The organism is Paenibacillus sp. O199, assembly GCF_001636635.1.
Lineage (GTDB): Bacteria > Bacillota > Bacilli > Paenibacillales > Paenibacillaceae > Paenibacillus > Paenibacillus marchantiae.
The window spans coordinates 1-56,067 of the sequence record NZ_LGRP01000031.1; the positions used below are offsets into that span (position 1 = coordinate 1).

At 47.8% G+C, this 56,067-nt stretch carries 56 protein-coding genes and 1 riboswitch; of the genes, 54 read left to right on the plus strand and 2 right to left on the minus strand.

Annotated elements, in window-relative coordinates:
- Nucleotides 1-33: 33 nt before the first annotated feature.
- From A6049_RS26795 to rsmI, 11 genes are all read left to right on the plus strand, one after another.
- A complete protein-coding gene (locus A6049_RS26795; RefSeq protein ID WP_240321559.1) occupies nt 34-729 on the plus strand; it encodes an Orn/Lys/Arg family decarboxylase in 696 nt (231 codons plus the stop codon).
- A gap of 95 nt (nt 730-824) precedes the next feature.
- A complete protein-coding gene (locus A6049_RS26800) occupies nt 825-1,253 on the plus strand; it encodes a CidA/LrgA family protein (RefSeq protein ID WP_079697640.1) in 429 nt (142 codons plus the stop codon).
- Nucleotides 1,223-1,915: an LrgB family protein gene (locus A6049_RS26805; protein WP_063567536.1), complete on the plus strand. Its 693-nt coding sequence runs from the start codon at nt 1,223-1,225 to the stop codon at nt 1,913-1,915. Before A6049_RS26800 ends, A6049_RS26805 begins: the two co-directional genes overlap by 31 nt.
- Before the next feature lie 229 nt (nt 1,916-2,144).
- On the plus strand, nt 2,145-2,792 hold the full coding sequence (gene tmk / locus A6049_RS26815; RefSeq protein WP_063567538.1) for a dTMP kinase: 648 nt from the start codon (nt 2,145-2,147) through the stop codon (nt 2,790-2,792).
- A gap of 62 nt (nt 2,793-2,854) precedes the next feature.
- Nucleotides 2,855-3,184 carry a cyclic-di-AMP receptor gene (locus tag A6049_RS26820; RefSeq protein WP_017691391.1) on the plus strand — a complete coding sequence of 110 codons (330 nt, stop codon included), beginning with the start codon at nt 2,855-2,857 and terminating at the stop codon, nt 3,182-3,184.
- A 263-nt stretch (nt 3,185-3,447) separates the two neighbouring features.
- On the plus strand, nt 3,448-3,891 hold the full coding sequence (locus tag A6049_RS26825; RefSeq protein WP_024633694.1) for a YaaR family protein: 444 nt from the start codon (nt 3,448-3,450) through the stop codon (nt 3,889-3,891).
- Nucleotides 3,892-3,900: 9 nt separating this feature from the next.
- Entirely contained in the window at nt 3,901-4,872 is a 972-nt protein-coding gene (gene holB / locus A6049_RS26830) for a DNA polymerase III subunit delta' (RefSeq protein ID WP_063567539.1), read from the plus strand.
- Between the two features lie 117 nt (nt 4,873-4,989).
- A complete protein-coding gene (locus tag A6049_RS26835; protein WP_024633696.1) occupies nt 4,990-5,790 on the plus strand; it encodes a PSP1 domain-containing protein in 801 nt (266 codons plus the stop codon).
- A 28-nt stretch (nt 5,791-5,818) separates the two neighbouring features.
- Nucleotides 5,819-6,187 carry a DNA replication initiation control protein YabA gene (yabA, locus tag A6049_RS26840; RefSeq protein WP_024633697.1) on the plus strand — a complete coding sequence of 123 codons (369 nt, stop codon included), beginning with the start codon at nt 5,819-5,821 and terminating at the stop codon, nt 6,185-6,187.
- Between the two features lie 85 nt (nt 6,188-6,272).
- Entirely contained in the window at nt 6,273-7,052 is a 780-nt protein-coding gene (locus A6049_RS26845) for a tRNA1(Val) (adenine(37)-N6)-methyltransferase (RefSeq protein WP_063567540.1), read from the plus strand.
- Nucleotides 7,053-7,934 carry a 16S rRNA (cytidine(1402)-2'-O)-methyltransferase gene (gene rsmI, locus A6049_RS26850; RefSeq protein ID WP_063567541.1) on the plus strand — a complete coding sequence of 294 codons (882 nt, stop codon included), beginning with the start codon at nt 7,053-7,055 and terminating at the stop codon, nt 7,932-7,934.
- A 290-nt stretch (nt 7,935-8,224) separates the two neighbouring features.
- On the opposite strand, the gene A6049_RS26855 is transcribed toward rsmI, so the two are convergent.
- Entirely contained in the window at nt 8,225-8,479 is a 255-nt protein-coding gene (locus A6049_RS26855; RefSeq protein ID WP_024633700.1) for an AbrB/MazE/SpoVT family DNA-binding domain-containing protein, read from the minus strand.
- 319 nt (nt 8,480-8,798) lie between these two features.
- Here A6049_RS26855 and A6049_RS26860 point away from each other — a divergent pair, with 319 nt between their 5' ends.
- The 13 genes from A6049_RS26860 (at nt 8,799) to A6049_RS26920 (ending at nt 21,767) form a co-directional block, all read left to right on the plus strand.
- Nucleotides 8,799-10,079, plus strand: coding sequence for an HD domain-containing protein (locus A6049_RS26860; protein ID WP_063567542.1), 1,281 nt, complete (start codon nt 8,799-8,801; stop codon nt 10,077-10,079).
- Nucleotides 10,080-10,407: 328 nt separating this feature from the next.
- Nucleotides 10,408-11,178, plus strand: a complete 771-nt coding sequence (locus A6049_RS26865) for a TatD family hydrolase (protein WP_205412048.1) — start codon at nt 10,408-10,410, stop codon at nt 11,176-11,178.
- 241 nt (nt 11,179-11,419) lie between these two features.
- Nucleotides 11,420-11,673: riboswitch (cyclic di-AMP (ydaO/yuaA leader) on the plus strand.
- A gap of 273 nt (nt 11,674-11,946) precedes the next feature.
- Nucleotides 11,947-13,131 carry a 3D domain-containing protein gene (locus tag A6049_RS26870; protein WP_063567543.1) on the plus strand — a complete coding sequence of 395 codons (1,185 nt, stop codon included), beginning with the start codon at nt 11,947-11,949 and terminating at the stop codon, nt 13,129-13,131.
- A gap of 156 nt (nt 13,132-13,287) precedes the next feature.
- Nucleotides 13,288-13,833, plus strand: coding sequence for a ribonuclease M5 (gene rnmV / locus A6049_RS26875; protein ID WP_024633704.1), 546 nt, complete (start codon nt 13,288-13,290; stop codon nt 13,831-13,833).
- Between the two features lie 4 nt (nt 13,834-13,837).
- Nucleotides 13,838-14,740 (plus strand): 16S rRNA (adenine(1518)-N(6)/adenine(1519)-N(6))-dimethyltransferase RsmA, encoded by a 903-nt coding sequence (gene rsmA / locus A6049_RS26880; protein WP_063567544.1) that lies wholly within the window; start codon nt 13,838-13,840, stop codon nt 14,738-14,740.
- A gap of 59 nt (nt 14,741-14,799) precedes the next feature.
- Complete coding sequence (yabG, locus tag A6049_RS26885) at nt 14,800-15,696, plus strand: sporulation peptidase YabG (protein WP_063567545.1); 897 nt, start codon at nt 14,800-14,802, stop codon at nt 15,694-15,696.
- A gap of 153 nt (nt 15,697-15,849) precedes the next feature.
- On the plus strand, nt 15,850-16,125 hold the full coding sequence (veg, locus tag A6049_RS26890; RefSeq protein ID WP_053778931.1) for a biofilm formation stimulator Veg: 276 nt from the start codon (nt 15,850-15,852) through the stop codon (nt 16,123-16,125).
- A gap of 223 nt (nt 16,126-16,348) precedes the next feature.
- On the plus strand, nt 16,349-16,525 hold the full coding sequence (locus A6049_RS26895) for a small, acid-soluble spore protein, alpha/beta type (RefSeq protein WP_053778930.1): 177 nt from the start codon (nt 16,349-16,351) through the stop codon (nt 16,523-16,525).
- Between the two features lie 149 nt (nt 16,526-16,674).
- Entirely contained in the window at nt 16,675-17,529 is an 855-nt protein-coding gene (gene ispE, locus A6049_RS26900; RefSeq protein ID WP_063567568.1) for a 4-(cytidine 5'-diphospho)-2-C-methyl-D-erythritol kinase, read from the plus strand.
- Nucleotides 17,530-17,627: 98 nt separating this feature from the next.
- Nucleotides 17,628-18,455 carry a pur operon repressor gene (gene purR / locus A6049_RS26905; protein ID WP_063567546.1) on the plus strand — a complete coding sequence of 276 codons (828 nt, stop codon included), beginning with the start codon at nt 17,628-17,630 and terminating at the stop codon, nt 18,453-18,455.
- 188 nt (nt 18,456-18,643) lie between these two features.
- A complete protein-coding gene (gene spoVG, locus A6049_RS26910) occupies nt 18,644-18,928 on the plus strand; it encodes a septation regulator SpoVG (RefSeq protein WP_017691372.1) in 285 nt (94 codons plus the stop codon).
- 392 nt (nt 18,929-19,320) lie between these two features.
- Nucleotides 19,321-20,712 (plus strand): bifunctional UDP-N-acetylglucosamine diphosphorylase/glucosamine-1-phosphate N-acetyltransferase GlmU, encoded by a 1,392-nt coding sequence (glmU, locus tag A6049_RS26915; protein ID WP_371121682.1) that lies wholly within the window; start codon nt 19,321-19,323, stop codon nt 20,710-20,712.
- 101 nt (nt 20,713-20,813) lie between these two features.
- Nucleotides 20,814-21,767 (plus strand): ribose-phosphate diphosphokinase, encoded by a 954-nt coding sequence (locus tag A6049_RS26920; protein ID WP_017691370.1) that lies wholly within the window; start codon nt 20,814-20,816, stop codon nt 21,765-21,767.
- 109 nt (nt 21,768-21,876) lie between these two features.
- Here the strand turns inward: A6049_RS26920 and A6049_RS26925 are convergent, their stop codons facing one another.
- Nucleotides 21,877-22,077 carry a hypothetical protein gene (locus A6049_RS26925; protein ID WP_063567569.1) on the minus strand — a complete coding sequence of 67 codons (201 nt, stop codon included), beginning with the start codon at nt 22,075-22,077 and terminating at the stop codon, nt 21,877-21,879.
- Between the two features lie 362 nt (nt 22,078-22,439).
- Here A6049_RS26925 and pth point away from each other — a divergent pair, with 362 nt between their 5' ends.
- From pth to A6049_RS27075, 30 genes are all read left to right on the plus strand, one after another.
- Nucleotides 22,440-23,000: an aminoacyl-tRNA hydrolase gene (pth, locus tag A6049_RS26930; protein WP_063567548.1), complete on the plus strand. Its 561-nt coding sequence runs from the start codon at nt 22,440-22,442 to the stop codon at nt 22,998-23,000.
- A gap of 98 nt (nt 23,001-23,098) precedes the next feature.
- Entirely contained in the window at nt 23,099-23,329 is a 231-nt protein-coding gene (gene fin / locus A6049_RS26935; protein WP_024633714.1) for an anti-sigma-F factor Fin, read from the plus strand.
- Between the two features lie 282 nt (nt 23,330-23,611).
- On the plus strand, nt 23,612-27,139 hold the full coding sequence (mfd, locus tag A6049_RS26940) for a transcription-repair coupling factor (RefSeq protein ID WP_063567549.1): 3,528 nt from the start codon (nt 23,612-23,614) through the stop codon (nt 27,137-27,139).
- Complete coding sequence (locus tag A6049_RS26945) at nt 27,123-28,265, plus strand: peptidylprolyl isomerase (RefSeq protein WP_063567550.1); 1,143 nt, start codon at nt 27,123-27,125, stop codon at nt 28,263-28,265. Before mfd ends, A6049_RS26945 begins: the two co-directional genes overlap by 17 nt.
- A gap of 319 nt (nt 28,266-28,584) precedes the next feature.
- On the plus strand, nt 28,585-29,127 hold the full coding sequence (gene spoVT, locus A6049_RS26950) for a stage V sporulation protein T (protein WP_024633717.1): 543 nt from the start codon (nt 28,585-28,587) through the stop codon (nt 29,125-29,127).
- A gap of 189 nt (nt 29,128-29,316) precedes the next feature.
- Nucleotides 29,317-31,017: a putative polysaccharide biosynthesis protein gene (locus A6049_RS26955; protein ID WP_063567551.1), complete on the plus strand. Its 1,701-nt coding sequence runs from the start codon at nt 29,317-29,319 to the stop codon at nt 31,015-31,017.
- Between the two features lie 249 nt (nt 31,018-31,266).
- The gene (gene yabN, locus A6049_RS26960; RefSeq protein WP_063567552.1) at nt 31,267-32,760 is read left to right on the plus strand and encodes a bifunctional methyltransferase/pyrophosphohydrolase YabN; all 1,494 of its coding nucleotides are present in this window, start codon (nt 31,267-31,269) and stop codon (nt 32,758-32,760) included.
- Nucleotides 32,761-33,063: 303 nt separating this feature from the next.
- Nucleotides 33,064-33,336 carry an HU family DNA-binding protein gene (locus A6049_RS26965; protein ID WP_017691362.1) on the plus strand — a complete coding sequence of 91 codons (273 nt, stop codon included), beginning with the start codon at nt 33,064-33,066 and terminating at the stop codon, nt 33,334-33,336.
- Entirely contained in the window at nt 33,336-33,614 is a 279-nt protein-coding gene (locus A6049_RS26970) for an RNA-binding S4 domain-containing protein (RefSeq protein WP_024633720.1), read from the plus strand. The genes A6049_RS26965 and A6049_RS26970 overlap by 1 nt, the downstream gene beginning before the upstream one ends.
- Nucleotides 33,615-33,793: 179 nt before the next feature.
- Nucleotides 33,794-34,078 (plus strand): sporulation protein YabP, encoded by a 285-nt coding sequence (yabP, locus tag A6049_RS26975; RefSeq protein WP_053778920.1) that lies wholly within the window; start codon nt 33,794-33,796, stop codon nt 34,076-34,078.
- A complete protein-coding gene (gene yabQ / locus A6049_RS26980; protein WP_063567553.1) occupies nt 34,075-34,644 on the plus strand; it encodes a spore cortex biosynthesis protein YabQ in 570 nt (189 codons plus the stop codon). Before yabP ends, yabQ begins: the two co-directional genes overlap by 4 nt.
- A 12-nt stretch (nt 34,645-34,656) precedes the next feature.
- Complete coding sequence (locus A6049_RS26985) at nt 34,657-34,992, plus strand: FtsB family cell division protein (RefSeq protein ID WP_063567554.1); 336 nt, start codon at nt 34,657-34,659, stop codon at nt 34,990-34,992.
- Nucleotides 34,993-35,190: 198 nt separating this feature from the next.
- Entirely contained in the window at nt 35,191-35,724 is a 534-nt protein-coding gene (locus A6049_RS26990) for a S1 domain-containing RNA-binding protein (RefSeq protein WP_063567555.1), read from the plus strand.
- 502 nt (nt 35,725-36,226) lie between these two features.
- Nucleotides 36,227-38,734 carry a stage II sporulation protein E gene (spoIIE, locus tag A6049_RS26995; RefSeq protein WP_170867968.1) on the plus strand — a complete coding sequence of 836 codons (2,508 nt, stop codon included), beginning with the start codon at nt 36,227-36,229 and terminating at the stop codon, nt 38,732-38,734.
- Nucleotides 38,735-38,819: 85 nt separating this feature from the next.
- Nucleotides 38,820-39,572: a VWA domain-containing protein gene (locus A6049_RS27000; RefSeq protein ID WP_063567556.1), complete on the plus strand. Its 753-nt coding sequence runs from the start codon at nt 38,820-38,822 to the stop codon at nt 39,570-39,572.
- On the plus strand, nt 39,556-40,503 hold the full coding sequence (locus tag A6049_RS27005) for a serine/threonine protein kinase (RefSeq protein ID WP_024633727.1): 948 nt from the start codon (nt 39,556-39,558) through the stop codon (nt 40,501-40,503). The genes A6049_RS27000 and A6049_RS27005 overlap by 17 nt, the downstream gene beginning before the upstream one ends.
- Before the next feature lie 44 nt (nt 40,504-40,547).
- Complete coding sequence (gene tilS / locus A6049_RS27010) at nt 40,548-41,987, plus strand: tRNA lysidine(34) synthetase TilS (RefSeq protein WP_063567557.1); 1,440 nt, start codon at nt 40,548-40,550, stop codon at nt 41,985-41,987.
- A 53-nt stretch (nt 41,988-42,040) separates the two neighbouring features.
- Entirely contained in the window at nt 42,041-42,580 is a 540-nt protein-coding gene (gene hpt, locus A6049_RS27015; RefSeq protein ID WP_024633729.1) for a hypoxanthine phosphoribosyltransferase, read from the plus strand.
- Nucleotides 42,581-42,681: 101 nt separating this feature from the next.
- Nucleotides 42,682-44,727 carry an ATP-dependent zinc metalloprotease FtsH gene (gene ftsH / locus A6049_RS27020; RefSeq protein WP_063567558.1) on the plus strand — a complete coding sequence of 682 codons (2,046 nt, stop codon included), beginning with the start codon at nt 42,682-42,684 and terminating at the stop codon, nt 44,725-44,727.
- A 298-nt stretch (nt 44,728-45,025) separates the two neighbouring features.
- The gene (gene nadA / locus A6049_RS27025; protein WP_024633731.1) at nt 45,026-45,964 is read left to right on the plus strand and encodes a quinolinate synthase NadA; all 939 of its coding nucleotides are present in this window, start codon (nt 45,026-45,028) and stop codon (nt 45,962-45,964) included.
- 36 nt (nt 45,965-46,000) lie between these two features.
- Nucleotides 46,001-47,620, plus strand: coding sequence for an L-aspartate oxidase (gene nadB, locus A6049_RS27030; protein WP_063567559.1), 1,620 nt, complete (start codon nt 46,001-46,003; stop codon nt 47,618-47,620).
- Nucleotides 47,617-48,483 carry a carboxylating nicotinate-nucleotide diphosphorylase gene (gene nadC / locus A6049_RS27035; RefSeq protein WP_063567560.1) on the plus strand — a complete coding sequence of 289 codons (867 nt, stop codon included), beginning with the start codon at nt 47,617-47,619 and terminating at the stop codon, nt 48,481-48,483. Before nadB ends, nadC begins: the two co-directional genes overlap by 4 nt.
- A gap of 6 nt (nt 48,484-48,489) precedes the next feature.
- Nucleotides 48,490-49,260 carry a type III pantothenate kinase gene (locus A6049_RS27040; RefSeq protein ID WP_063567561.1) on the plus strand — a complete coding sequence of 257 codons (771 nt, stop codon included), beginning with the start codon at nt 48,490-48,492 and terminating at the stop codon, nt 49,258-49,260.
- A gap of 95 nt (nt 49,261-49,355) precedes the next feature.
- On the plus strand, nt 49,356-50,246 hold the full coding sequence (gene hslO / locus A6049_RS27045; RefSeq protein ID WP_072735832.1) for an Hsp33 family molecular chaperone HslO: 891 nt from the start codon (nt 49,356-49,358) through the stop codon (nt 50,244-50,246).
- 24 nt (nt 50,247-50,270) lie between these two features.
- Nucleotides 50,271-51,221 (plus strand): peptidyl-prolyl cis-trans isomerase, encoded by a 951-nt coding sequence (locus A6049_RS27050; protein ID WP_063567562.1) that lies wholly within the window; start codon nt 50,271-50,273, stop codon nt 51,219-51,221.
- A 338-nt stretch (nt 51,222-51,559) separates the two neighbouring features.
- A complete protein-coding gene (gene cysK / locus A6049_RS27055; protein ID WP_063567563.1) occupies nt 51,560-52,498 on the plus strand; it encodes a cysteine synthase A in 939 nt (312 codons plus the stop codon).
- Nucleotides 52,499-52,639: 141 nt separating this feature from the next.
- Entirely contained in the window at nt 52,640-54,211 is a 1,572-nt protein-coding gene (locus A6049_RS27060) for an anthranilate synthase component I family protein (RefSeq protein ID WP_063567572.1), read from the plus strand.
- A gap of 48 nt (nt 54,212-54,259) precedes the next feature.
- Complete coding sequence (gene pabA, locus A6049_RS27065; RefSeq protein WP_063567564.1) at nt 54,260-54,835, plus strand: aminodeoxychorismate/anthranilate synthase component II; 576 nt, start codon at nt 54,260-54,262, stop codon at nt 54,833-54,835.
- A 2-nt stretch (nt 54,836-54,837) separates the two neighbouring features.
- Nucleotides 54,838-55,722 carry an aminotransferase class IV gene (locus A6049_RS27070; protein ID WP_063567565.1) on the plus strand — a complete coding sequence of 295 codons (885 nt, stop codon included), beginning with the start codon at nt 54,838-54,840 and terminating at the stop codon, nt 55,720-55,722.
- A partial coding sequence (locus A6049_RS27075) for a dihydropteroate synthase (protein ID WP_161490642.1) occupies nt 55,719-56,067 on the plus strand: 349 nt, incomplete at its 3' end. The genes A6049_RS27070 and A6049_RS27075, both read left to right, overlap by 4 nt.

A 56,067-nucleotide genomic window follows, 5' to 3' on the forward strand; every position in this document is an offset into this window, starting at 1 on the left:
AAGCGCGGCCTTGCGGAGCTGCCGCGCTTTCAGTTGCTGCAGCCGGGGCAGCTGCTGCAGCAAGAGCCGCCAGCCGGGGCGAAGCCGGCAACTGGCGGTAAGTCCGAGGCCGCCGGTGCACCGGGGCGGCCTGAAGCTCTGCCCGCGGCGGCGTTGCCTTCAGCCGCGGGATACACCGCTCAGGACCCTTTCAAGGCCGTCATTTATGACGGCACAGGGGTGCTGAGCGGTTATGGGCTGCAGCAGCAGCTGGAAGTATGCGGCTGCGTGCCCGAAATGAGCGACGAAAGATACGTCGTCTTGCTCTTTAGCCTGGGCTCGACGCTGCGCGATGCCGAGCACCTGTTGCAGGCTTTACGCCAAATCAGCCTTGAACAGGAGCAGAGCCAATCTCTTGGTGAGCAATCACAGCGTTTTACAAAAGATTCTGCAAATTATATTTCCACGTGGAACAATTTTCAAGAAGGAACTCCTTTTTCGGAGCCTATCCCGTTTACGTTGCAGCCGATTATGGAAGAGGATACAACAGAGGCATCCATTGATAAATGTGTAGGTCTTCGCTCTGCGGAGATGGTCATTCCATATCCGCCCGGCATACCTCTTGTGTACGCTGGTGAGCAAATAAGTGCGGCCATGATATCACGTATTAAGCTACTGAGAGATGAAGGAGCCAGGTTCCACGGCGTATCGGATACTTCGCTGCAATCATTGAAAATCATCAGGGAATAATTGAGTTTAGAAGACACGCTTTGGATTTTATGCAAAATGCTCAAACAAGTTAAGACATCATTGTTGTCTGGACATAAGAAAGAAGGGAACAAACTTTGGATATTCCGCTAAAAAAATATACGGGAATAGTCCTGCAAGTCATACTGATGTACGGGTTTTATTGGATAGGAAACCTGATTCAGGCTGTATTGCATCTGCCGTTAACAGGAAGTATTGTCGGGATGCTGCTTCTATTCATCGTCATTCAACTGGGATGGATCAGAATAAGTTGGGGCGAAGAAGGATCATCCTGGCTTCAATCGAATTTGCAATTATTGTTTATCCCTCCCACGGTGGGCATTATCAATCATTTTGATTTTTTTAGAGCCAATACGCTGCTGCTTGTTCTGGGGTTAATCATTAGTACATTAATTACTTGTCTGTTGTCTGCGAAAATCAGTGAATGGCTCATGGCGTGGAGATCGACGCATCAAGGTAAGAAGGAGGCGATCTCATGCTCGCATTCATCCTCGGAATCGGAATGATTGCCTTGACCGTGGCTATATATATTCCGGCGACTCATTTATATAGAAGGTTGAAGTGGCCGATCCTTATGCCCGTCTTGACGGCAACGACTGTAATTGTACTGATTCTGATCATTTCCGGTATTAAGCTCGATACGTACATGCTTGGTGGCAAATGGATACAGGAGTTATTGGGGCCGGCTGTAGTTTCCCTGGCATTCCCTTTGGCGAAACACCTTGATGTACTGAAACGGAATATTATCCCGATATTAGGGGGGACCTTGGGTGGAAGCATCGTTGGTATGTCCACAGGGGCCGCCATATCGCTGCTGCTCGGTTATCCGCAAGATATCGTTATCGCATTATTGCCCAAATCCATTACGACACCCGTTGCCATTCAACTGGCTGATCAGGTGGGAGGAAATTCATCCTTCACTTCGTTATTTGTGATGATAGCCGGATTTTCGGGGATATTATTGGGACCCATGATTTTAAAATGGGCCAGAGTAAACAGCAAAAATGCGTATGGGATCGGACTCGGCTCGGCTTCCCACGCATTGGGTATGGCAAGATCCTTTGAGTATGGAGAAAATGCGGTAGCGCTGAGTTCCGTATCGATGATTGTCAGTGCTATTGCCGGCTCTGTCATGCTCCCTCTATGGGTATGGTTGATTTACGGCTGATCAGGCTATGTGCCTTATCGGAAATATTGGAGAATAGCTGACCGTTAACGCGGGATCATGTATAGTATTATAATAAGAAGCTTGTACCAAACTCGAAACAATCTACGGATTGATCATGAACATACACCTCTGGGCGGGCTCATTCATAGTCTGGAGTATGAGAAGATCGAGATTGTAGTTATCGCAGCACAATTAGGAGCAATTATCGATATAGAAAGCAGGGAAGCATATGCAGGGCAGAGGTAAATTCATTACGTTGGAAGGGGGAGAGGGGTCCGGCAAAACAACGATGATCAGTAAGCTAGGTTCTTACTTTGAAGAACAGGGTATACCATATGTAGTTACTCGGGAACCTGGCGGGATTGAAATTGCGGAGAAAATACGTGCCATCATCCTCAATCCTCTTCATACGGCAATGGATGCACGAACCGAAGCGCTGCTCTATGCAGCTGCACGAAGTCAGCATCTAGCAGAGAAGGTGGAGCCTGCATTGAAGGCAGGGAAGACCGTTATCTGTGACCGATTTGTCGACAGCAGTCTGGCCTATCAAGGATACGCTCGTGGTCTTGGTGTAGAGAATGTTTGGGCCATCAATCGGTTTGCAATAGGTGAACTGATGCCAGATGTTACGCTCTATCTGGATATCGAGCCTGAAGCAGGGCTCGCCCGCATTGATGCACACGATGGACGTGAAGTTAACCGCCTGGATCTCGAAAGTCTGGAGTTCCACCGCAAAGTGCGTGAAGGCTATTTTCTACTGAAGGAACAGTTTCCTGACAGGATCAAAGTCATCGATGCCTCTCAAAAGCAAGATGAGGTCTTAGCAGCAATGATTTTGTCGCTTGAGACAGGGATTTTGAAGGATTTTGACGAGTAATTGTCTAATATATAGACAGGGCATTTCACAAGGTGCTTATTATCTGAAGGAGGTTATGCAGGATGAAACTGATTGTTGCGATTATACAGGATAAAGACAGCAACCGATTATCCAGCGCATTGGTCAAAGCAAATTTTCGGGCTACGAAATTGGCCAGTACCGGTGGATTTTTGAAGGCAGGCAACACGACGTTTATGATCGGTGTCGATGATGGTCAGGTCGAATCCGTAATGAACGTCATTCGCAGCAGCTGTAAGGTTCGTGAACAGCTCGTGACTCCAGTCACTCCGATGAGCGGAACAACCGACTCTTACCTGCCGCTACCTGTCGAAGTTCAAGTAGGTGGAGCTACCGTGTTTGTTCTTCCGGTAGATCGATTCGAACACTTTTAATGATGCAATTCCCATAAATCCTATTGAGGGTCCTTCTTGTAATCAAGAATCGCGTTCTCTGTCCGGATAAACTTTTCGATCAGGGAAGATCTTATTTCGGACAGAGGTTGACTAACAACGAATAGATCCATGTGGTGATATTTAACTACTATTATATATAGAGTATGATCTAGCACATATATAAGGTCTCCTCCACGCACAGGCGCAGCGCGCACTGTGCTGATGGGCGATTGGCCTACTTAAGGTAGAAAGCAGGCGTTTCCATGAAAATCAATCCTGGATTCCGACCGATGCAGAGTGGACTCAGTTCTTCCGATTCCGGCTCCAAACCGGTTCAATCCAAAAATTTCTCTGATATGATGAATCACCAGGGTGAACGGGCATCACAGGCTGAACTTACCCGCCGATTAAGTGAGATCCAGATGCAGGGTGACCGTTTGTCTCGTTCCATGACCATTCGTGAATTGAAAGCATACAAGCAGCTTGTAAAAAGATTTCTGGAGGAAACGGTTCGTCGTGGTGTGTCTATGAAAGAGACGCGAGGATGGGATCGTCGGGGAAGAGGGAAGCGTTACAAGTTAATTGATGAGATTGACTCTGCCTTATTATCTATGGCTGATGAGCTTTTGGAAACAGAGGAAGGCAAGATTACGTTGTTACAGCAAGTAGGAGAAATTCGGGGAATGCTTATTAATTTAAGCTTCTGAGGAGGAAGTATGTCCTTTCAACAAATTATGGGTCAGCAGGCAGCCAAGCAGATGTTACAGAGCAGTTTGAGACGTCATGCCATAAGTCATGCCTATTTGTTTAGCGGACCATCCGGCAGTGGACAATTGCAGACGGCGATCACATTTGCCAAAGCAATATTCTGTACAGAGCTTGAAGATGATGCCTGCGGACAGTGTCTTGAATGTCGTAAGGTGGAACATGGAAATCATCCGGATCTAACCATGCTTGCACCGGATGGGAATAACATTAAAATTGATCAAATTCGGGATCTGCAGCGTATCTTTTCGTACCGTTCAGAGGCGGGGCATCCCAAAGTATATATTATTGAACAGGCCGAGAAAATGACTGTTCAAGCGGCCAACAGTTTGCTGAAGTTTCTGGAAGAACCTCAGGTGCCCGCGGTAGGCATTTTGATTACGGATAATGGACAGGCGATGCTGCCCACCATTCGTTCACGCTCTCAATTGGTTCCTTTCAGTGCTCTGAATCCGGAAGAGATGCTGCAATCGCTGATTGCGGAAGGGCACCCTGCCAATCTGGCTCGCTCTGCCGTCCATTTAGCGTCAGGACTGGAAGCATGTAGAGAAATTCTCCAGCAGAATTGGTTTGCAGAAATTAGAAACGTAATGTTACAATTAGGGAAGGAGTCCCTGGGTAGAGGAAGTACATCATTGATCTCTGCACAGCAGAAGCTTTTTAAAACCGGACTCTCAGAACACCTGGATACGATGCTTAGCCTGTTCCATTTATGGTTCAGGGATATGCTGTATGTCCAGTATGGTAGGCATGAACATATCGTTTTTATAGATCAGTTGGACATGCTGTCTCAGTTGGCCCATACCCGCAGCACCGAGCAGTGGGTTTCCTACATGGATATGGCCGCAGCATGCAGAAAAAAATTGCGTTTCAATGTCAATGGCCAGCTTTGTCTGGAGCAATTTTTGATCGGTTTGGCATAAGACTGGGAGAGGACAGATTTTGTTCCAATCATATGCAAACGGTTATAACTTCGGCGGGTTCCCTAAGAAGACAGGGCTTCAGACGAAGTGGGATTGGCTTACGAGGGGGTTAATTTTTTGTACAGTGTAGTGGGTGTCCGTTTCAAAAAAGCGGGCAAAATTTATTACTTCGATCCCCTGGACCTTCCCATTGAAAAAGAAAACTGCGTTATCGTGGAGACAGCGCGGGGGGTAGAGTACGGTAAGGTTGTCGTCGGCAAGAAAGAAGTAGGCGAGTCTGATGTGGTGTTGCCGCTCAAAAAGGTCATCCGGGTGGCGGGCGAGACAGATGCCCGTGTCGTAGATGAGAACAAGCGTGCAGCAAAAGAAGCATTCGGTACTTGTTTAAATAAAATCAAAGACCACGGCCTCAAAATGAAGCTGGTCGATGTGGAATTTACGTTTGATCGCAATAAAATTATTTTTTATTTTACAGCTGAAGGAAGAGTGGATTTCCGGGAGCTGGTCAAGGATCTGGCAAGCATTTTCCGGACACGGATCGAACTGAGACAGATCGGTGTACGTGATGAAGCAAAGATGCTTGGAGGGATCGGACCTTGCGGCCGAGTATTATGTTGTTCTTCCTGGCTGGGAGACTTTGAGCCGGTATCAATCAAGATGGCTAAAGATCAGAGCCTGTCACTGAATCCGACGAAAATTTCCGGGTTGTGCGGAAGACTCATGTGTTGTCTGAAATTTGAGCATGATAACTATGAAAGTGTGAGAGAAGAATTGCCGGCTGTAGGCAAGTTGGTCGTCACCTCTTTGGGTGAAGGAAAAGTTGTCGGCATCAATGCCGGTAATCGCACAGTCCATGTTCAACTGTTCGACATCAGTAAAGTCAAAGAACTTCCGCTGGATGACGTCGTTATCAAGTAAACCATAAAGGTTGCTTCGGGGTGGAAACTTGGAAAAGAAAAATCTGTTTACGCACATTCATGAAATGGAAACCCAATTGGGTCAGTTGCACAGTGATTTAGGAGAGTTAAAAATGATTGTTAAAGAGCTGCTTGAAGATAATCAGCGGCTTACCATCGAGAATGAGCAGTTACGCAAACTGCTGAAGCGTGAGGCCCCGGCAGATTTGCCCATCGCATCGGCGCTCGCTCCGGTAGCAAGGCCTGCGGGTCCAGCTACTGGTGAAGATGTTGTAGGTGAAGGATATGATAATCTGGCTCGGTTGTATCACGAAGGATTCCATATCTGCAATGTCTATTATGGACATTTGCGGACGGAAGGCGATTGTCTGTTCTGCCTGTCTTTTTTGAATAAATGAAGTGGCCGTAGGGATCCCCTACGGTTTTTTTTCAAGGTTAAGAACCTTGTCTGAGATATAGAGTACCGGAGGATGAGTGTATCATATGACAGAAATATCAGTAAAATTGCAAGATTCGGAGCGAATCGACGATTTGCTCTCTCATGATTTGAAGATTATTCAAAGTGATGAAGTGTTTAGTTTTTCGATGGATGCCGTATTGTTGGCCCGATTTGCTTCAGTACCGAAACGGGGTCGTGTGCTTGATTTGTGTACAGGCAATGGGGTTGTTCCCATTCTGTTGACCACACGAACGCAGGCGAGTCTGGAAGGCATTGAAATTCAGCCGCGATTGGCAGATATGGCACGTCGCAGCGTTCAACTGAATGCATTGGAAGAATCCATTACGATCCATGAAGGTGATTTGCGTGAACTCGTGAAAGAAACGGGCCATGCTGTATACGATGCTATAACGGTTAACCCTCCGTATATGCCCTTGAATGGAAGTGACCTCAAGATGAACACTCATCAGGCAATGGCACGCCATGAAATCGGGTGTACGCTGGAGGAAGTCATTCAGGCCTGTAATCGACTGGTGCGCAATGGCGGTAAAGTATCCATGGTTCATCGTCCGCAGCGTTTAGGAGAGATCATCACTCTGATGCGTGAGTACAAACTTGAACCAAAGCGGATTCGGATGGTACATCCCCGTGCTCATTTGGAAGCCAATATGGTGTTGATTGAAGCGCTCAAGGATGGGAAACCGGAGGTACGCATGCTTCCACCACTGATTGTTTACAATGAAGAAGGGAAATACTGCGAAGAAATCATGGACATATATTACGGTGCGCAGCATGCACAACGAACAACGGAAGGAGGGTTATAGATGACATTGCATATTCAGAAGAGCTACGCGGAGCAGTCGGGTGGTGCCGGTAAACTATACTTGGTAGGAACACCAATCGGTAATCTGGACGATATGACATTTCGAGCAATTAAAACATTGCAGAGCTGTGACATCATTGCAGCGGAGGACACACGTCAGACCCGAAAGCTGCTTACCCATTTTGAAATTACACCATCGATGTTGTTCAGTTACCATGAGCATAATAAGGGAGCTAGTGGGCCTGAACTCATACGCTATATAATAGAAGGAAAAAATTTGGCACTCGTCAGTGATGCCGGTCTGCCGGCCATTTCGGACCCTGGTTCCGATCTTGTAAAACTTGCGCTTGAAGCTGGAATTACGGTCATTCCCATCCCTGGAGCCAATGCCGCGTTATCAGCTCTAATCGTATCTGGTTTACCGACGGAGCGTTTCACATTCGGCGGCTTTTTGCCGCGGGAGAAAAAAGACATGCGAAAAGTGATGGAAGCTTTTAATGAGTCCAACGGTACGTTGCTATTTTATGAGTCCCCTCACCGTATTCGTAAAACTTTGGCCTATCTCGAAGAGATTCTGGGTGATCGGTCGATCGTACTGGCACGTGAACTGACGAAACGTCATGAGGAGTTCGCAAGAGGCAGTATCCAAGAGTGCATAGAATGGCTTGAGGAACATCCGCCACTTGGGGAATATTGTTTGCTTGTAGAAGGTATCAGGGAAGAAGAGCGTAAGGCGGAGCGGGAAGCCTGGTGGCAACTGCTGTCCTTGGAGGATCATGTGAGCCATTATGAGAATGAAGGACTTAGTCGTAAAGATGCGATGAAGAAAACGGCAACGGATCGAGGTTTGACGAAACGAGATGTATATAACGCTTTAATTTAATAACGAATCAACAAAAATATGCTGGAATAGGGAACATAAACTTTAAGGGACCTTAGATCCAACCTTAATGGAATATGAAAACGAGCAGAGCGGAGAAAAAATATATTACGAACGTCACCGCTCTTCTTTTTGGAGTTGAACAGACTCGTAGCTCGATTTTTTGGGTAATGAAAACCAATAATAAAGCAAAAAAATACCTTCCAGCGGTGGGGTTCACACCGGGAAGGCGATCAAGGAATATAAAAAGGTTAGAAATAACAATTTAATAAGACCATTATACCTGATATTTCTTATTTTGTCACAGGTGCAGGGATTTCGGAAATACATTCGTTACAAACAATTTTACCTTTGAAATAAGTAACGTTCTCTGCATTGCCACAGAAGATACAAGCTGGTTCGTATTTTTTCAACATGATGCGCTCGCCGTCAACATAGATCTCAAGAGCATCTTTTTCACCAATACCGAGCGTACGGCGCAATTCGATTGGAATAACTACCCGTCCCAGTTCATCCACTTTTCTTACAATACCTGTTGATTTCATCATTATAATCAGTGCTCCTCTCAGCTAACGATCATTGTCATTATTCGACATTATTTTATGTTTTATGATACTCATCATACCAACGATTCCCAAAACAGTCAACCTTAAAATTAGCTTAAAATAAAGGCTGTTTTTGATAAGATTACGAGTGGTAAGGGATTGGAAGCCATTTTTCGTATTTAAACATCAATGTCATCTTTGTCGATTTGGAAAACGACAAAACTACCTTATTCGACAAGATTCGTCAAAGCCTGTCGAATCCTTGGTGGTATTATACTGAAAAGCGACAAATACAAACGATATTTTAAAGGAGTGAATAGACATGGAACAGCGTTTAACGGAAGAAAAGGTGTTTAAAGATCCGGTACATAATTATATCCATGTGCAAGATCCGATTATATGGCAGTTGATCAACACGCCCGAGTTTCAACGTTTACGCCGAATCCGTCAATTGGGAACTTCGTTTCTTACTTTCCATGGTGCAGAGCACAGCCGCTTCTCACATTCCTTGGGCGTCTACGAAATTACACGTAAGATTATTTCCCAATTCGAAAGAAGTCACTATTCAGATTGGCCAAAGGAGGAAAAAACAGTAGCCCTTTGTGCAGCATTGCTCCATGATCTTGGACATGGGCCATTCTCTCACTCTATAGAAGAAGCTTTCGATATGAATCATGAGGATTGGACTTGTCGGATCATTACAGGTGATACCGAAGTAGGGGCGATCTTAAGACGGTATGCTCCTGATTTTCCCGAGAAAGTGGCTTCTGTTATTCAAAAAACGTATGAGCAACCTATTGTCGTTAATTTGGTTACCAGTCCGCTCGATGCGGACCGCATGGATTACTTGCTTCGGGATGCCTACTTTACAGGTGTAAACTATGGGACGATTGACCTTGACCGTATCTTGCGTATGCTGCGTCCATATCACGGACGAATTGTGGTCAAGGAGTCGGGCATGCACGCCGTGGAGGATTACTTGATGTCCAGGTACCAGATGTACTGGCAAATTTACTTTCATCCGGTTACCCGAAGTTCGGAAATTATATTGCGGCAAATATTTAAGCGGGCAAAAAGTCTCATACAGCAAGGTTTCAAATTCCGCTTCATGATTGATCCACTACCCCAGTTATTCGCTGGAGATCTATCGGTGGATGAATATTTACAACTGGACGAAGCTTTGATTCAGACGGCATTTATGCAGTGGCGCAAAGAGGACGATACTGTTCTAAGTGAGTTATGCGAACGATTTATAGATCGCAAATTATATAAGTATGTAGAGATTGAACAGATCGACGTAAACATGATTGAAGAGATTCGGGAAGCCTTCACTGTAGCCGGTCTCAATCCCGAGTATGATCTAGAAATTGATTTTCCAACGGATAATCCGTATGATGTGTTTCGTCCGGATGAATCCACGGACAAGCAGATTTTGCTGCTTGATCGGCAAGACAAGTTACATGAGTTGTCAGAGGTGTCCGACATTGTCCGTTCAATCAGTGGTCTTCATCGCGGAAAACATCATTTGTATTATCCGCAGAATAAGGTGGATGCGATTGTTCATGAATTACCGTCCCATATACGCCCCTATTTCTCCCATTAAATGATGCGCAATGCTGTTCAAGAATCATGATGTAAAAAAGCTTTCGAAAAGAGCTATTTTTCATGATACAGTAATCTGCTTTAATGGAGAGTACATGTAGATCGACATAATTTTGTAATCAAAGTAATTAGAATACAACCCGATTGCCTAAAAATGAGCACATATAGATATGAAGGAACTTGTTCGTTCTACATGTTGTGCTCAACAAACAATGAAAGAAATATAAAAAAAACATGATCCAATTTAGTAATAGTTATGTTCTGGTTAAGACTGCAGGATGGATTAAATAGAGATAGTCGTTTATTCGACATGAAGGGAGAAATACAGCATGATGTTGTTCGACACACATACACACCTGGATGCACCACAATTCGACGAGGACCGCGAGGAAATGATTCAGCGTGCTGTGGATGCAGGCGTTGGTCGCATGATTAATGTGGGCTTTAACCGGGAGACCATTCCAACCACGATGAAGCTGGCTGAAACCTATGATTTTATATATGCTGCCGTAGGCTGGCACCCAGTGGATGCAATCACAATGCAAGAGGGTGATATGGAATGGATTGCATCTTTATGCAAGCATGAAAAAGTGGTAGCCATCGGTGAAATTGGTCTAGACTATTACTGGGACACTTCACCGAAAGAGGTTCAACATCGCGTATTACGACAACAGATTGGTCTTGCCCGTGAGTTGAATATGCCGATTGTCATTCACAACCGGGATGCGCATGAGGATATTGTAAAGATTCTGCGTGAAGAGAAAGCTGGAGAAGTAGGCGGTGTCATGCATTCCTTCTCTGGCAGCTGGGAAACGGCGAAAATGTGTCTGGATTTAGGCTTTCATCTTTCCTTCGGAGGGCCAATCACGTTCAAAAATGCAAAGCAGCCCAAAGAGGTACTTGAGAAGGTTCCTATGGACCGATTGTTCATCGAAACGGACGCTCCTTATTTGACACCGCACCCTTATCGTGGAAAACGAAATGAGACAGCGCATGTACGTCTGGTTGCAGAAGCAGCAGCGGAAATTAAAGGCATTTCGGTAGAGGAAATTGCAGCAATAACGACCAAAAATGCCATGGAACGATTTGGGATTCGTTAAAAGATCGAGCAAAACGGGTGAAAAAGTGAGTTAGGCGGAGTTAATTTGCTTTTTGATCCAAATAAATCAAGAATATTACAATATTTTAACCAAATATTTAGAAAAACGTACTTGAACAACGCTTTACAACATGCATAGAAACAGGATATCATCTTTTCAGTGAATTGTTGTGCGGAAAATTGGACAGATGTTCGGGGGATGAACAAAGGGACACTTTCCGATGAAACAACATTACTTTCATGAATCAGTCTCGCTGAGTCTCCGTTAACGGAGAGCGGGGGAACCAATAGGGCTTAAACATCGGTGTTTGCAGCCGATGCGCAACATGCACTGACCCAAAAGCAGCGTATGAATCTGCGAAGCCGTATTTGATTTCTTCTTTGGGTCTCGGGGTGAATTCAAGGGCGTCCGCCATGAGCGGATGACCGGAGATAGGGCGGCTCTCTTTCGCCCGAACCCGACAGCTAACCTCGCAAGCGGAAAAAGAGAGGCAACCTCGTGCATGAATTTCCGATATTCAGAATCATTCGGAAGCCACGAAAGAGTTCCTCTTAAACTCTTTCTTTGGCTTTTTTGTTTTTGAATAAAAGAAATACTGTCATCATACGGTAAGTATTCAGGAGGATGACATCATGTTGCGAAGATTGATTCATGGTGCAGAACCGGATTATGTTGGTCCGATCTGTGTTCTGTAGAAAATTTGGTATAGTCGCGTCAAAGACATCATGCATTACTTTAGACGGCGAGGCTATGAAGGAGGACGGAGAAGTGGGCACATTCCAACCAGAAGAGACCCATGAGTCACGATCATCCAGTAAGTCTTTCGCGTTGCGGTGGAAGCATGAGAACTTGCGTCAAATGGCATTGATCGCGATTTTCTCAATTGCGCTTACAATCATGATCTTGTTAGTCGTTTACGGTCAGGCCGGGAAACAAATTTCACTGGTTATTGATGGCAAAGCTCAAGCGGTAGAGACTCGTACAGGAATGCTTCAGGAAATGCTGGAGGAGCAGTCAATCACAGTCAGCCCTCACGATCAGGTATCCATGCCCTTGAATGGGGCGATCACAGATGGAGACCGCATCGTTATTGAGCGGGCCGTTCCAGTTAATATTACGGCAGACGGGGACACCAAGACTCTGTATACAACCGATTCATCGGTAAAAGATGCGATTAAAAAATCAGGTATTCAAATTGCAAGTGAAGACAAAGTATATCCGGCGCTTGGAACCACTATTGAAGCGGATATGAAAATCCGTGTAGTGCGGGTAACAAAGCGTACGGTGGAAGTGGAACATCCGATTGCTTATAAAGTGATCAAAACGGCTGACCCTAGCTTGTACAAAGGCGACAATCGTGTCGTTGTGAGCGGTAAAGAAGGCACACTTGTACAGCATATTGAAAAAGTGTTTCAGGATGGAGAATTGGTCTCCAAAAAAATGGTGGGTAAATCGGTCGCAACGAATCGCGTCGATAAAGTGATTGCCATTGGTACCAAAGCCAAACCTGTTGTGAAAGAGCCAGTGATTCAGACGGTATCGGCGCAGACTTCCACGACAAAAACAGCAACAACCACGAACTCGAAGAAAACCGCTGCTTCGGGCAGCAAAGTAATTACCGTCTCAGGCAGTTCTTTTAAATATTCAAAAGTCTTGAAAAATGTATCCATGACGGCATACTCTTCTGAAGAGCCTGGTATCGGCACAAAAACAGCTTCAGGTACTCGGGTAACTGAGGGACGTACCATTGCGGTTGATCCCAAAATCATTCCGATTGGCTGGTGGGTGTATATCGAGGGCCTTGGCTTCCGTCGTGCGGAAGACACAGGTGGTGCCATTAAAGGCAACAAAATTGATGTGTATTATGATAGTGTGAAGCATGCCCTGAACTTCGGACGGAAGAAAGGCAAGACGGTATATGTGATTGGTCCGGTGAAGCCGGAAGCGAACTAAAATCGTTTTACTTTGAAATGGGAATGCTATAAAATATAAGCATGAATGATTCATGCGGAATATGCGGCGGAGGGGTCTGAATTCAGTCTCCCCCGCCGTTTGGCAGAGAAGAGGGATATTCCTCTTCTTTTTGCGTTAGAAAGGAAGAAATGGAACATGATAAAAGAAGTGATCGTGGTAGAAGGCCGTGACGATACCGTAGCCATTCGACGTGCGGTTCAGGCAGATACGATCGAGACTGGTGGGTCCGCCATCAACCAGCGCATTCTAAAGCGGATCGCACTTGCTCAAGAGAGACGTGGTGTCATCGTACTGACAGACCCGGATCATGCTGGTGAACGTATTCGTAAAATCATCGCCAATAAAGTACCTGGTTGCAAGCATGCTTTCATTCCGGAGGCAGATGCTACGCGCAAAGGCGACATCGGAGTGGAGAACGCTTCACCGGAGGCGATTCGTCATGCATTAGCACGTGTACACACGTCATATGAAGGCGCACCAAGTTTGATCGATTGGGAGGATCTGATTGCGGCGGGACTGATTGTGCACCCACAGGCTGCTGCACGTCGTATGGAGATGGGCAATCTGCTGGGCATAGGTTATTGCAATGGCAAGCAGTTCCACAAGCGGTTGAGTGTATTCCAGATTACCCGGGAAGAGTTCTCCGAAGCATTATCGCAAATTGAACGTGAAGGATTGTGAGCGTATGAAAGGCATGGAAGAAACCGTAGAAATTGCAACACCCAAACGAACCAAAGAAATTATTCAAAGACACGGATTTTCATTCAAGAAGAGCTTAGGTCAGAACTTTCTGATCGATCAAAATATATTGAACAAAATTGTAAATGCAGCTGATTTGGACGAGTCCAAGGGCGCACTTGAGATCGGACCAGGGATCGGCGCACTCACAGAACGTCTGGCTCGGGTAGCCGGTCCTGTAACGGCTGTAGAGATTGATCAGCGATTGATCCCGATTCTGGGTGAAGTGATGCAGCCTTATCCAAACGTTCGTGTGCATCACGGGGATGTGCTGAAGCTGGATCTAGCTGAGTTGTTCCATACCGATTTTGGAACGGTAGATAAAGTGAGTGTTGTAGCCAATCTGCCTTATTATGTAACGACGCCAATCATGATGAAGCTGCTCGAAGAGAAGCTGCCTGTAGACAGCATTGTGGTCATGATCCAGAAGGAAGTGGCTGAACGCATGGCTGCTGCACCAGGATCAAAGGACTATGGCAGTTTGAGCATTGCGGTTCAGTACTACAGTATGCCGGAATTGGTATGTATTGTTCCGCCCACGGTCTTTATTCCGCAGCCTAATGTGGAATCGGCTGTAATTAAGTTAAAGGTGCGTGAACAACCACCGGTTGAAGTTCCCGACGAGGCACATTACTTCGAAGTCGTACAGGCTTCCTTTGCGCAGCGTAGAAAAACCATCTCCAATAATCTGAAAGCCCGTTTCTTCACGAAGGAGAACAGAGAACAGGCTGATCAGTTGTTGGAGCAGGCCGGTATTCAGCCTTCAAGACGGGGAGAAACATTGAGCCTGCAGGAGTATGCGACACTCAGTACCGTAATGTGGGAAGCTGGGGTACGATCAGCTCTGTAAAATTCGGATGAACCAATCCGGGTTTCTGCCCATACGATGGGGTAGAGGTGATTATGTTGATGAATATCGGAGACTTGGTCGTTCGAAAGTCATACGGTGGAGATGTGACTTTCCGGTTGGAAGGCCTCCAGTCGGACGGTGCCATCATTAAAGGGACCGAGTTCCGGCTGTTAGCCGATTCCCCTGTGGACGATTTGATACAGGTTCCTTATGAACCGCAGAGTGCGAAGACGAGGCAGGCCCATGTGAAGGCACATCAGACGCTCTCACGCCTGCAGCAAAATCGAATGGAACAGGCGGAGCGCAATCGTGAAGGTTTGGTTCAGGAATGGTCTGTTCAACAAGACCCGGCTTATTTCGAGATGCCTGGCAAAGTGCTGCACTTGGATGGCGATCCTAATTATCTAAAAAAAAGCATGAACCTTTATGAGCAGCTTCGTGTTCCCGCAGAGGGTCAATATGTACACGAGTCTGCCATGGCGGACACTTTATATCGTCTGCTGCCCAAAGTGCGTCCGGATATCGTTGTCATTACTGGCCATGACGGGGTACTCAAGACCCGTCAGCCCTATGACTTATATAGTCTGGGAAGCTACAAGAATTCGCAGAACTTTGTATCCGCTATTCAGGTGGCTAGGCAATATGAACGTCATCTCGATGCGCTCACGATTGTAGCTGGCGCGTGTCAGTCCCACTTTGAGGCCTTGCTGCGGGCTGGAGCGAACTTTGCCAGTTCACCAGGACGAATTCTCATCCATGCCCTGGACCCGGTCTATGTGGCAGCTAAGGCAGCCTTCACGTCGGTGCGGGAAACGGTGAACATGAATGATATTTTGCATAACACGATTAGTGGTAGCCAGGGTGTGGGTGGCGTAGAGACACGGGGAAGTTATCGGGTAGGTCTGCCCGGATTGAACGATCTATCCACGTTAAAAGTGAATCCATCAGCCGTCTAATGATGGCAGAAGAAAGTCCCATTTAGGGGCTTTTTTTGTTTGCAAAAAAATTCATTGACAACAACTTTTTGATACTGATATAATAATTAGTTTTGATTTGACAATGACTGTAAAATCCGGTATAATGGACAAGAAAAGAGGTGGTCGTCGACAATGGCTAAAAATACGCTATTGGATATCAAACGCAATCTCGATGCACATATCGGTCAGAAAATTATGCTGCGGGCTAATGGTGGCCGCCGTAAGACCATTGAGCGTACGGGTGTATTGGAAGAAACGTACCCTTCTGTTTTTATTGTTAAGCTTGATGAGGAGCAAGAAACTTTCAAGCGAGTATCCTACAGTTATGCTGATATACTTACGGAATCGGTGGAAGTCATGGTATTTGATCCAGGCAGCCAGACGCATAGCTCCTACATGGAGACGTAAGTATCGATTTACGGCGATTCTGCCCCCTTGGGCAGGTCGCTTTTTTTATTTTTGCAATAATCCCGCTCGATTCATCGGAGAGGCATAGTTGATCAGGAATGAGTCTGGGGAAGAAGCGGCATACTATTTGGACAGGTTCAAGGCATTTTTCTTGGCCTGGGGGCAAATAGTCCCGGATACAAATGGACTTATCATGAATGAACTATTTCGAGGAGGATGACCCATGAGCCGGAGAAGAAGAAGTGTAATGTCGGATGAACTCAAGAATGAACTGGCAAAAGACCTAGGATTCTATGATACCGTCCAGCAGGAAGGTTGGGGCGGGATCAAAGCGAAGGATGCGGGCAATATGGTGAAACGGGCCATTCAACTTGCGGAAGAAGCGGCACGCAAATCGTAATCCGGTTCAATCGGTTTGGAGAGCGGGGCAATCCGGCAGGAATGACCTCGCTTTTTCCCCATGGATGCGGAATAGAAATGACTTGACAGCCCCATTTTGATATAATATGTTAAGTTGTCTTAGGGAAAAGGTGAGGACGGGTGAACGCCTTGAAAATTTACGAAAAAGCGCCTGCTAAAATCAATTTGATGCTAGACGTTTTACATAAAAGAAGAGATGGATTTCACGAAGTTGAGATGATCATGACGATGGTGGATCTTGCCGATCGACTGGAAATGTCTGAGCTACCTCGTGACACGATCTTTATCTCCAGTCAGGCGGGATATATCCCCCTGGATGAGAAGAACTTGGCTTTTCAGGCAGCCAGGCTTATCAAAGAGCGTTACGACGTGAAAACCGGAGTTCATATTCATCTGGACAAAAAAATACCGGTGGCCGCCGGACTTGCTGGTGGCAGCAGTGATGCAGCAGCAACGCTGCGTGGATTGAATCGCCTCTGGCGTCTCAACATTCCGGATCAAGAGCTGCAGGAACTTGGAGCAGAACTGGGCTCGGATGTGCCTTTCTGCATTACAGGCGGAACAGCACTCGCCACAGGCCGTGGGGAGAAGCTGACACCGATGCCGAATCCCCCGCAATGTTGGGTGATCTTGGCCAAGCCGCCGATTAATGTGTCTACAGCCGATGTCTATGGGCGTTTCCGTAGCGACAAGATTGTTCGTCATCCGAGTGCTGCCAAAATGGAGCAGGCCATTCGCAACCAATCCTTTGCCGAAGTGTGCGGGCAGATGGGGAATGTGCTTGAGGACGTAACGTTGAAGCTGTATCCGGAAGTTCAGCATCTGAAGGATGCCATGATTCGGCTTGGAGCAGACGGAGTATTAATGTCAGGCAGCGGTCCAACTGTGTTTGGACTGGTCTCTAAGGAGTCCAAGGTTGCTCGGATATACAATGGACTACGAGGCTTCTGTAAAGAAGTATATGCCGTACGTATGCTAACTTAAAATTCGCTTTTATAATGTACAAACACGTATAAAGGTGGTATATTTTTAAATAATTATTCGGATTTGGATGTTTTCCGTGATCGTGAGGATGGATCTCTGTGAAGAAATTAAAACGAAGCGCAAGGCTGGTTGAAATGACGCAGTACTTATTGGCTAGACCGCATACGGTTATTCCGTTGACTACATTTGCCGAACGCTATGGAGCTGCGAAGTCGTCGATCAGTGAAGATTTGGCGATTATCAAGGAAGTGTTCGAAGAAGGTGGTTCGGGAGAACTGCATACACTGGCTGGAGCAGCCGGGGGAGTAAAGTGGATTCCAAAGGTGTCCAGAGAACTGGCACTGGCTTTTGCAGAACGACTTTCTACCCAGCTCGCGCAGCCGGATCGGATACTCCCTGGTGAATATCTGTACATGTCCGACCTGCTTGGACAGCCCGCATTGATGAATGAAGCCGGCAAGATTTTTGCAACGGCCTTTGGCAATATGAATATTGATGTGGTGATGACGGTCGAAACCAAAGGGATTCCACTTGCTTATGCGACCGGAGCCCAGCTCAACCTGCCTGTAGTGCTCGTGCGCAGGGACCATCAGGCTACGGAAGGATCGGCCGTAAGTATCAATTATGTATCCGGGTCCCATAAAAGCCTACATACCATGTCCCTATCTCGCAGGGCAATGCGTGAGCACTCCAGAGTGCTCATTGTAGATGATTTTATGAAAGCTGGGGGAACCGTCCAAGGGATGATCGACCTATTGGCCGAGTTTAATGCCACGGTAGCCGGGGTAGGCGTATTAGTAGAATCTGGATCGGTTGATTCGGAGGAACGATTGCTGACGGATTATATATCTCTGGCGAAGCTGACGGCGGTTGATGCAAAGAGCAGACACATTTCCGTCAAGCCTGGCAACTATTTTGACCTGTAGAATCATGACGAATTACATGTCGGGAAAGGTTCTTTTCCATCGACCTGGCACTAACATTGTCGAATTGTGTATTAAATAAAAAAATTCCTGAAATTAGGACATTTTTGTGGTTATAAAAAGAAGGAGTTCGTATGTGCTGTGTGGAATTATACACCAAGTTCTGATGGAAAAAGGTGGTGAACACACACATGCAAATTACGGATGTCAGACTCCGCCGTGTTAACTCTGAGGGGAGAATGAAGGCTATCGCATCCATTACCATCGATAACGAATTCGTCGTTCATGACATTCGCGTCATCGATGGCAATAACGGAATGTTTGTTGCTATGCCGAGCAAGCGGACTCCTGACGGAGAATTCCGTGATATCGCCCACCCGATCTCTTCCGGTACTCGCGAGAAGATTCAAGCAGCTGTTTTGACTGAGTATGATCGCGCAGCAACTGAGGAAGAAGTCATTGAAGAAGGTGCCTGAGAACATTATTGGGGTTCGAAGGAAAAGAGAGCCATGTCTTATGGCTCTCTTTTCTTTTTGACCGGAATAAGATATATTCAGTATTGAGTTTATTCACAGAAGAGCATTTTCGCAGCTTAAATGTTGCAAAATGTTGAAAGAACAAAAAGCGCAGCGTGCGCTTGGTAACAGGGCGGCATCTAGGAATCATGGGAATCGGTTAAGCTCGCAAGTACACGGCGTATACATATAGGTCACGATTTGTTGGTGTCCGCGTTGTTACGCGTGATTACAGAGACAGCAGGCGATGAACAAGACCGGCGCAGGGCCGGCTGAACGTTACTCATCGGATATATACAGGTAAGGTCAGACGATGGGTTTTTCAGAACAGGAGGTCGTAAATTTTGAAAAGAATGGCAATCGTTCTTGCAGCAGGGCAAGGCAAACGGATGAAATCGAAATTGTACAAGGTACTGCATCCCGTATGCGGTAAACCGATGGTGGGTCACGTGCTGGATGCAGCTCTTCGCGCAGGCGTTGAACGCAGTGTCGTTGTGGTCGGTCACGGTGCCGAAGCGGTGCAGTCATTTTTGGGTTCCAGAGCAGAGTACGTGCTTCAGGCTGAACAATTGGGAACAGGACATGCGGTGAAGCAGGTTAAATCTCTGCTCGGCAGTGAAGCAGGGTCAACCATCGTTGTCTGTGGAGATACACCACTTGTGACCAGCGAGACGCTGGAAGGACTGATGAAACTCCATGAGAGCCGCGGAGCAGCAGCAACGGTACTCACAGCTGAACTGGACAATCCCAAAGGGTACGGCCGCGTTATTCGCGGAGAAGATGGTTCTGTACAGCGCATTGTGGAACAGAAGGATTGCACGGAGCAGGAAGATGCTGTGAACGAGATCAACACAGGTACGTACTGCTTCGATAATGCTAAGTTGTTCGCTGCGCTGGAGAAAGTGACGAACCAGAATGCTCAGGGAGAGTACTATCTCACTGACGTGGTTGGCATTTTCCGTAATGATGGAGAAGTGGTGGAAGCCTACATGTCAGATGACATTGCGGAATCCATCGGAGTTAATGATCGACTTGCTCTTTCACAAGCAGAAGCGTTCATGCGTGAACGTTTGGCGGTAAAACATATGTTGAACGGTGTTACAATCATCGATCCGGCATCGACATATATCGGGGCGGATGTTACCATTGGATCAGATACAGTATTGTATCCGGGTACCATACTCAAAGGTACAACTACCATTGGTGAAGCATGCCATATTGGTCCTCAGGCAGATGTGGAAGACAGTATCATTCAGGATGGGGTTACAATTAAGCATTCTGTACTGTCACAAGCCGAGGTTGGATCAGAAGCAACTGTAGGTCCATTTGCTTATTTGCGTCCAGGTACCAAACTGGGCCGTAAAGTAAAAATTGGTGACTTTGTTGAAGTGAAAAATGCTACAATTGATGAAGGCTCCAAAGTATCTCATCTCAGTTATATTGGGGATGCTAAAGTAGGGAAAAACGTAAATGTTGGATGCGGGGCAATAACGGTGAATTATGATGGATATAATAAAGCTGTAACGACGATTGAAGACGATGCGTTCGTAGGCAGCAATGTCAATCTGATTGCACCTGTCACGGTAGGAAAAGGCGCATATGTTGTTGCGGGCTCTACCGTTACCCATTCAGTTCCCGACAATGATCTCGCGATTGCCCGCCCACGCCAGGAGAACAAACCTGGATATGCGGAGAAAATCCGTGGTCGTGCCAAAGCCAAGAAACAAAATGCCAAACCCGAATAAGGGGTATTGATATTAAGAATTGCCTCCCGAACATCGGGGGGTGCCGACATGTCGCAGACGCTTATAGATTCCAATGAACCAGCACGGAGGGTTTTTATTTTATGACTTATTTTGATTCGAAATTAAAAATATTTACTTGCAATTCTAACCCCAAGCTTGCCCATCAAATTGCTGATTATATCGGAATTCCTATGGGTGAATCTCACACAACTAGCTTTAGTGATGGTGAGATCCAAGTGAAACTCTCTGAGAGTGTTCGGGGCTGTCACGTTTATATCGTGCAGTCTACTTGCTTGCCGGTTAATGACAACCTGATGGAAATGCTCGTTATGATTGATGCACTTAAACGGGCATCTGCCAAGACGATTAACGTCGTTATTCCGTACTATGGCTATGCTAGACAGGACCGTAAGGCCCGTTCGCGTGACCCGATTACAGCCAAACTGGTTGCCAATCTGATCGAAAAAGCGGGTGCAACCCGTGTAATCGCGATGGACTTGCATGCAATGCAGATTCAAGGATTCTTCGATATTCCGGTTGATCATCTGCTCGGCGTGCCGATTTTGGCTCAATATTTCCGCTCGAAACAGATCGAAAATCCGGTTGTTGTATCGCCTGACCACGGCGGCGTAGTACGCGCTCGGAAACTGGCGGACTTCCTGAATGCACCTCTCGCAATTATCGACAAACGTCGTCCAGAGCCGAACGTCAGCGAAGTGATGAACATTATCGGTAACATCGAAGGTAAAACAGCAATTCTGATCGATGACATCATTGATACGGCGGGAACGATTGTATTGGGAGCGAATGCTCTGATGGAAGGCGGCGTGAAGGAAGTATACGCTTGCTGTACTCACCCAGTATTGTCCGGACCTGCGATGGAACGCTTGGAGAATGCACCACTGAAGGAAGTTATCGTAACGGATACCATTCCGATTACGCATGCTAACCCGACAAGCAAACTTAAAGTGTTGTCTGTAGCACCTTTGCTCGGAGAAGCCATTATCCGGGTTCATGAGGAATTGTCAATCAGCAAGCTGTTTGAAATTGAATAAGGATGTCTGCATAAAGTAGTAGAGGGGTTACGTTTTCCGGATCAATGGAAAATGTAACCCCTGTCGGCGTTCCGTTATATTGGAAGTGAAGCAGTTGCCTGCCGGATTTCTAGTATCCGGGGCGGGAGGTAAAACGGAACCGGCGCCGATGAAAAAGAGTGTCGGCAATTTCGACAAATTGATTATCGAAACGTGTGATTAGTCCGATCTCAATATGGGTGTCGCGGTCATATACCTGTACAGGTATATGATATTCCAGATGATAGATAAAATCGCTATGTTGAGTCAGTTGTCCGTTGTCTTCGCGCAAAACCCGCTCACCTTCCTGGGTTGATGAATAAAAGCTGTAAAAATAATATAAGTTGAACTGACGTTTACACCAAAACGGAGAGTGCAGAACCAGTCTGAAGAAGCGGAGCGTGCGCCTGAAAGCTTTCTGCAAGAATGCTACTTCGGAAGCATAGGCTATCACCGGATTTTTCCCTTGGATCAAGAGAATAAATAAAATCTGGGGATAAGAGCGATCGAAAGATGGTACTGCTATCGGAGTGATTAGGTGTAATTATCGTTCAAATTATATAACCAATTCGAATCTCACTTTGTTGATATTATATGAAATATAACATTCGAAGTCTATGCTTCACCTTAGGCTGATCCGAAGGAGGGAACAAGATGAAGTGGATTGTCGGCCTCGGAAATCCAGGCCCGAACTACGCTAAAACCCGTCATAATATTGGCTTTATGGCACTTGATCGACTTGCAGAGCGCCATAATATCTCCATAACGCAGAGCAAATGCAAGGCGCTGATTGGAGAAGGTGTAATTGGTGGCGTCAAAACGGTGCTGATTAAACCAATGACGTTTATGAACCTGTCCGGTGAGTCGGTAAGGGCTTATATGGACTTTTATAAAGTTAGTCTGGAAGACCTGATTGTCGTTTACGACGACATGGACACAGAAACAGGCAAAGTCAGATTGCGTTACCAGGGCAGTGCAGGTGGTCACAATGGAATCAAATCCATTATCCAGCATACCGGTACACAGCAGTTTAACCGGGTACGGATGGGAATATCCCGACCAGAACCGGGACATGCCATTGTAGACTACGTACTGTCGAAGTTTATGAAGAACGAAAAGGAAGCGCTCGATCAAACGATCGAACAGACCTGTGATGCATTGGAATATAGTCTGGATCATACGTTTGAGCAGACGATGGCCAAGTTCAACGGATGAACCGCTGCAAGTGACACTGGAAAAATGATCAAGATTCGGGTTCGATTCGGTCTTAATGGGCATACTGGACGTATAAACCATGTTCAGGAGGCATAAACATGTCAGTGAATTATGTGTGTAGGCATTGCCGTACTTTTATTGGACGAATCGATTCTGCCCGGATAACGGAAGCGCAATTGGGCTTTCATTTCTTGACCCCCGACGAGCGGAGGGATATAATAGCGTATAATTCCGGTGGCGATATAACCGTTCGGATTACATGTGATTATTGCAAAGAAGCTCTGGAGTTCAATCCTGAGCTGAGCCTGCTTGCGAGTCCGCTTCAATAATTAACTCGCCCGCAGCAAGAACTTATGACAGATGATGGCGGCTGCGGAATACCGCTCCACCTTTATAGCCTTGGCAGCCTGCTGAGGCTTCTTTTCAGTTGGGATGAAACCAGACTATATCCAAATTAGCCCCCAGCCACATCAAACGGATGTGGCAAAGTAGCGATTAATCCTTTATGATGAAACAGGACAAAAAGGAATTTGTATCCAATTTTTAATGTGGTGAACCTGCGCGCGTGCGTGCGTGAGATACTCAAGTAAGTTATAAGAGAGGTGCCCCTTTTGTTACAAGCACTTATACAGGCTTTTTCCAAAGATCCGGACTTCGGGTCCATTACGGCCGGGATTACATCCGGCATGAAAGAGCAATTGGTTTCGGGCTTATCCGGTTCGGCGCGTCAGATTATGCTGGCTGCTCTACATCAGGAAATGAACAGACCCCTGCTCGTTGTGACACACAATATGTTTTCCGCTCAAAAAATCGCAGAAGATTTACAGGAAGCGCTTTCACCTGATCAGGTGTTGCTCTATCCTGCCAACGAACTTGTTGCCGCTGAAGCTGCTGTTTCCAGTCCGGAAACATTGGGTCAGCGTATTGACGTGTTGGTCCGTTGCGCCCAGGGATTTAGGGGCGTTGTTGTTATCCCGTTTTCCGGGGTACGGCGCTATGTTCCACTTCCAGAAGTGATGGCTAATGCTCAGATTACAATTAAACAAGGCAATACGCTGGAGCTCGATGCATTCCTGCTGGAGATGGTGAAGCTCGGATATGAACGTGTAGAGCGTGTAGAATCACGCGGTGAGATGAGCGTGCGTGGAGGAATTATTGATTTCTATCCAGTCACATCGTCCATTGCGTATCGTGTGGAATTATTCGACGATGAGATCGATTCCATTCGTACATTTGATCCTGCAGATCAGCGTTCCATTGAACGAATTGACGAAGTAACGGTTCTGCCGTGCAAAGAGTTAATTGCAGATCGTGAACGTATGGAGAAGGCTGCGGATGCGGCCGTTATTTTGCTTGACCAACAGTTGGAGAAAATGACGGACCGGCAGGCGAAGCTGCGTCTGCGAGAAGAAATTCATCGCGAGATCGAACTTCTGCGGGAGCATGTGTATTTCTCCGAAATGTACAAATATATTTCACCGCTCTATCCGGAAAACAAGACGATCTACGACTACATGCCAGAAGATACGTTGCTTGTACTCGACGAGCCAGCAAGGCTCGCGGAGACGTCGAAACAGCTTGACCGAGATGAGTCGGAGTGGAATCTGCATTTGATGCAAAACGGGAAGACCCTTCCAGACCTGCATCTGTCGGCCGATGGGGATGATCTGATATATGAACGTCCATTCCAGACGCTGTTTATGTCCATCTTTTTGCGTCAGGTTCCTCATACCCAGCCGCAGAATATCCTCAACTTTATCAGCCGTGGAATGCAGGACTTCCATGGTCAGATGAACGTACTCAAAGCAGAGATGGAGCGCTGGCAGAAAGCCGGAGTTCAGGTGCTCATGCTGGCTAACGGTGAGGAAAGACTAGATCGCATGCGTCGGGTACTCATGGACTATGATATCCCTGAGCCGGAGATGCTTATTGGCAACTTGCAAACGGGTTTTGAAATGCCCTCTATTCATCTGGCTGTCGTCACCGAAGGCGAGATGTTCTCACAGAAGCAGCGCAAAGTACGCAAACCGATTCGCAATGTGGACAATGCTGAACGAATTAAATCCTATAGTGAGCTGAAAGTGGGCGATTATGTCGTTCACCAGAATCACGGGATTGGTAAGTATCTCGGGATCGGCACACTTGAGGTTGGCGGTATTCACAAGGACTACATGCATATTCTCTATGCAGGTGGAGACAAACTGTCTGTACCGATTGAGCAGATTGATCTAATTCAGAAATATGTCGGTTCGGAAGAGAAAGAGCCGAAAATATATAAGCTGGGCGGCAATGAGTGGACACGGGTTAAAAATAAAGTCCGCACATCTGTACAGGATATTGCTGATGATCTAATCAAGCTTTATGCGGAACGTCAGACGTCAAAAGGTTTTGGCTTCGACAAAGACTCTGCGGAACAGCAGGAGTTCGAGGATATGTTCCCTTATGATGAGACACGTGATCAGGTGCGTGCCATCGAAGAAATTAAGAAGGATATGGAACAAAATCGTCCGATGGACCGTTTATTGTGTGGGGATGTCGGTTACGGCAAAACCGAGGTCGCTATCCGTGCTGCATTTAAAGCTGCCATTGAGGGGAAACAGGTTGCTGTATTAGTCCCTACAACCATTTTGGCGCAGCAGCATTATGAAACGTTCCGTGAGCGTTTCTCGGGTTATCCATTCAACATTCATGTACTTAGCCGATTCCGTTCACGTAAAGAACAGAACGAGACGGCCAAAGGTATTAAGGCAGGCACCGTCGATATCGTCATCGGTACCCACCGGTTATTGTCACAGGATCTAGTCTTCAAGGATCTTGGGCTGTTAATTGTAGATGAAGAGCAGCGCTTCGGTGTAACGCACAAGGAAAAACTGAAAAAGCTGAAGACAAACGTGGACGTGCTGACACTGACAGCAACGCCGATTCCGCGTACCCTTCACATGTCCATGCTGGGCGTTAGGGATCTGTCGGTTATTGAGACTCCGCCAGAAAACCGTTTTCCGGTACAGACGTATGTCGTTGAACACAGTCAGGCACTTGTTCGTGAAGCGATTGAACGTGAATTGGCTCGTGGCGGTCAGGTCTACTACTTGTATAACCGTGTGCAGGGAATTCAGGAGATGGCTGCGGAAATTTCCGAATTGGTGCCTGAGGCTAAGGTTGGTGTGGGACATGGCCAGATGTCGGAAACGGAGCTGGAGAAGACCATTCTGGACTTCCTGGATGGTGAGTACGACGTACTCGTCAGCACTAGCATCATCGAGACCGGGGTAGATATTCCTAACGTAAATACTCTGATCGTGCATGACGCGGACAAAATGGGGCTCTCCCAGCTGTACCAGCTTCGTGGACGGGTGGGACGTTCCAACCGGATCGCGTATGCCTATTTCACGTACCAACGGGACAAAGTCCTGACCGAAGTTGCTGAGAAACGTCTGCAATCGATTAAGGAATTCACCGAACTGGGTTCGGGATTCAAGATTGCGATGCGTGATTTGTCGATCCGCGGCGCGGGTAATCTGCTCGGAGCTGAACAGCACGGCTTTATTGCGTCTGTCGGATTCGATCTATATTCTCAGATGCTGGCAGAGGAAATTAACAAACGCAAAGTTACGATGCTCGGCGAAGAGCCGGTGCCATCCGATCAGTGGAACACAACACTGGATCTCAGTATCGATGCGTACTTGCCGTCTGATTATATTTATGACAGTATTCAGAAGATTGAAATTTATAAAAAAGTGGCGGTTATTGCCTCCTTCGACGATGCAATGGAACTGGAAGACGAATTGGTTGACCGATTCGGAGATCTGCCGGAAGCCGTGATCAATCTGCTGGCGGTGGCCAGAATGAAAGTCTATGGCAAGATCTACGGTATTGAATCAATCTCCCAACGCGGAGATGATCTTACAGTGAAGTTCTACGAAGGCCGAGAACATGCATTTGAGCTCTCAAAAATCGCACACATTGGAAATCAGTTCGAAAGACGTGTACAATTTGAACAAGGACCCCATATGCTTATTCATGTCAAGGGCAAAGGGCTTGGGGACAAGCAACTGATGGAGCTGGTAGAGAAATTTCTGGAGTCCATGAAAAGTGCTTTTAAATCAAAGGGGGAACTAAAGGATGTTAGCAAAGTATAAAAAAGTAGGGAAAGTACTGTCTGTGAGTATGGTAGCAGTACTGTCCTTATCACTGCTTGCTGCTTGTGGCAAGAAGGAAGAAGCGAAAACAGAACCGAAGGATACAAGTGCTGTAGTCGCTACGTATGATGGCGGTACAATTACAGCCAATGAATTCGACATGGAGCAACGGGTCATGAAATTCCTCTATCCGGAATATGCACAAATGATGGATATGGATGATTTCAAGGAGTACCTGGTAAAACAGGAAGTTGCTTATGAATATTTGAGTGGAAAAGCAAGTGATGCAGCCAAAACCGAGGGTGCCAAAACAGCGACAGAGCAATTCGACAAAATGAAAGCTTCTGTTCAAGCTGACCAATGGACTGAGATGCTGAAAGCTCAGAATCTGACAGACCAGAACATTAAGGATTACATGACTCGCATCATGACGGTAATTAAGGATAAAGAAACGGGCGTTACTGAAGATGCGATTAAAGCTGAATTTGAGAAAAATAAAGATCAGTTCACAACGGCGTCTGTTCGTCATGTACTGATCAATTTCACTGATCCAAAAACGCAAAAAGAGCGTAAAAAGGAAGATGCTCTGAAACTTGCGAAAGAAGTGAAAGCGAAATTGGACGGCGGAGCAGACTTTGCTGAAATCGCGAAGAAATACTCCGAAGACACAGGTTCTGCAGAAAAAGGCGGCTTGTATGAAGATACACCTGTAGCCAGCTGGGTAGATGCGTTCAAAGAAGCTGCTAAAACACTGCCATTGAACAAAATCAGTGATCCAGTAGAGACTGAATATGGTTATCACATCATGAAAGTAGAAAAACGTACAGAAGCGGACTACACGAAATTGACTGCTGAACAAAAAGAAACACTGAAAAGTCAATTGGCCGCTGCTGAGATCGACACATTCATGACCAGTGAACTGGACAAAATCGTAAAAGAAGTAAAACTGCCGAAAACAGACAAAGCTGAAGAAGGCACAACTGAAGGCACAACCGGTACAGGAACGGAAAAGGGTACTGAGGGTGAAAAAACCGATGCGGGTACGGATACCAAAACGGATCAAGGAACAACTGGAACCGACAAAGATACAACAACAGGTGAAGGTACAGATACAAGCGGTAAGTAAGATAGCGAGTGCATACATTCAGCACATACGTTTGTCTGGGTGATACACTGAACGCTTCTAATATGGACAACCATACAGAAAAGCAAGGGGGGGACTTAAGGCCTCCCTCTTGCTTTTCCTTGTATCTATGAAGCAAAGTGGGTACATGGTCTCCTTCTGTGGAAGTTTACACAACTATATTCTCCAAAGTATGTATAAGGAAATGGGAACAGATGAATACTATGGTCAAGATATCACACTAAACGTTCTGGGACTTTCCTCTACCCATTAAGGAACAGTAGTTGAAAAATCTTCTCGAGAAAGTGGGGCAACATGTGAAATGAAAGCTACTGGTATTGTCCGCCGTATAGATGACCTCGGTCGAGTGGTCATTCCGAAAGAAATCCGCCGTACGTTACGTATCCGTGAAGGCGATCCACTTGAGATTTTTGTGGACCGCGATGGAGAGGTTATTCTTAAAAAATACTCGCCGATTGGCGAACTTGGTGATTTTGCCAAAGAATATGCAGAATCGCTGTATGAAAGTACAGGCCATGTAACGATGATCTCTGATCGTGATACGATTATTACCGTGGCAGGTGGCTCCAAGAAAGAGTATCTGGACAAGCAGGTAGGTCCTTTGCTGGAGAGTTGTATGGAAAACCGGAAGACGATTTTGGAGACCAACAATGGTTCTTATGAGCTTAGCAAAGATCATGACGAGACGTTATCGTCTTTTGTTATTGCCCCGATCATTTCAGGTGGTGACCCCATCGGAACGGTTATCCTTTTCAACAAGGATGAATCGGTGAAGATGTCTCAGATGGAAATTAAAATGTCCGAGACAGCTGCCGGGTTCCTTGGCAAACAGATGGAGCAATAAATAGCAGATCAACTCCTGGTGCCCAGAGGGCAACCAGGAGTTTTTGCATTTTAGGGAAGCTGTAGATAGTGTGGATGATGTCCTGAAGTGCATGGTGTCTTGAAGGGTTAGTCTGTGCGCCTTGGGACAGGTATAATAGCTAGGTATACTTTGAAGGAATGAATGCACGGACATACGCAGGAGGGACATATGAAACAGTTGTCTACAGGCTCAAGATTGCTTCAGGGTGCATTTGTGCTTGGGCTTGCCGCCATTATATCCAAAATCATTGGTGCTTTTCAGAAGATTCCGCTACAGAATCTGGGGGGAGACGGTGTTTTTGGCATCTACAATACGGTGTACCCGTTCTATATGCTCACCATTACCCTTGCTGCTGCAGGGCTGCCTGTGGCTGTATCCAAATTCGTAGCCGAGCAGAATGCTCTTGGTCGACCGGAGGAGGGCAGACGGGTTATACGCTTGTCCTCGATGCTGCTCGGTGGAATTGGACTAGCGCTGGCCTTGTTGATGTACATAGGTGCACCGCTTATTGGAGATCTGATTGGAAACGGAAGTGTCGTACCATCCATTCGGGCAGCTTCAATGGCATTGTTGTTTGTACCGGTGATGACAGGCTTGCGCGGATATTTTCAGGGGTTGCAGCAAATGGTGCCTACGGCGGTATCCCAGGTGGTAGAGCAAACTGTTCGGGTCACGGTGATGATTGTTCTGTTGTTGTGGCTCATGGGACAGGACGCTTCATTGGAGACCATTGCAGCTGGAGCCATGATTGGTTCAGTGGCAGGAGGGTTTGCCGGGTTAGTTACGATGCTTGGATATGTGTACCATCATCGACGGAAAAATGGGGAAAGGCTCGCTGTTATGAAAAGTACTGAGACAGCTGGGCAAATGGAGAAAACCAAAGAACACCGAAGCGGGGGGAGCAGCCTTCTGTCTGAGGAGCGGCGATCCAACGGTGAGTGGATGCGGACGCTACTGATCTATGCCATTCCGGTTTGTCTCGGATCACTGGCTGTGCCATTGATGAATTTGGTGGATACCTTTACGGTACCCCGACTGCTAAGAAGAGAAGGGTTGGATGAGCTCCAATCCATGGTGTCCTTCGGGATTTACAACCGGGGCTTGCCGCTGGTTCAGTTGGTGACAATGCTTGCCACGTCGCTGTCTGTGCTCTTTATTCCGGCGATGGCCGAAGCCCGGCTGAAAGGCGGGCCAGAAGCCGTGAGGCAGCAAGCAGGCCTTGCGCTGCGCTGGTTCTGGTTGATCGGCCTGGCGGCATCCGCAGGTTTAGCGGTGCTGGCAGAGCCGATTAACCGCATGCTGTACGGCGATGCCGCAGGCACCGAAGCTCTGCGGTACATGGCGCTGACGGCTGCGGGCAGCACCGTCAGCATTATCGCGGCGGCGCTGCTGCAAGGCCTCGGCGCCGTGCGCGCACCCGCGTTCAGCATGCTGGCCGCCGCAGGCGTCAAGGCGCTGCTGAACGTCATGCTTGTGCCGGCGCTGGGCATCAGCGGCGCGGCCCTGGCAGGCGCAGTCGCCTACATGCTGGCGGCTGGCCTGAATGTGGCGCTGCTGGCGCGACTTGTCGCCATGCGCCCGGCCCCGGGCGCCGTTCTGGCGAAGCCGGCGCTGGTGATCGCAGCCATGAGCCTGGCGGCGGCAGGCACGGCCTGGGCCGCCGAAGCAGTGCTCGGCGGCATCGGTATCTCGGCCGATCGTAGGCTGGCCGCGATGGGCGTGAGCCTGCTAGGCATAGCCGCAGGCTCGGCCGTGTTCTTGCTGGCCGCGGCCCGGACGAGGCTGCTGAGCGCCGCAGAGCTGGCGGCCGTGCCTAAGCTGGGGCCGCTGCTGGCGAAGCTGCTGCGCAGACTGCGTGTGCTCCGCTAACCCTCGTGTTGCGCTGCTACACTTAGCGCTACGTCAGCCATTCAACCCGGCTCCCACATTAAAGCGGAGCAAAAGTGATTGAATGAGTCACACCGTGTCATATGCAAATGCAATTATAGGATAACGTCTAATTCTGGTATAATACGTTTAATTATAGAGCCCTGTTCTGTACTATGTATGACCCATCCAAGATTGGTTGACCAAGGATGGGGAGTCGGAACGGGATAGTTCGGATGGAGGCTTATAAAGATGAGTGCAGCTTTGACAGTAGTCGGTCTTGGATCTGGAGATGCAGATCAGCTAACGGTAGGAATCATCAAAAAAATGAAACATGCAGCGACGCTGTATGTACGCACACTGGATCATCCCGTATTGAATGATCTCAAGCAGGAAGGGTTGGAGATGACATCCTTCGATGCCATCTATGAGGCGAAGGATTCTTTTCCGGAAGTGTACGACGAAATTGCAGATCGACTGATTGAGGCCGCACGTAAGGGCGAGCCGGGTACCGAGATCGTTTATGCCGTGCCAGGGCATCCCATGGTCGCTGAAGCGAGCGTACGCCTGTTGAAGGAGCGCTGCCCAGAAATGGGCATTTCGCTGCGCGTTATGGGTGGGGAAAGCTTTCTGGATGAAGCGTTTATTCGTCTTGGATTCGATCCGATTGAAGGTTTTCAGCTTCTCGATGCCAGCAGTCTGAATACGGAACTGGTGCAGCCACAGCTTCATACCTTGATTGGACAAGTATATGATGTGTTTACCGCTTCCGACGTAAAACTGTGCCTGATGGACGTTTACCCTGACGATTATCCGGTATTTGTCGGACATGCCTTGGGTGTACAGGGACAGGAGATCATACACAAGGTGCCGCTGCATGATCTGGATCGGATTGAAGGGTACGGTAATCTCTCATTGATATATGTGCCCAAGAATACGGATGACGCGCTTCGTCGGCGCTCCTTCGCACGACTGCATGAAATCGTGAATATCCTTCGCAGTCCAGGTGGCTGTCCATGGGATCAGGAGCAGACCCACCAGTCGATTCGTAAAAACCTGATTGAGGAAACCTATGAAGTCATTGAAACGATTGATGAAGATGACCCTGATCACATGAAGGAAGAGCTGGGCGACCTCCTGTTGCAGATTTTGCTGCACTCCCAGATGGAAGAAGAGGTTGGCACATTTAACGTGTACGACATTATCGAAGGGTTGAACGACAAGCTAATTTTCCGTCATCCGCACGTATTCGGTGAACAACAGGCAGAGAATGCGAATGAAGCGTTGCAAAACTGGGAACAGATGAAGGCAGAGGAGAAAAAGCGCAAGGGACAGGATCTACAGCAGACTTCTGTGCTAGACGGTATTCCCCGCGACTTGCCTGCCTTGATGAAAGGGTACAAATTACAGAAAAAAGCGGCTAAAGTTGGCTTCGATTGGGATGACGTGGAAGGTGTCTTTGCCAAGATTGAGGAAGAGCTGGCAGAGCTAAAAGAAGCAGTGCAGCATAACCAGTCTGCGGAAGAACGGAAGCTGGAACTGGGCGATTTACTGTTTGCAGCTGCCAATGTAGCGAGATTTATTGATACCGATCCAGAGGAGGCGCTTGCCGCCACCAATAGGAAATTCATTCAGCGTTTCCAGTATATTGAGGAGCGTCTGCGTGAACAGGGAAGAACTCCATCAGACAGCAATGTCGATGAAATGGAGCAATACTGGCAGGCAGCGAAGAAGGCTGGATTGTAAAGGGTTCTGGCATTTTGGGCGCTGATCCGATATCATTAGTTGCATCATGCGTATCGTGTCGTCGAAGCATCTCGGGTGCGGTTGCACGAGAAACCGTGTGATTAATGCAGAGGCGTTTCGGGTACTGGACTTAGACTGTTCTTGGGCAGGACCGACAAAAAGTGAAAAAAGTCGAAGACCGAGGCAGGATTTCAGATGCCAAGCCAGAATACATGTGTAGTAACCTTGCGCGGAGCCAGCAGCAGCAGATCTGTTGTCACGGATTCGCAGATACTTTTTTTTCAATTTGGGAGGCTTTTAAAAATGAACAAAACAGATCTGATTAACAACATTTCCACCAAAAGCGGTTTGACTAAAAAAGACGTTGAGTCCGTATTGAACGGCTTTTTGGGAGAAATTACAGATGCACTTGCCAGCGGAGACAAAGTACAACTGATCGGCTTTGGCACTTTTGAGACCCGCAAACGTTCCGGTCGTACCGGACGTAACCCGCAAACAGGGAATGAAATCGTGATTCCTGAGTCCACCGTTCCTGCGTTTAAAGCAGGCAACAAACTTAAAGAAGCCGTAAAATAATGCGTCTTGATAAATTCCTGAAGGTCTCCCGGCTGATCAAACGCCGCACCGTAGCCAAGGACGTTTCCGAACAGGGACGTGTGCTGGTGAACGGACGTGAAGCGAAGCCAAGCGCCGCTGTCAAAGTGGGCGATGAGCTTACGGTTCAGTTCGGTCAAAAGCTGGTCACCGTGAAGGTGGAACGTCTTGCCGAGAGTACCAAGAAGGATGAGGCGAGCAGCCTCTACACCTTGGTTAAGGAAGAGCCGATCGCCAAGGATAACGGTCTGAACTGGTAACAGGGATGCCTGATATACTTTTATACACATTCATTGCAAAATGAAAAGAAACGCCTTTCCCGTATAGGGAAGGGCGTTTTTGTGCTCAACCGTTATCCGGACATTTGCTTTCATACAACCTTGGTTCTATTCTGCACTTCTGGTCCATAAGCTAGGGTTAAGAAGGAGGGGTACATGCCATGGTTGAGCAAAGTAAGACGAAACAGCATCATCTGAGCATGCAGAATCGGAAACTGCTGGATCTGACGGGTGTCTCCAATGTGGAGAGCTTCGACAGTGAGGAATTTTTGCTGCAAACTGAACTTGGGCATCTGACCATCCGGGGGCACAATTTACATATCAAAAACCTGAGCCTGGAGGACGGTTTGTTATCCATCGAGGGCACTGTCAGTTCTCTTCAATATCTGGACCCCGGTTCTCAGTCCAAAAACGGTAAAGGCCTGTTCGGCAAGATGTTCCGATGAGTCCGGATACTCAATGGATCACATTGATGTGGATGCTGATGTCGGGAGCCGTGATGGGGATGGCCTACGACAGTTACCGGGTACTGTCCGGTCAGCTACGGTTCCCGAGATGGAGCGTCCACACGCTAGATCTGTTGTATTGGGTCGCTTCCGCGCTGTTCGTCTTCCGGATGCTGTACGCCGGAAACCACGGACAGCTGCGGTTTTATGTCTTTTTGGGGCTGATTATAGGGGTTTGCTTCTATTTTTGGCTTTTAAGTGTTACAACCCAGCGTTTTGTGGTAATGTTAATTAAACTCGCAAGAACGCTGATTCATTGGTGTGGACATATCCTTAACATCCTGATCGTTATGCCCGCTAAAGGACTTTACAAGCTAGTGCGTGTATTATTTGGTTTCGTACTCGCCATACTGTTATTCCTGGGTAAGCTGGTGCTGCAATGTTTGGTACCTTTCGGCAAGTTGTTCCGCTGGATGTTTAGGCCAATCCTGAAACATTGGGTTACGCCACACTTCCTGATCCGTGCGGGTTCAAGTATCGCAGCGATGTGGAAACGCTGGTTTTAAGGAGGTCCGATAATGGGTAAAACACCTATGAACAAATCAAAAGCTCCAGCAGGCCAAGGAAAATCTGCAGGTGCCAAAAGGCGTCTCATGCTATGGATGACCTTTATGGTTGTGTTTATCATTTGGGCAGGATATACGTTCCTTGTGCAGACTGCGCAAATTTCGGACAAGAGTTCTCATCTGGCTGCCCAGCAATCTTCAAAGGAAGAGACGTTGAAGAAGCTGGATCAATTGAAGTACGAAGTCAGTCGGTTGAAGGATCCCGAATACATAGGACAGCTGGCTCGGAAAAAAGGATACTATCTGCCTGAGGAAACACCAATTCAGGTTGAAGAGTCAGGGAACTGATGTAATTTGGCTCATTATCGAGCAAGGATTGTTATCTATGTGTCTGAAGCCGTTATACCGGAAAAAATAGGCTACCTTAAGGGGTAGTGCTCAGTTGACCTTGGTTTGCAGCATAAGGTATAATTAAATTAGCACAGCATTGATTTTGGCATTCAAAAAATCGGGTTGTATATTTTTAAGGGAGGATCATTTTATTCTATGGCAATTGAAGTGGGCACCAAGTTAGAGGGCAAGGTGACAGGCATCACGCATTTTGGAGCATTTGTGGATCTGTCAGGAGGTGTCACGGGTCTCGTTCACATCTCGGAAATCGCCGACAATTATGTCAAAGATGTCAACGACCACCTGAAGCTTAATGACCTTGTTACCGTTAAGGTCATCAACGTTGACAAGGATGGCAAGATTGGGCTTTCCATTAAGCAAGCTGTTGACAAACCGGTTGAGCAACAAACACAGTCCAGACCCCCAAGAGCTCCTAGACCGGAACGCAGTGGAGGAGATCGCGAACGATTCAGCGGTGGAGGCCCAAGTGGTGGCCAAGGCCGTGGAGGCGGTGGCGGTGGTGGTGGTTTTAACCGTGACCGCGGAGGCCGTTCTTTCAAGCCCGCAGCAGGCAAACCTTCATTTGAGGATAAAATGTCACGCTTCCTGAAAGATAGCGAAGAACGAATCTCTTCGCTGAAGAAGAACACAGAAGGCAAACGTGGTGGCCGTGGAGCCAAACGCGTGTAATCTGGTTCAACCTGATTTAAAATATAAGAAAAACCGTTAGCCTTGGGGCTGACGGTTTTTTTGCGTTTGTTTTTAATTTTGGAGTTTAACCGTTCAGATATAGACAATTAACCGGATTCATAGCCGTTTTTGTAAAGTGAAGCTCCATATCCCCAGTTTTTCTGCACAAGAAAAAAAGTACATAAGAACATTTGTCGTCTACCATTTTTTACCGACAGGTTTCCGTGGCATTCCACAGGTATCCTGCTCAAATCGTGGCGAGGACGAAGCGCGTCCGGTTCAAAATCAGACAAGTGCCTTGTTGGCAAGGGTTGTGGCAAATGGATGAAACCACAATAAGGCCGGGGGTTTCGCACCACCGCGCCGCGTCTGTTTCTTTTGTCGTAAAGTTTTTGGACCCTACCCACCAATTGTGACAAACTACGTCTTCTATTCTATCTATAATCAGAACCATCGAGAACGAAACACGAAAATTAAATTAATCGAATGGGGTGCCTTGAGGATGATGGAAAAGTGGAATGTCATTCAATTTCCGGGAATGAAAGCTGGTAAAGGAGGTACAGAAGCTCGGGAGGAGCTGTCGGTACGTCTCAAACAGTGGATTAGCTCCCGCAAGGCCGTCCAGATCGTTGCTGCACGTAAATGGGTGCTGCTTCTTACCTTTATGGGATTTTTGCTAGGTAAGGCCATGATTCTGAATGAATTATCACCCTTTGCGATTGCTTACTTTGCGGTTATCGCCTTCATGCGCAGGGATTACATTATTCCGGTAGGGGCTGCGTTGCTGGCAGGAAGCCTCTTCGCCCCGTTTCCGGTACCTCTGATTGTTGCTTCGGAGCTCGCTATCTTCTATCTGTTGTTCAGAGGACTGGAGTCTTATGACCGCGCTGAATTATCTTATGCGCCAACGATGGTGTTTACGACTACTTTTATGGTCAAGTTATTCGCCGTCGTTATTGGGCCGTCTTTCAGCTGGTACGCCATGCTAATGCTCACGATGGATTCCGTACTCAGCTTTGTGCTTACCTTGGTTTTCATACAGGCCATACCGATCTTCACGTATCGCAAAAAAAAATTCAACCTAAAGAACGAGGAGATCCTCTGTCTGATCATCTTGCTGGCTTCCGTAATGACGGGGGCGGTGGGCTGGACGATCCAGTCCCTGTCTGTAGAGCATATGCTCTCTCGTTATCTCATTCTAATCTTCGCGCTGGTGGGCGGAGCCCCCCTCGGAGCATCGGTTGGGGTCATTACTGGTCTCATTCTGAGTTTGGCCGATATGTCGGCGGTATATCAGATGAGTCTGCTTGCTTTTGCTGGTATGCTGGCGGGTATGCTCCGGGAAGGAAAACGTGCGGCGGTTGCTCTGGGCATGCTGCTCGGTTCCTCTATTCTATCCATATACCTGGGTGGACCGGGAGATGTCATGAACTCCTTATGGGAGACATGCGCAGCCATTGTTCTGTTTATGTTAACGCCAAAAAGTATGCTGACGGCCATCTCCAAATATGTTCCTGGCACTCAGGATCACACGAAATCGCAACATGAATATGCGAAGAGAATTCGGGATGTCACCGCAGAACGGGTTACCCGCTTCTCTCAGGTATTCCGTCAGTTGTCACGCAGCTTCGATCAGATGTCCGGCGCGGGGGAGCCGGTACAGAACGAAGGCGGGATGGAACACTTCATGAATGCCGTAGCCGAAGGCACATGTTCGGGTTGCTTTAAGAAGGATCAATGCTGGGATGCGAAGTTTATTCAAACCTATAAATACATGACGGATGTGATGAGTTCCATTGAAGCCAACCCGGAGATGTCAGGCAAGCAGATTCCGGTGGAATGGAACAGGGTATGTGCGAAACCGGAGGACGTACTTGAAGTGATGCGTGCCCAGTATGGTCTGCATCAACATAACATGCAATGGAAACGTCAGATTATAGATAGTCGACAGCTGGTTGCAGAGCAATTATCAGGGGTATCCCAGGTGATGGAGGACCTGGCGAAAGAAATTCAACGGGAAAGTGAGGAGATGGTACAACAGGAGGAGCAGATTCGGGATGCGCTTGAGTCGTTGGGTCTGTCCATACATTCTATTGAAATCATTAATCTGGAAGCGGGGAATGTGGAAATTGAGATTGTTCATGCCTATACACGCGGATTTGACGAGTGCCGGAAAATAATTGCTCCGCTGATCTCGGATGTACTGGACGAGCATATTGCCGTCTTGAATGAGACCATGCTCGATCCTCGCCAAGGGCTGGCGACAGTCACCTTTGGTTCTGCCAAAACGTTCGAGATAACAACCGGTGTTGCTGCTGCCGCCAAAGGGGGAGATGTGATGTCCGGGGACAGTTTCAGCACGGTTGAACTGGGTAACGGGACCTTTGCAGTTGCGCTTAGCGATGGCATGGGCAATGGCGAACGGGCACGCATGGAGAGCAGTGCTGCGCTAAATATACTGGAGCAGTTGTTACAGTCGGGCATGGATGAGAAGCTGGCGATCAAATCGGTGAATTCCGTTCTGATGCTGCGTTCTCCTGAAGAAATGTATGCAACAGTGGATATGGCTCTGATCGATGAATATACGGCAGAGACCACGTTTATGAAAATCGGCTCGACTCCAAGTTTTATTAAACGAGGGCAGGAGGTTATTCAAGTTTCGGCAAGCAATCTGCCGATTGGCATTATCAAAGATATTGAGGTGGATCTGGTAACCGTACAGCTTCAGCCAGGGGATGTTTTAATTATGATGACAGATGGTATCTATGATGCACCGGGGTATGCCGTCAATAAAGAACTATGGATGAAGCGGCTCATTCAGGAAATTGATAGTGATGATCCTCAGGAGGTAGCAGACTGTCTGCTTGAAAGTGTTATACGTTATCAGCAACATGAGATCTATGATGATATGACTGTAATTGTAGGCAAAATAGAACATTATCGCCCGGAGTGGGCCACATTGAGAGTACCCGGAATAAGCCGGATGGAGCGTCCGCGCACTGTCAGTTAATTGCATATTCCTCTGTTTGAAGTCTCTTCATTCTGGCAATGCTAGTCATAGAGTTGGAGAGTAACCCAAAACGGAGGGATATCGGATGAAACAAATCTTGTTGATCACCGACGGTTGTTCCAATGTAGGCCCAAGTCCAGTGCTGGCTGCGGCGGAAGCGCGAGAAGAAGGAATTACGGTCAACGTGGTCGGCGTTATTGATTATGGAACCATTGGTGAGTTGGGTAGTCGGGAGATCGAGGATATTGCCAAAGCCGGAGGTGGAATTAGTCAGATCGTAGGCACAAGACAGCTTGCCCATACGATGCAGATGATGACAAGAAAAACGGTGGTTCAGACCATTCAACAGGCGGTTAATAGAGAGTTAACACAAATTCTGGGAGAGCACGAGCCGAAAACGGTAACAGACCTTGAACCGGCAAAACGTGCGCAGGTCGTTGAAGTGATGGATGATATGGCTGAGACAACACCACTTCAGGTCGTGCTTCTCATTGACGTAAGTGCCAGTATGAAGCCGAAGCTTGCTGCGGTGGAGGAAGGGATTCGCGATTTAATGCTTAGCTTGCAGGCACGTATGGGTCAGAGCCATCTTTCCGTCTTTCATTTTCCTGGGCGCCATAGCGGAGAAGAAGCTGTCATGGATATCGACTGGACAGTTGACCCGAGCCGTGTTCGTTCACTATCTGGACGTTTGCAAATGAAGGGAGCGACGCCGACAGGTCCTGCGATTCAAAGGGTGATTGATTTTTACCGTTATGGTACACTGGAGGGACAGCAGGAAATAGAAGGGAACTATCGCATTGAAAGAGAAGGGATGCTCGGTGACAACGTTGTCTGACGCCTCTTTCCCGCCAGGAACAGTCATCACAGGGAAATGGAATCGCAGCCGTTATACGATTCGGAAGCTGCTGGGCAAAGGAGCCAACGGCATCGTTTTTCTTGTCCAGCGGGGTGAGAATGGCAAACATTATGCGCTTAAAATGGGATTTGACCCAGTAGATCTGCAATCGGAAATTAATGTGCTCAAATCTTTTCAATTACAGCGTAATCATGAGGCCCTTCGGCAGAGTGGCATTCCTTCTTATCTGAAAGATGTGGATGACTACGCTATTCGTGGTCGTGATATTCCCTTTTATGTGATGCGTTACGTTCGGGGGGAGTCTTTGCACCACTTCATTCGGCGTCAGGGAACGGACTGGACACTTTTGGTTGGACTCAGACTATTGCAAAAGCTGGCTCAATTGCATCAGGCTGGATGGGTGTTTGGCGATCTCAAACCTCAAAATGTACTGGTATCGGATTATGGGCAGGTAGAACTTATCGACTATGGCGGAGTGACTTCTATCGGCCGGAGCGTCAAGCAGTTCACTGAATGGTATGATCGCGGATTCTGGAATGCAGGCAGTCGAACAGCAGACGGTACCTATGATGTGTTTGCTTTTGCGCTATTATTGATTCATGTACTTGAAGCTGATGCACTCAAAGCGCTAGCTGCAGAGGGATTACCTCAACTGCGAAGTGTAAATCAGCTCACAGCTCTCGTGGAGCGCAGCGAACGTCTCCGCCCTTTTCGAAACTGGACTATTCAGGCATTACGAGGTCAATTTCAGGATGCCGGACACGCGGCTAAGGTCTGGAAAGAGATGATGGCACGCCCTTCTCCTCTTCGTCGCCGTTCCAAGAGTACAACTCCGCGTTGGCTCAAAAATGCATTTGCCGTCTCCGTTATATTACTTATTGGGGTACTCATCTATGCACTGCGATTCTGACCTGTGAGAGTGCATATACATAACGTAAGGAATGAGGAACAGGTATGGAAGCTTTACGCTGGAACAAGCTGGTGAATAACGTGCTGGATGCAGCGGAAGAGCATCAGTTATGGGTTCCCGGGGATCGGATTGTCGTCGCAGTATCGGGCGGACCGGACTCGGTAGCTTTTTTGCATATCATGCATGAGATCAGTACCAGGCATGTCCCGCTGGAATTGATCTGCGCCCATGTACACCATGGTTTTCGGATTGAATCCGATCATGAAGCCGAGATGATGAAGGAACTTGCGCACCGACTTGGCATTGCATTTGAATGGGTGAAGGCCGACGTACCTTCTTATATGAAGCTTACCGGTCAAGGCTCTCAGGAAGCTGCGCGCAACAAGCGATATGAGTTTTTGCATGAAGTGGCTGTCAAATACGATGCGGCGAGCATTGCACTGGCCCATCATGCCGACGATCAGGCAGAGACGGTTATGCTCCATTTGCTGCGAGGAAGTGGTCTTTCCGGACTCGCTGGAATGAAGTTTAAACGGCGAGAAAAAAATGTGGAACTTATTCGTCCATGCCTTCGTATAAACAAGACAGACCTTGTAGAAGCTTGTAATACCCAGGGTTTTCTGTATTTTAATGATGAAAGCAATTCCCTGCGTAAATATCGGCGTAATGCCATTCGCTTGGATGTGCTTCCTTTTTTGGGGCAATATAATGGACAGTTGACGCCGTCTTTGAATCGACTTGCCGAAATTGTAGGTGATGAAGACGATTTCATGGAACAAGGTGCATATGACGCATACAGGTGTCTAGTGCAGGCGAACGGCGGAAGGCAAACCTTTGAGGTGCCTTCCTTTTTGAAGTTACATGTCGCTTTACAACGAAGGTTGATTAAACTAATATTGAATTATCTGCCTTTGGACAGTGATTTTGTCGACTTTACCCGTATTGAGACCATTCGCCGCAAGGTAATTCAGCCTGACGCGACGACCTGGAGCCTGGATATAGGACAGACACTCGCCTGCACCCGGGAGTATGATCTGATCTCTTTCGGCATACGGACTGACGTACAGGATCAATCTTACGAATATCGTCTTGCTCAATGGAGCGGAACTTATGAGCTTTCTCTCGCGGAAATCGACCGGCATGTTCGGATCGTTCCGATGAGTCCCGAGGACTATCATGTACCGGAATCGGCGGATCATGCCGCATTTGATGCGGATCAACTGCTTATGCCGCTGGTTGTGCGTTCAAGGTTACCTGGAGATACCATGAAAGTGATGGGATTAAACGGAAGCAAAAAGGTGAAAAATATTTTCATCGATGAGAAAATTCCCCCATCTGTCCGTTCACGGGTTCCCGTGGTATGTGATGGAGCAGGCAATGTCATCTGGTTACCGGGTGTTCGCCGGTCTAGTGTAGCTCCTGTCAGGGAGGATACTTCCGCAATCCTGTACATGACTGTAGGCGATTCAGCGATTCAGGGGTAGTGGTTATGGTTCAGGTAAGGCTTTCATATGTATAACTTAGGAGGTTCGCACAGTTGCAGAACGACATTCAGGAAGTATTGATCAGTGAAGAAGAAATTCAGAGTAAAATCAAGGAATTAGGCGCAACAATAAGTGCCGAATATGCAAATCGCAATCCTTTGGTCATTTGTGTGCTCAAGGGTGCGTTTATATTTATGGCTGATTTGGTTAAGAACATTACGGTACCTGTTGAGATGGATTTCATGGCAGTATCGAGTTATGGCGCTTCCACCAAATCATCAGGCGTTGTTAAAATCATTAAGGATCTGGATGAATCCGTCGAGGGACGCGAGGTTCTGATTGTAGAGGATATTATTGATAGTGGACTCACGCTCAGTTATCTGATCGAACTCTTGCAGAACCGCGGTGCTGAATCCGTCCGTGTGGTTACGCTATTTGACAAGCCTTCAGGTCGCAAAGTCGAACTTGAAGCTCATTACACCGGCTTTGACATTCCGGACGCATTCATCGTTGGCTATGGTTTGGATTATGCCGAGAAGTACCGGAACCTCCCTTACATCGGGATTCTGAAACCGGAAGTTTACAGCAACTAATGCTTAAGCTAGTTCCAAGCCCATATCTGTTGGTGGCTTCTGTTGAGAAGCCATGTCGGGCTATGTTAAAATAATTAAAGTGTCTCGAGAGGAGGTAGGGGATGAATCGGTTCATCCGGAATTCTGGTTTTTATTTGATTCTTTTTTTAGTTGTGGTGGGGATAGTCCAGTTCGTCAGCAATGGCGGCGAAGCCACCGATAATCCTAGATATGATCAGTTGCGCACGGCAATCAAGGCCAACAACGTCTCTGAATTGACGGTTCAATTCAACGGTCAGACGTACCTCGTGACCGGTCAATACAGAAAGATACCTGACGGGGCCAAATCAGAAAATTTCTCAACGTATATTCCTCCTACGGATGAGGCGATTAGTGAGCTTGTAGCTGCAAGCGAAACGAACAATTTTGAATATCATCAGGAACCTATGAAAGGTGACAGCATCTGGTTGACGTTGCTGACTTCCTTTATTCCTTTGATCATTATGTTCCTGCTGTTCTTCTTCCTGTTTAATCAGGCTCAAGGCGGCGGCGGTAAAGTAATGAACTTTGGTAAAAGCCGTGCTCGTCTCTATAACGAAGAGAAGAAACGGGTTACGTTTGAAGATGTTGCGGGTGCTGACGAAGAGAAACAGGAACTGGTTGAAGTCGTGGACTTCCTCAAGGACCCTCGTAAATTCGCAGCAGTAGGTGCGCGGATTCCTAAAGGCGTATTGCTTGTAGGTCCTCCGGGTACAGGTAAAACCTTGCTCGCTCGTGCTGTTGCCGGTGAAGCGGGTGTACCATTCTTCAGTATTTCCGGTTCTGACTTCGTTGAAATGTTTGTCGGTGTCGGTGCATCTCGTGTACGTGACTTGTTTGAAAATGCGAAGAAAAACGCCCCATGTATCATCTTTATCGATGAGATCGATGCTGTAGGACGTCAGCGTGGTGCTGGTCTTGGTGGTGGTCACGACGAACGTGAACAAACACTCAACCAGTTGCTTGTTGAAATGGACGGATTCGGAGCCAATGAAGGTATTATCATCGTTGCTGCAACGAACCGTGCTGATATTCTGGACCCTGCCTTGCTGCGTCCAGGACGTTTTGACCGTCAAATCACGGTTGATCGCCCTGACGTGAGAGGTCGTGAAGCGGTTCTGAAAGTACACTCACGCAACAAACCACTCACCAAAGATGTGAAGCTGGACATTATTGCGAAGCGTACTACCGGATTCTCCGGTGCAGATTTGGAAAATCTCTTGAATGAAGCGGCATTGCTTGCGGCACGTCGTAATCGCAGAGATATTTCCATGCGTGAGGTAGACGAGGCGATTGACCGTGTTATCGTAGGTACGGAGAAGAAAAGCCGTGTCATCAGTGATCGTGAGAAACGTATCATTGCTTACCACGAAGCAGGTCACACCATTGTAGGTTACTTCCTGGAACATGCCGATATGGTACATAAAGTTACCATTATTCCGCGTGGACGCGCGGGTGGATATGTAATCATGTTGCCAAAAGAAGATCGTATGCTTGTAACCAAGCAGGAGCTGTTGGACAAAATAACGGGACTCCTTGGGGGCCGTGTTGCAGAAGAATTGTTCATTGGTGAAATTGGTACTGGCGCATACAGTGACTTCCAGCAAGCGACAGGTATTGTTCGAAGTATGGTTATGGAGTACGGTATGAGTGAGAAATTGGGTCCTATGCAATTCGGAAGTTCACAGGGACAGGTATTCCTGGGCCGTGATATTGGTCATGAACAGAATTACTCGGATTCCATCGCATATGAGATTGATCAGGAAATGCAACGCTTCATTAACGATTGTTACGAGAAATGTAAGGACTTGCTCGTAAAACATTCGAAAGAGATGCATCTGATCGCACAAACATTGCTCGAAGTGGAGACATTGGAAATGGATCAGATCAAGGAATTGATCGAGACAGGTTCCCTGACTCCAAAAAGTGAGAACAGCAATGATGGAGAAGGCACGCCTAGCGAAAGCGGAGAGGCGATCATCGACAACATCGGTGATGTACGCGTCCGTATCCAAGGCAAAGATGAAACGCCTGAGCCACCAGCCGGAGATATTCCTAACGAAGCTCCGAATCTGGACAAAGGAAACAGCAATGACCCGGATGATGGTGGAACGAAGCCAACGTCTTAATTTATAACAACCATCTGTTTATAGTGGCAGATGAACAAAGAGAGCCTTCGGGCTCTCTTTTTTTATATATTCCTTTAAATTGTATAGATAATGATAACGGGGAGCTATAGGGCGAACCACGTAGGAAATGGGCGGTTATGCCCTTGTTCTGGGGCGTTTTCATTTATTGACAGAGTCGTGAACGTTGTGTACATTAGGTGTTAAACCGCTTGTGATTCGTTTCTCAAGCGAAAATAACGACTTGGATTTGCCATATGAAACAGCGTATAAGGCTGTCCCGATAAGGAGAGGATCACAGGTGGAAGCTCTGGCTTTAGAGCGCAAGGCTGAGATGAACCGGGAGCTGCGCGAGCGGCTGATGGAGTTGAAGAAGGAACGTAATGCCATTATTCTTGCCCATTATTATCAACGTGACGAGGTACAGGAGGTCGCTGATTTCCGGGGAGATTCGTTTTTGCTGGCCCAGAAGGCGGCACAAACCGATGCGGATGTTATCGTTTTCTGCGGGGTTCATTTTATGGGTGAAAGCGCTAAAATTCTTGCCCCTAACAAAACGGTTATCATCCCCGACGAGCGTGCAGGCTGCCCAATGGCAGACATGGTGAACGTTGAAGGCTTACGTAAATTGAAAGCACAGCACCCGAATGCCAAAGTTGTAACGTACATCAATTCTTCAGCTGAGATCAAGGCAGAGACCGACATCTGTTGTACATCGGCCAATGCTGTCAGAGTCATTCAATCTGTTGATTCCGATGAAATCATCTGGGTACCGGATAAAAATCTGGGACATTATGTGCAACAACATACAGACAAGAAAATGATTATCTGGGAAGGTTACTGCAATACCCATGATATGCTGACGGTCAAAGACGTGGTTGAGATGAGAGCGAAGCATCCAAATGCCGAGTTCGTTGTTCACCCGGAATGTCGTCCTGAGGTTGTAGAGATGGGTGACTTCGTAGGTAGCACAACCGCCATTCTGGAATATTGTAAGAATTCGTCCGCTAAAGAATTTATCGTAGGTACCGAGGATGGTACAGGATACCAACTGCGTCTCGATAGCCCGGATAAACAATTCCACTTTGCTACCAAGTTCCTCGTATGCCCGAACATGAAGGTCAACAACTTGAAAAAGCTGGTTAAATGTCTGGAAACGATGAAGCCGCAAATTTACGTACCGCCAGCGGTTGCCGACAAAGCCAGAGAATCACTAGAGCGCATGTTACTGGTGAAGTAGCATGCGCTACTCTTGCTCCAAGACAGGTGAAATAACATGATACCGCAATATTTAGTGGATTTTGATCTGTCCGCGCTGCCGATGGTGGAGACGGATGTGCTGGTTATTGGTTCGGGCATTGCTGGTTTGTTTACTGCGATCAAGGCGAGTGAACAACGCAGTGTGTTGATGATCACGAAGAAGTCGTTACTGGATAGTAACACCCGGTATGCGCAGGGAGGAATCGCTGCGGTTATTGCTGAGGATGATTCACCTGCCTACCATTTGCAGGATACACTTGTTGCAGGAGCGGGATTATGCCGCTCCGAAGCAGTCGAAGCATTGGTGAACGAGGGCCCGGACGGAGTGAAAGAACTGATTCGACTGGGTACTTTGTTTGATCTGGAGAACGGCGAGTTGGCGTTGACGCAGGAAGGTGCGCACAGCCACCGCCGTATTTTGCATGCCAATGGGGATGCAACGGGATATGAGATTGTGCGTGCACTGGCTGCACAGGCGAATGAACATCCGGGGATTGAAGTGTGGGATGAGCATTTTGTCATTGACCTGATTACAGAGCAGGGAGAATGTGTAGGTGCGCTGGTTCAGAAGGCTGACGGCTCACAAGTATTTGTGAAGGCAGAGGCAACCGTACTATGCTCTGGCGGAGCTGGACAATTGTATCGATATACGACTAATCCGGAAGTGGCTACAGCAGATGGTGTGGCGATGGCCTATCGTGCCGGGGCAGTTGTCCGGGACATGGAGTTTATTCAATTTCACCCGACCTCCCTTTGTTATCCGGGAGCACCACGTTTCCTGGTGTCCGAGGCGGTACGTGGCGAAGGAGCCTATTTGCGTAATGTGAAAGGCGAGCGCTTCATGGAACGGTATCATGCACAGCTTGAACTGGCACCACGTGATATCGTCGCGCGGGCAATTGTCAGTGAGATGGAATCGACAAACAGCACCTTTGTATATTTGGATATCACTCATGAATCGGCGGAGATGATTAAGCATCGGTTTCCTACTATTTATGAGACCTGTATGCGATACGGACTGGATATGACCACAGACTGGATTCCGGTTGCTCCTGCTGCACATTACATGATGGGCGGAGTGAAGACGGATCTCAGTGGGGAGAGCAGCATTGGCCGGTTATTTGCCTGCGGTGAGGTATCTTCTACTGGAGTACATGGAGCCAATCGCCTGGCGAGCAACTCTCTGTCTGAAGCAATCGTATTTGGCCGGAGAATCGTGGATCGTATTCAATCCCTTCCTCCGCTTGCTTCACTCCAGACAAATATTCCCACATTAACAACTATTCGCAGGATCATAAAGGAAGAGCAGAAGCCGGTGTCCGAAAGACGCTTGCGTCTGCAAAAAATGATGGTGCGTCAAGTGGGGCTGCGCCGGAATGGCGCTAACCTGCAAGCAGCAATAGAGAAACTGCAACAAGAACTGCAATTTTTTGATCAGAAGTTTACTCACAAAGAAGAGATGGAATATGCCAACCTTTTGACCTGTGCCTGGTTGGTTACCACTGGAGCATTACACCGCGAGGAAAGTCGGGGAGCCCACTACCGTGAGGATTTCCCGCAGCGTGACGATGCCGTATGGCAGAAGCATAGTCTGCAGCAGCGAGAACAAGCGATTGTGGAGGAATTGATGTCATGATACTGAACGGATATAATGAAGGACTCATCGAATCAATCAAAAACTGGCTTCGTGAGGATGTTGGTGCAGGGGATGTCACAACAAATGTGACGATTCCCGCTGGCAGTCAGTCCAAGGCCGTTATACATGCCAAAGACAATGGAATCATTGCAGGAATTACGGTAGCAGAACTCGTGTTTCAGGTAGTGGATCCTGGTCTTGCGTTCACACCAATGGTAAAAGACGGTGATGCAGTTACGCATGGTACGATTCTGGCTGAGGTAGAAGGAAGCACACATAGCTTGCTGACAGGAGAGCGTCTGGCTCTTAACCTGCTTCAGCGCATGTCTGGTATCGCTACCCGTACACGTACTTATGTTGACGCGCTGGAAGGCCTTTCTACACGACTGGTCGATACTCGTAAAACAACACCGGGACACCGCTTGCTTGAAAAATATGCAGTGCGGGTTGGTGGCGGAGCAAATCATCGGTTCGGTCTCTATGATGCCGTCATGATTAAGGATAACCACATCAAGGGCGCAGGCGGGATCACTGAAGCGGTACAGCGTGCGCGAGCCGTCATTCCGCATACAATGACCATTGAATTAGAGACCGAAAACATGGAACAGGTCAGAGAAGCCTTGCAGGCTGGGTCAGATATCATTATGCTGGATAACATGCACCCAGATCGGATGCGTGAGGCCGTCGCTCTTATTCGTGAGCAGGCTCCGCATGTGAAAGTTGAGGCATCGGGCAACGTCTCGCTAAATACCATTCGTGGTATTGCAGAGAGCGGAGTGGATGTAATTTCAGTTGGCAGGTTAACCTACTCTTTTGAGAGCCTGGATATCAGCCTGGATTTAAACGAAAAGAAAGAGGGGTGAACCTCTTTGATTCTTGTGGTAGACGTGGGCAACAGCAATATCGTACTCGGCGTGTATCAAGGCCGGGAGTTGCTCCACCATTTTCGCCTGAGTACATCCCGGCAGTCGACAGTGGATGAATACGGCGTATTGATTTATAATTTATTTCATATGTCGGGGATTTCAACACGCGACATTGAAGGTGTGATCATCTCATCCGTGGTTCCACCACTAGTGAATGTGATTGAAGCCATGTGTGAGAAATACGTATGCAAAAAACCGCTACTCGTTGGGCCTGGTATTCGAACCGGCCTGAACCTGCGGTATGAGAATCCTCGTGAAGTTGGCGCGGATCGCATTGTTAATGCAGTAGCAGCCGTTGAGAAGTATGGCGGCCCTCTCGTTGTGGTCGATTTTGGTACAGCGACTACATTTGACTGTATTGACGAGAAAGGAAATTATCTGGGCGGGGCTATCGTACCCGGCATCCATATTGCAACCGAAGCACTCTATGAACGAGCGTCCAAGCTACCTCGTATTGAATTGGAGAAGCCCAAGAAAGTCATTGGTCGCAACACCATTCATGCGATGCAGGCCGGCATTATATTTGGTTATGCAGGACAGGTGGACGGCATTGTGGAGCGTATTCGCGAGGAAATGGGAGCCAAGCCTAGAGTCATTGCAACCGGAGGCCTTGCCAAGCTGATTGCAGAAGAAACACGCAGCATCGATGAAGTGGATCCGCTGCTTACGCTTGAAGGGCTGCGTATCGTTTATGAGCGGAACCGGGAAAGGTAAGAACAGAGACGGCAAACAGCGGGCTGAGGTTACAGTCTTATATGTTATGCCGTTTTTTCTATAACTGGCGATTACGCCAAAGGAGGCTGAATGACTTGGAAAACAACAACAAACAAGACCGGTTAATTCGCGGTACAGCAATGAACGGACGGGTTAGGGCCTTTGCTGTTCAAACGACGGAACTGGTTGAGGAATTGCGCAGAAGACATGATACGTTTCCCACGGCTACAGCAGCTATGGGGCGTACGGTTACAGCAGCATCCATTATGGGGGCTATGCTTAAGGGAGAAGAGAAGCTGACAATTCAAGTCAAAGGCGACGGCCCCATTGGACAGATTGTTGCCGATGCTAATGCGAAGGGTGAAGTTCGTGGCTATGTAAGCAATCCGCATGTACATCTGCCGAGCAACAGTATGGGCAAACTGGACGTTGCTGGCGCAGTCGGAACAGAGGGATTCGTGAACGTAACGAAGGATTTGGGGCTGAAAGAGCCTTATCGCGGCAGTGTGCCGATTATTTCAGGGGAACTTGGCGAAGACTTTACGTACTATTTTGCCAAATCGGAGCAGACGCCTTCTGCTGTAGGCGTTGGTGTACTAGTGGATACCGATAATTCGGTTATTGTAGCCGGTGGATTCATTGTACAGTTGCTTCCAGGTTTGATGGATGATGAGATTACGGTGATTGAAAATGCCATTGGTACAATGCCGCCAGTGACGTCTCTGTTGGCTGAGGGGCTTGAACTGGAAGCACTGCTTCGTCGCGTACTGCCTGATGTACAGGTCATGGACGAAATGGATATTCATTTCCACTGTGAGTGTTCACGTGAGCGGGTAGAGAAAACGTTGATCAGTCTGGGTCAATCCGAAATGGAACAATTGATTGAGGAAGAAGGCCAGGCTGAAGTGGTCTGCCAATTCTGCAATGAGGCTTACGATTTCAACAAGGAACAACTTGAAACCATCCTAGAGCAAGCCAAGAACTGATTTTATGCGGGGACGGGACGCGGAATGACAAGACAGGAAAAAGGGTTATGGACGGCTGTAATTGTCTTGACGCTTGGAATGCTGGTGATGGGTTCGGTTATGGTTGTGCAAGGCTTACGAAATGGACGTGAAGGAGCAGATTCGCCTCAGGATACCAATCAAGAAGAGGGAAATGCGGTAGCAACGATCAATGGGGAGGTCATCACCGACAAGGAATGGACCGAGGCATTGAAACGGCGCTATGGCAGTGAATTGCTGCTCCAGATGCTCAATCGTAAAGCTGTATATGCAGAAGCGCTCGATCGTAATCTGACGGTGACTCCCAAAGAAATTGCGAAGGAACTTGCCGCGGCCATGGATGGATATGATTCGGAGAAGGCATATTTTGACGAGATGCAGTCCCAACTGGGTTTATCCAGGCAAGATCTTGAGTTGGAGGCAGGATACCGACTTCTGCTTGAGAAAATCGCGACGAGCGGTATACAGATCAAGGATGCAGATATTGAGCATTATTGGAACGAACACCATGAAGACTATGTTTCCCCAGAAAAATATGATCTGTCTATCATTGTATTGAAGGAAGAGGAACAGGCTGAATCAGTCCTGGATGCGCTCGACAAGGGAGCAGACTTTGAAGAAACCGCGCGTAATGAATCGACGGACACTTACTCCCGTGATGCGGGTGGTCGTCTGGGATGGGTTGAGCAGAACGATCCGTTTCAGTCCGAAGCGATCCTCAAACTTGCAGCTCAACTGGACGTTGGCGATATTGCAGGGCCGGTGAAGGTGGAAGAAGGATACGCCATCATTAAAATGAATGACAAACAAGAGCGTCAGGTGCAACCTGCAGAAGAGGTTCGCGAAGAAATTCGGATGCAGCTTGCTCTCAGCCAGGCTGATCCCCTGCCCCAGGTGGAGGAAAGGCTGCGGAGCAAGTATGAAGCTGTCATCATCGCTGAAATTCCGGCATCCTGATTATCCTGCAAACGAATGTCCTACTGCATCTTGATAAAAATACTCTGTCTACGGCCTTAGGGCCCAGGGCGGAGTATTTTTTTGAGTACTCATATTGACAATAGGGTGTAACGTTGATAAGATAAAAATAATCAAAAACCTACTCATTTACTCGGAATAAAACCATTTATATGAACAAAGAAATCTTCGAAAACCCAGGTTCTGTCCGATTTATTGCAGACGGAATGAACTCAGGCGGATTTCCGAAGTTCTTCTATAACATCTAGAGGCTGCTCGGCCACACATGTATATGGCAACAGGACTTAAGTAGTATTCATCCCACTAAGGAGGGCATTCATATGGCTAAAGTAGTTAATAACGTAACAGAACTTATCGGAGGTACTCCGCTTGTTCGTCTGAACCGTATCGTACCTGAAGGCAGTGCTGAAGTATTCGTGAAACTGGAATACCAGAATCCAGGTTCAAGCGTCAAAGACCGTATCGCGATTAGCATCGTGGAAGAAGCGGAAAAAGAAGGCAAGCTGAAACCGGGTGATACCATCATCGAAGCAACAAGTGGTAACACAGGAATTGGACTGGCTATGGTGGCTGCAGCCAAAGGCTATAAGTCTGTTATTGTTATGCCGGAAACGATGAGCATGGAGCGTCGTAACCTGCTTCGCGCCTATGGAGCTGAGCTTGTGCTCACACCGGGAGCCGAAGGTATGAATGGTGCAGTTAAAAAAGCTGAGGAATTGCTTAAGGAAAATCCATCTTATTTCATGGCTGAGCAATTTAAAAATAAAGCTAACGTGAAGATCCACCGTGAAACGACTGGCCCTGAGATTGTTGAAGCCATTCAATCTGTAGGCGGTACGTTGGATGCTTTCGTTGCAGGAATCGGTACAGGCGGAACGATTACAGGTACAGGTGAAGTATTGAAGGAATCATACCCTGGGATTAAAATCGTTGCCGTTGAACCGGCAGCTTCGCCAATCTTGGCAGGTGGCAAACCGGGTCCTCACAAAATTCAAGGGATCGGTGCTAACTTTATTCCTGAGATTCTTGATCAGGAAATCTATGACGAGATCATTCACATCGAGAATGATGATGCGTTCGAGACGGCTCGTCAGGTAGCGAAGGAAGAAGGTATTTTATCCGGTATTTCTTCCGGTGCAGCCATCCGCGCAGGTCTGCAAGTGGCTAAACAGTTGGGTGCAGGCAAACGCGTTGTCGTGATCGTGCCAAGTAACGGCGAACGTTACCTCAGTACGCCACTTTACAACTTCGAAGCTTAAGCTTAACTAGTGATGAAACAAATCCTCCTTGCCCGCATGCCGGGTGTGGAGGATTTTTTGCTGAATGCTTTTAAAAGCAGCGGCGCTTTAGTATACTATCAGACAATAGAACTAGCGACAGATGGAGGGCGGCAAACCGCAATGACACACCTGATGACAACATACGCCGACTGGATAGAGTGGGCCGGAAAAGGTTGGACCATGATGCCGTATATGATTAAGTCGGATAAGGGACCGTATCATGGCGGTTTACCGTTAACGTGGGAAGCAGCCTGGCAGCAGGCGTCACCCTATGCAATGGTGTTGGAGAATGGTAAAGGCGGAAGGTATACCTTTCTGGGATTAAACCCGGTATCCGTTATCTCCGGAAAGGGCAACGAAGCTGTTATTCATGATCTTATTCAAGGCAGTACCCGAACGGACGGTGGTAAACCACTTGAAGTATTAAAAAGGTGGGCTGCGCCATACAAGGCACCAAAGGTGAGCGGGGCTCCAGACTTTGGTGGTGGATGTGCAGGCTATCTAAGCTATGACGTAGCCAGATCCCTGGAAAAGCTGCCAACCTTGGCAGAAGATAACCCGGCACTTCCGGATTATTGGTGGATGCGATTTGAAGAAATATGGGCGTATGATCATGAACAGCAGGCGCTGTTCTGCATGGTTCATCTGGCTGTACAGCCGGATCAGGATGAAGCTCAGCTTCGCAAGCTGTACGCAGAAGCAGAAGAGCGAGCAGCAGCCATGCAGCAGCGATGGCTGCATATTCTGGGCTTTGCCCAGGCGGAAGAGCAGCAGCAGGCATTGGAGCATCGCCATAGCCACATTCATCTCACTGCGCAATCAGCGGATTCGGAGCGGGAAACGGAAGGATGGCACACCTCCTTTCCTCAAGAGGACTTTGAGCAGGCGGTACGTACAGTGCAGGAATATATCCGGCAGGGGGATGTGTTTCAAGTGAATCTGTCCTTGCGGCAGGAAAAATGTCTCAAGTCCAGTGCAGAGCACATCTATGAATGGCTTCGTCTAGTAAATCCCTCTCCCTACATGGGATTGCTGCGTAGTCCGGATTTCCAACTGGTGAGCGGTTCGCCTGAATTGCTAGTCAAAGTGGATCATGGCAAGGTGAGTGCTCGTCCGATCGCAGGAACAAGGAGAAGAGGCCGGGATGAAGCTGAGGATGAGTTGATGGCCGCTGAGCTGCTGAACAGTGAGAAGGAGCGGGCAGAGCATATTATGCTGGTCGATCTGGAGCGGAATGATATCGGACGAATTGCAGCTTATGGATCAGTGCATGTGCCTGAACTGATGACGATCGAGAAGTATTCGCATGTTATGCATCTGGTGTCTCAAGTTGAGGGAACGCTGGCCGAGGGACTATCCGTATTTGATGTAATCGCAGCGACGTTCCCAGGTGGAACGATTACGGGTGCACCCAAAGTTCGCACCATGGAAATCATTGAAGAACTGGAGCCTGTGCGTCGTGGACCGTATACAGGTTCGATTGGGTGGCTGGACTACAGTGGCAATATGGAATTGAACATCATCATTCGTACACTTTCCATTAAAGATGGAGTGGGATATGTACAGGCAGGAGCAGGTATCGTTATTGACTCCGATCCATATCGGGAATATAAGGAGTGCCGGAACAAAGCAAGAGCCATGATGAGGGCTGTGAATTACAGCGAGGAAGCTGAAGCCGTTAAATTAAAATAATCAAGCAGCCGTCCCCTGTGTGGACGGAAGAACAGGAGGAACAACGATATGATACTGGTTATCGACAATTATGATTCCTTCACGTACAACCTGGTTCAATATCTGGGTGAACTGGGGGAGACGGTGGAAGTTCGCCGTAACGATGAAATTGATCTGGCAGGCATCGAGGCATTGGCACCTGATCATATTTTGATCTCACCCGGTCCTTGTACTCCGAATGAGGCCGGCATTAGTCTGGCGGTCATTGATCAATTCAAGGGTAGTATTCCGATCTTTGGCGTATGTCTGGGACATCAGGCGATTGGACAGGCTTTCGGAGGCAATGTTATTCGTGCGGACCGCATGATGCATGGCAAAACATCGGAGATGCACCATAACGGAACATCCGTATTTACCGGATTACCATCTCCCTTTACGGCAACGCGGTATCACTCTCTGATCGTGGAGCGCAGCAGTCTGCCAGATTGTCTGGAGATTACGGCCGAGACGGCGGAAGGCGAGATTATGGGCTTGCGTCACAAGGAATATGCGATTGAAGGTGTTCAGTTCCATCCCGAATCCATCATTACGGATCACGGTCATCAAATGCTACGTAACTTCCTGTCTCAGCAGGTAAAGGTATAGAGATGAAATATGCCGCGATAAACGGAGAATTGGTCAATATGGCGGCAGCCGTGGTTCCGGTGACGGATCACGGCTTTTTGTACGGACTCGGATTGTTCGAGACGTTTCGAACGTATCAGGGAGTTCCTTTTCTGCTGGAACGTCATTTGGAGCGGATGGCTGCAGGGTGTCGTGAACTGGGCATTCCTTTCACAGCAACAGCAGCGGAGGTAACGGAATGGATCAAAAGTGTGCTGCTTGCTAACGTACTCCAGGATGCCTATGTGCGATATACGGTATCTGCGGGCGAAGCCCCGCTGGGGCTACCTTCGGGGGATTATGTGAAACCCAATCATATCGTATTGGCAAAAGCACTACCTGGACCCTCTCCATCTCTATATGAAAATGGTAAAATGCTTCAACGTCTGTCGACGCCCCGTAACACGCCTGAAGGAGAAGTGCGGTTCAAATCGCTGCATTACATGAACAGCATCTTGGCGAAACGGGAACTGAACGGATACGGGCAGCATGTACAAAGTGCGGAAGGTCTGCAATTAACTCGAGATGGCTACATAGCTGAGGGGATTGTCAGCAATGTGTTCTGGGTGAGACAGGGCGTACTCTACACGCCTTCACTTGCGACTGGCATTTTGCCGGGAATCACCAGAGCCGTTGTACTGGAGCTTGCAGTTCACCAAGGAATACCTTGCCAGGAAGGATTGTTCCCTTGGGGGGAGCTGTTACAGGCAGATGAGATCTTTTTGACAGGCTCTGTTGCTGAACTCGTTCCAGTTACTACATTGCGGGATGAGGATGGAACGGAAACGGTAATCAGCAGCGGACATATAGGCCCGGTTACAGAAGTACTTCTGGGTATGTACCGGCAGAAAGCGGGGTATACTTCATGACACTTACACCAGTCATCTATGAACGGAATTATGCGTGGGGTCCAGCAGAGCTAAAACTTGGCACACGTACACTTATTATGGGCATTCTGAATGTCACACCGGACTCCTTCTCGGATGGGGGACGTTATACCAATGTGGAGCGTGCGGTGGCTCACGCCATTCAGATGATGGAAGATGGCGCGGATCTCATTGATATTGGCGGGGAATCTACACGTCCAGGTTCCGATATCGTTGGCGCTGATGAAGAGCTCAGCCGGATCATTCCGGTCATTGAAGCACTGCGGCAGCAGGCTCCACATATTCCGATATCGGTAGACACCTATAAAGCGGATGTCGCTCGCCAGG

Excerpts from the sequence above, each read along its gene's own strand:
- A6049_RS26805 (WP_063567536.1), top strand. The coding sequence starts at position 1,223 with ATGCTCGCATTCATCCTCGGAATCGGAATGATTGCCTTGACCGTGGCT.
- tmk (WP_063567538.1), top strand. The coding sequence starts at position 2,145 with ATGCAGGGCAGAGGTAAATTCATTACGTTGGAAGGGGGAGAGGGGTCC.
- A6049_RS26820 (WP_017691391.1), top strand. The coding sequence starts at position 2,855 with ATGAAACTGATTGTTGCGATTATACAGGATAAAGACAGCAACCGATTA.
- A6049_RS26825 (WP_024633694.1), top strand. The coding sequence starts at position 3,448 with ATGAAAATCAATCCTGGATTCCGACCGATGCAGAGTGGACTCAGTTCT.
- holB (WP_063567539.1), top strand. The coding sequence starts at position 3,901 with ATGTCCTTTCAACAAATTATGGGTCAGCAGGCAGCCAAGCAGATGTTA.
- A6049_RS26845 (WP_063567540.1), top strand. The coding sequence starts at position 6,273 with ATGACAGAAATATCAGTAAAATTGCAAGATTCGGAGCGAATCGACGAT.
- rsmI (WP_063567541.1), top strand. The coding sequence starts at position 7,053 with ATGACATTGCATATTCAGAAGAGCTACGCGGAGCAGTCGGGTGGTGCC.
- A6049_RS26855 (WP_024633700.1), bottom strand. The coding sequence starts at position 8,479 with ATGATGAAATCAACAGGTATTGTAAGAAAAGTGGATGAACTGGGACGG.
- A6049_RS26860 (WP_063567542.1), top strand. The coding sequence starts at position 8,799 with ATGGAACAGCGTTTAACGGAAGAAAAGGTGTTTAAAGATCCGGTACAT.
- A6049_RS26865 (WP_205412048.1), top strand. The coding sequence starts at position 10,408 with ATGATGTTGTTCGACACACATACACACCTGGATGCACCACAATTCGAC.
- rnmV (WP_024633704.1), top strand. The coding sequence starts at position 13,288 with ATGATAAAAGAAGTGATCGTGGTAGAAGGCCGTGACGATACCGTAGCC.
- rsmA (WP_063567544.1), top strand. The coding sequence starts at position 13,838 with ATGAAAGGCATGGAAGAAACCGTAGAAATTGCAACACCCAAACGAACC.
- yabG (WP_063567545.1), top strand. The coding sequence starts at position 14,800 with ATGAATATCGGAGACTTGGTCGTTCGAAAGTCATACGGTGGAGATGTG.
- veg (WP_053778931.1), top strand. The coding sequence starts at position 15,850 with ATGGCTAAAAATACGCTATTGGATATCAAACGCAATCTCGATGCACAT.
- A6049_RS26895 (WP_053778930.1), top strand. The coding sequence starts at position 16,349 with ATGAGCCGGAGAAGAAGAAGTGTAATGTCGGATGAACTCAAGAATGAA.
- spoVG (WP_017691372.1), top strand. The coding sequence starts at position 18,644 with ATGCAAATTACGGATGTCAGACTCCGCCGTGTTAACTCTGAGGGGAGA.
- glmU (WP_371121682.1), top strand. The coding sequence starts at position 19,321 with ATGGCAATCGTTCTTGCAGCAGGGCAAGGCAAACGGATGAAATCGAAA.
- A6049_RS26920 (WP_017691370.1), top strand. The coding sequence starts at position 20,814 with ATGACTTATTTTGATTCGAAATTAAAAATATTTACTTGCAATTCTAAC.
- pth (WP_063567548.1), top strand. The coding sequence starts at position 22,440 with ATGAAGTGGATTGTCGGCCTCGGAAATCCAGGCCCGAACTACGCTAAA.
- fin (WP_024633714.1), top strand. The coding sequence starts at position 23,099 with ATGTCAGTGAATTATGTGTGTAGGCATTGCCGTACTTTTATTGGACGA.
- A6049_RS26945 (WP_063567550.1), top strand. The coding sequence starts at position 27,123 with ATGTTAGCAAAGTATAAAAAAGTAGGGAAAGTACTGTCTGTGAGTATG.
- spoVT (WP_024633717.1), top strand. The coding sequence starts at position 28,585 with ATGAAAGCTACTGGTATTGTCCGCCGTATAGATGACCTCGGTCGAGTG.
- A6049_RS26955 (WP_063567551.1), top strand. The coding sequence starts at position 29,317 with ATGAAACAGTTGTCTACAGGCTCAAGATTGCTTCAGGGTGCATTTGTG.
- yabN (WP_063567552.1), top strand. The coding sequence starts at position 31,267 with ATGAGTGCAGCTTTGACAGTAGTCGGTCTTGGATCTGGAGATGCAGAT.
- A6049_RS26965 (WP_017691362.1), top strand. The coding sequence starts at position 33,064 with ATGAACAAAACAGATCTGATTAACAACATTTCCACCAAAAGCGGTTTG.
- A6049_RS26970 (WP_024633720.1), top strand. The coding sequence starts at position 33,336 with ATGCGTCTTGATAAATTCCTGAAGGTCTCCCGGCTGATCAAACGCCGC.
- yabP (WP_053778920.1), top strand. The coding sequence starts at position 33,794 with ATGGTTGAGCAAAGTAAGACGAAACAGCATCATCTGAGCATGCAGAAT.
- yabQ (WP_063567553.1), top strand. The coding sequence starts at position 34,075 with ATGAGTCCGGATACTCAATGGATCACATTGATGTGGATGCTGATGTCG.
- A6049_RS26985 (WP_063567554.1), top strand. The coding sequence starts at position 34,657 with ATGGGTAAAACACCTATGAACAAATCAAAAGCTCCAGCAGGCCAAGGA.
- A6049_RS26990 (WP_063567555.1), top strand. The coding sequence starts at position 35,191 with ATGGCAATTGAAGTGGGCACCAAGTTAGAGGGCAAGGTGACAGGCATC.
- spoIIE (WP_170867968.1), top strand. The coding sequence starts at position 36,227 with ATGATGGAAAAGTGGAATGTCATTCAATTTCCGGGAATGAAAGCTGGT.
- A6049_RS27000 (WP_063567556.1), top strand. The coding sequence starts at position 38,820 with ATGAAACAAATCTTGTTGATCACCGACGGTTGTTCCAATGTAGGCCCA.
- tilS (WP_063567557.1), top strand. The coding sequence starts at position 40,548 with ATGGAAGCTTTACGCTGGAACAAGCTGGTGAATAACGTGCTGGATGCA.
- ftsH (WP_063567558.1), top strand. The coding sequence starts at position 42,682 with ATGAATCGGTTCATCCGGAATTCTGGTTTTTATTTGATTCTTTTTTTA.
- nadB (WP_063567559.1), top strand. The coding sequence starts at position 46,001 with ATGATACCGCAATATTTAGTGGATTTTGATCTGTCCGCGCTGCCGATG.
- nadC (WP_063567560.1), top strand. The coding sequence starts at position 47,617 with ATGATACTGAACGGATATAATGAAGGACTCATCGAATCAATCAAAAAC.
- A6049_RS27050 (WP_063567562.1), top strand. The coding sequence starts at position 50,271 with ATGACAAGACAGGAAAAAGGGTTATGGACGGCTGTAATTGTCTTGACG.
- cysK (WP_063567563.1), top strand. The coding sequence starts at position 51,560 with ATGGCTAAAGTAGTTAATAACGTAACAGAACTTATCGGAGGTACTCCG.
- A6049_RS27060 (WP_063567572.1), top strand. The coding sequence starts at position 52,640 with ATGACACACCTGATGACAACATACGCCGACTGGATAGAGTGGGCCGGA.
- pabA (WP_063567564.1), top strand. The coding sequence starts at position 54,260 with ATGATACTGGTTATCGACAATTATGATTCCTTCACGTACAACCTGGTT.
- A6049_RS27070 (WP_063567565.1), top strand. The coding sequence starts at position 54,838 with ATGAAATATGCCGCGATAAACGGAGAATTGGTCAATATGGCGGCAGCC.